Source organism: Flavobacterium sp. (genome assembly GCF_035299245.1).
In the GTDB taxonomy this organism is placed as follows: Bacteria; Bacteroidota; Bacteroidia; order Flavobacteriales; family Flavobacteriaceae; genus Flavobacterium.
On record NZ_DATGWY010000007.1, the window covers coordinates 57,672 to 112,063 of the forward strand.

General features: G+C 35.9%; 47 protein-coding genes, 1 tRNA gene and 1 pseudogene (1 of these 49 only partly in view). 27 read left to right on the forward strand and 22 right to left on the reverse strand.

The window, feature by feature from the left end:
• From secA to VK161_RS05530, 4 genes are all read right to left on the reverse strand, one after another.
• Positions 1-2,090, reverse strand: partial view of a preprotein translocase subunit SecA gene (gene secA / locus VK161_RS05515; RefSeq protein ID WP_324213762.1) — the 5' portion only. 1,255 nt of this gene lie to the left of the window's left edge; 2,090 of the gene's 3,345 nt are visible here — the first part of the coding sequence; its start codon is at positions 2,088-2,090; its stop codon lies beyond the left edge, outside the window.
• Positions 2,091-2,174: 84 nt separating this feature from the next.
• Positions 2,175-2,396 (reverse strand): DUF2795 domain-containing protein, encoded by a 222-nt coding sequence (locus VK161_RS05520; protein WP_022828503.1) that lies wholly within the window; start codon positions 2,394-2,396, stop codon positions 2,175-2,177.
• Positions 2,397-2,589: 193 nt separating this feature from the next.
• Positions 2,590-3,159, reverse strand: coding sequence for a cob(I)yrinic acid a,c-diamide adenosyltransferase (locus VK161_RS05525; protein WP_324213763.1), 570 nt, complete (start codon positions 3,157-3,159; stop codon positions 2,590-2,592).
• A gap of 162 nt (positions 3,160-3,321) precedes the next feature.
• Positions 3,322-4,020: an ABC transporter ATP-binding protein gene (locus VK161_RS05530; protein WP_324213764.1), complete on the reverse strand. Its 699-nt coding sequence runs from the start codon at positions 4,018-4,020 to the stop codon at positions 3,322-3,324.
• Positions 4,021-4,343: 323 nt separating this feature from the next.
• Between VK161_RS05530 and VK161_RS05535 the strand changes: the two genes are divergently transcribed.
• The gene (locus VK161_RS05535; protein WP_324213765.1) at positions 4,344-5,024 is read left to right on the forward strand and encodes a hypothetical protein; all 681 of its coding nucleotides are present in this window, start codon (positions 4,344-4,346) and stop codon (positions 5,022-5,024) included.
• A 51-nt stretch (positions 5,025-5,075) separates the two neighbouring features.
• Here VK161_RS05535 and VK161_RS05540 read toward each other — a convergent pair whose 3' ends face one another.
• Together VK161_RS05540 and VK161_RS05545 are read right to left on the reverse strand one after the other, a co-directional pair.
• Positions 5,076-5,867: a class I SAM-dependent methyltransferase gene (locus VK161_RS05540; RefSeq protein WP_324213766.1), complete on the reverse strand. Its 792-nt coding sequence runs from the start codon at positions 5,865-5,867 to the stop codon at positions 5,076-5,078.
• 84 nt (positions 5,868-5,951) lie between these two features.
• Positions 5,952-7,808, reverse strand: coding sequence for an ABC-F family ATP-binding cassette domain-containing protein (locus VK161_RS05545; RefSeq protein WP_324213767.1), 1,857 nt, complete (start codon positions 7,806-7,808; stop codon positions 5,952-5,954).
• Positions 7,809-7,936: 128 nt separating this feature from the next.
• Here VK161_RS05545 and VK161_RS05550 point away from each other — a divergent pair, with 128 nt between their 5' ends.
• The 11 genes from VK161_RS05550 to VK161_RS05600 all read left to right on the forward strand — a co-directional run bounded on the left by VK161_RS05550 (position 7,937) and on the right by VK161_RS05600 (position 16,076).
• Entirely contained in the window at positions 7,937-9,061 is a 1,125-nt protein-coding gene (locus VK161_RS05550; protein WP_324213768.1) for a glycosyltransferase family 2 protein, read from the forward strand.
• 215 nt (positions 9,062-9,276) lie between these two features.
• Positions 9,277-10,590 (forward strand): dihydrolipoamide acetyltransferase family protein, encoded by a 1,314-nt coding sequence (locus tag VK161_RS05555; RefSeq protein WP_324213769.1) that lies wholly within the window; start codon positions 9,277-9,279, stop codon positions 10,588-10,590.
• Between the two features lie 125 nt (positions 10,591-10,715).
• Entirely contained in the window at positions 10,716-11,486 is a 771-nt protein-coding gene (locus VK161_RS05560; protein ID WP_324213770.1) for a 3'-5' exonuclease, read from the forward strand.
• Between the two features lie 73 nt (positions 11,487-11,559).
• Positions 11,560-12,171, forward strand: a complete 612-nt coding sequence (locus tag VK161_RS05565) for a fumarylacetoacetate hydrolase family protein (protein ID WP_324213771.1) — start codon at positions 11,560-11,562, stop codon at positions 12,169-12,171.
• Positions 12,171-12,515: an Hpt domain-containing protein gene (locus tag VK161_RS05570; protein ID WP_324213772.1), complete on the forward strand. Its 345-nt coding sequence runs from the start codon at positions 12,171-12,173 to the stop codon at positions 12,513-12,515. The genes VK161_RS05565 and VK161_RS05570 overlap by 1 nt, the downstream gene beginning before the upstream one ends.
• A gap of 221 nt (positions 12,516-12,736) precedes the next feature.
• Entirely contained in the window at positions 12,737-13,987 is a 1,251-nt protein-coding gene (locus VK161_RS05575) for a competence/damage-inducible protein A (RefSeq protein ID WP_324213773.1), read from the forward strand.
• A 73-nt stretch (positions 13,988-14,060) separates the two neighbouring features.
• The gene (rpmB, locus tag VK161_RS05580; protein WP_324213774.1) at positions 14,061-14,294 is read left to right on the forward strand and encodes a 50S ribosomal protein L28; all 234 of its coding nucleotides are present in this window, start codon (positions 14,061-14,063) and stop codon (positions 14,292-14,294) included.
• A gap of 29 nt (positions 14,295-14,323) precedes the next feature.
• Positions 14,324-14,506 carry a 50S ribosomal protein L33 gene (gene rpmG / locus VK161_RS05585; RefSeq protein ID WP_324213775.1) on the forward strand — a complete coding sequence of 61 codons (183 nt, stop codon included), beginning with the start codon at positions 14,324-14,326 and terminating at the stop codon, positions 14,504-14,506.
• A gap of 48 nt (positions 14,507-14,554) precedes the next feature.
• Complete coding sequence (locus tag VK161_RS05590) at positions 14,555-14,707, forward strand: DUF4295 domain-containing protein (RefSeq protein ID WP_236464348.1); 153 nt, start codon at positions 14,555-14,557, stop codon at positions 14,705-14,707.
• Positions 14,708-14,953: 246 nt separating this feature from the next.
• Positions 14,954-15,907: a signal recognition particle-docking protein FtsY gene (gene ftsY / locus VK161_RS05595; RefSeq protein WP_324213776.1), complete on the forward strand. Its 954-nt coding sequence runs from the start codon at positions 14,954-14,956 to the stop codon at positions 15,905-15,907.
• 7 nt (positions 15,908-15,914) lie between these two features.
• A complete protein-coding gene (locus VK161_RS05600; RefSeq protein ID WP_324213777.1) occupies positions 15,915-16,076 on the forward strand; it encodes a hypothetical protein in 162 nt (53 codons plus the stop codon).
• Here the strand turns inward: VK161_RS05600 and VK161_RS05605 are convergent, their stop codons facing one another.
• Positions 16,077-17,159, reverse strand: a complete 1,083-nt coding sequence (locus VK161_RS05605) for a serine hydrolase (RefSeq protein ID WP_324213778.1) — start codon at positions 17,157-17,159, stop codon at positions 16,077-16,079.
• 105 nt (positions 17,160-17,264) lie between these two features.
• Between VK161_RS05605 and VK161_RS05610 the strand changes: the two genes are divergently transcribed.
• The gene (locus VK161_RS05610) at positions 17,265-17,684 is read left to right on the forward strand and encodes a hypothetical protein (protein WP_324213779.1); all 420 of its coding nucleotides are present in this window, start codon (positions 17,265-17,267) and stop codon (positions 17,682-17,684) included.
• Between the two features lies 1 nt (position 17,685).
• Positions 17,686-17,982: a DUF721 domain-containing protein gene (locus tag VK161_RS05615; RefSeq protein WP_324213780.1), complete on the forward strand. Its 297-nt coding sequence runs from the start codon at positions 17,686-17,688 to the stop codon at positions 17,980-17,982.
• 84 nt (positions 17,983-18,066) lie between these two features.
• On the opposite strand, the gene VK161_RS05620 is transcribed toward VK161_RS05615, so the two are convergent.
• The 4 genes from VK161_RS05620 to bshC form a co-directional block, all read right to left on the reverse strand.
• Positions 18,067-21,363: a reprolysin-like metallopeptidase gene (locus tag VK161_RS05620; protein ID WP_324213781.1), complete on the reverse strand. Its 3,297-nt coding sequence runs from the start codon at positions 21,361-21,363 to the stop codon at positions 18,067-18,069.
• Between the two features lie 134 nt (positions 21,364-21,497).
• A complete protein-coding gene (locus VK161_RS05625) occupies positions 21,498-21,917 on the reverse strand; it encodes a nucleoside-diphosphate kinase (protein WP_324213782.1) in 420 nt (139 codons plus the stop codon).
• Between the two features lie 132 nt (positions 21,918-22,049).
• Positions 22,050-23,228, reverse strand: a complete 1,179-nt coding sequence (locus VK161_RS05630; protein WP_324213783.1) for a T9SS type A sorting domain-containing protein — start codon at positions 23,226-23,228, stop codon at positions 22,050-22,052.
• Positions 23,229-23,333: 105 nt separating this feature from the next.
• Positions 23,334-24,932: a bacillithiol biosynthesis cysteine-adding enzyme BshC gene (gene bshC / locus VK161_RS05635; RefSeq protein WP_324213784.1), complete on the reverse strand. Its 1,599-nt coding sequence runs from the start codon at positions 24,930-24,932 to the stop codon at positions 23,334-23,336.
• A gap of 136 nt (positions 24,933-25,068) precedes the next feature.
• On the opposite strand from bshC, the gene VK161_RS05640 reads away from it, so the two are divergent.
• The 4 genes and pseudogenes from VK161_RS05640 (at position 25,069) to VK161_RS05655 (ending at position 29,697) form a co-directional block, all read left to right on the forward strand.
• On the forward strand, positions 25,069-26,505 hold the full coding sequence (locus VK161_RS05640) for a T9SS type A sorting domain-containing protein (RefSeq protein ID WP_324213785.1): 1,437 nt from the start codon (positions 25,069-25,071) through the stop codon (positions 26,503-26,505).
• Between the two features lie 393 nt (positions 26,506-26,898).
• Positions 26,899-28,290, forward strand: a complete 1,392-nt coding sequence (locus VK161_RS05645) for an RtcB family protein (RefSeq protein WP_324213808.1) — start codon at positions 26,899-26,901, stop codon at positions 28,288-28,290.
• 138 nt (positions 28,291-28,428) lie between these two features.
• A pseudogene (gene prfH, locus VK161_RS05650) lies at positions 28,429-29,123 on the forward strand (peptide chain release factor H).
• 37 nt (positions 29,124-29,160) lie between these two features.
• Positions 29,161-29,697 (forward strand): hypothetical protein, encoded by a 537-nt coding sequence (locus VK161_RS05655; RefSeq protein ID WP_324213786.1) that lies wholly within the window; start codon positions 29,161-29,163, stop codon positions 29,695-29,697.
• 30 nt (positions 29,698-29,727) lie between these two features.
• Here VK161_RS05655 and VK161_RS05660 read toward each other — a convergent pair whose 3' ends face one another.
• Together VK161_RS05660 and VK161_RS05665 are read right to left on the reverse strand one after the other, a co-directional pair.
• Positions 29,728-31,005, reverse strand: a complete 1,278-nt coding sequence (locus tag VK161_RS05660) for a hypothetical protein (RefSeq protein WP_324213787.1) — start codon at positions 31,003-31,005, stop codon at positions 29,728-29,730.
• Between the two features lie 2 nt (positions 31,006-31,007).
• Complete coding sequence (locus VK161_RS05665) at positions 31,008-31,475, reverse strand: T9SS type A sorting domain-containing protein (protein WP_324213788.1); 468 nt, start codon at positions 31,473-31,475, stop codon at positions 31,008-31,010.
• Between the two features lie 150 nt (positions 31,476-31,625).
• Between VK161_RS05665 and VK161_RS05670 the strand changes: the two genes are divergently transcribed.
• The gene (locus VK161_RS05670) at positions 31,626-32,528 is read left to right on the forward strand and encodes a phytanoyl-CoA dioxygenase family protein (protein ID WP_324213789.1); all 903 of its coding nucleotides are present in this window, start codon (positions 31,626-31,628) and stop codon (positions 32,526-32,528) included.
• Positions 32,529-32,588: 60 nt separating this feature from the next.
• A complete protein-coding gene (locus tag VK161_RS05675; RefSeq protein ID WP_324213790.1) occupies positions 32,589-34,769 on the forward strand; it encodes a B12-binding domain-containing radical SAM protein in 2,181 nt (726 codons plus the stop codon).
• Between the two features lie 55 nt (positions 34,770-34,824).
• On the opposite strand, the gene VK161_RS05680 is transcribed toward VK161_RS05675, so the two are convergent.
• The 3 genes from VK161_RS05680 to VK161_RS05690 all read right to left on the reverse strand — a co-directional run bounded on the left by VK161_RS05680 (position 34,825) and on the right by VK161_RS05690 (position 40,098).
• On the reverse strand, positions 34,825-37,287 hold the full coding sequence (locus VK161_RS05680) for a DUF7619 domain-containing protein (RefSeq protein WP_324213791.1): 2,463 nt from the start codon (positions 37,285-37,287) through the stop codon (positions 34,825-34,827).
• 38 nt (positions 37,288-37,325) lie between these two features.
• Positions 37,326-38,078, reverse strand: coding sequence for a LytTR family DNA-binding domain-containing protein (locus tag VK161_RS05685; RefSeq protein ID WP_324213792.1), 753 nt, complete (start codon positions 38,076-38,078; stop codon positions 37,326-37,328).
• An 88-nt stretch (positions 38,079-38,166) separates the two neighbouring features.
• On the reverse strand, positions 38,167-40,098 hold the full coding sequence (locus tag VK161_RS05690; RefSeq protein ID WP_324213793.1) for a tetratricopeptide repeat-containing sensor histidine kinase: 1,932 nt from the start codon (positions 40,096-40,098) through the stop codon (positions 38,167-38,169).
• Positions 40,099-40,320: 222 nt separating this feature from the next.
• Between VK161_RS05690 and VK161_RS05695 the strand changes: the two genes are divergently transcribed.
• The 4 genes from VK161_RS05695 to VK161_RS05710 all read left to right on the forward strand — a co-directional run bounded on the left by VK161_RS05695 (position 40,321) and on the right by VK161_RS05710 (position 45,536).
• The gene (locus tag VK161_RS05695; RefSeq protein ID WP_324213794.1) at positions 40,321-40,806 is read left to right on the forward strand and encodes an acetyl-CoA carboxylase biotin carboxyl carrier protein subunit; all 486 of its coding nucleotides are present in this window, start codon (positions 40,321-40,323) and stop codon (positions 40,804-40,806) included.
• A 123-nt stretch (positions 40,807-40,929) separates the two neighbouring features.
• Complete coding sequence (locus tag VK161_RS05700) at positions 40,930-42,372, forward strand: acetyl-CoA carboxylase biotin carboxylase subunit (RefSeq protein WP_324213809.1); 1,443 nt, start codon at positions 40,930-40,932, stop codon at positions 42,370-42,372.
• A gap of 130 nt (positions 42,373-42,502) precedes the next feature.
• Complete coding sequence (locus tag VK161_RS05705; RefSeq protein ID WP_324213795.1) at positions 42,503-44,044, forward strand: acyl-CoA carboxylase subunit beta; 1,542 nt, start codon at positions 42,503-42,505, stop codon at positions 44,042-44,044.
• A gap of 310 nt (positions 44,045-44,354) precedes the next feature.
• A complete protein-coding gene (locus tag VK161_RS05710) occupies positions 44,355-45,536 on the forward strand; it encodes a LysM peptidoglycan-binding domain-containing protein (RefSeq protein WP_324213796.1) in 1,182 nt (393 codons plus the stop codon).
• Here VK161_RS05710 and VK161_RS05715 read toward each other — a convergent pair.
• Complete coding sequence (locus tag VK161_RS05715; protein WP_324213797.1) at positions 45,523-46,209, reverse strand: response regulator transcription factor; 687 nt, start codon at positions 46,207-46,209, stop codon at positions 45,523-45,525. The genes VK161_RS05710 and VK161_RS05715 overlap by 14 nt on opposite strands.
• A gap of 70 nt (positions 46,210-46,279) precedes the next feature.
• The gene (locus tag VK161_RS05720; protein ID WP_324213798.1) at positions 46,280-47,533 is read right to left on the reverse strand and encodes a HAMP domain-containing sensor histidine kinase; all 1,254 of its coding nucleotides are present in this window, start codon (positions 47,531-47,533) and stop codon (positions 46,280-46,282) included.
• Positions 47,534-47,740: 207 nt separating this feature from the next.
• Between VK161_RS05720 and VK161_RS05725 the strand changes: the two genes are divergently transcribed.
• Positions 47,741-48,154: a DUF1573 domain-containing protein gene (locus VK161_RS05725; protein ID WP_324213799.1), complete on the forward strand. Its 414-nt coding sequence runs from the start codon at positions 47,741-47,743 to the stop codon at positions 48,152-48,154.
• Between the two features lie 63 nt (positions 48,155-48,217).
• Here VK161_RS05725 and VK161_RS05730 read toward each other — a convergent pair whose 3' ends face one another.
• The 4 genes from VK161_RS05730 to VK161_RS05745 form a co-directional block, all read right to left on the reverse strand.
• Positions 48,218-48,667, reverse strand: a complete 450-nt coding sequence (locus tag VK161_RS05730; protein WP_324213800.1) for a hypothetical protein — start codon at positions 48,665-48,667, stop codon at positions 48,218-48,220.
• Positions 48,668-48,683: 16 nt separating this feature from the next.
• Complete coding sequence (rimO, locus tag VK161_RS05735; protein WP_324213801.1) at positions 48,684-49,988, reverse strand: 30S ribosomal protein S12 methylthiotransferase RimO; 1,305 nt, start codon at positions 49,986-49,988, stop codon at positions 48,684-48,686.
• Positions 49,989-50,178: 190 nt separating this feature from the next.
• Positions 50,179-51,669, reverse strand: a complete 1,491-nt coding sequence (locus VK161_RS05740; RefSeq protein ID WP_324213802.1) for an OmpP1/FadL family transporter — start codon at positions 51,667-51,669, stop codon at positions 50,179-50,181.
• A 15-nt stretch (positions 51,670-51,684) separates the two neighbouring features.
• Positions 51,685-52,653, reverse strand: a complete 969-nt coding sequence (locus VK161_RS05745; protein ID WP_324213803.1) for a hypothetical protein — start codon at positions 52,651-52,653, stop codon at positions 51,685-51,687.
• Between the two features lie 100 nt (positions 52,654-52,753).
• Here VK161_RS05745 and proS point away from each other — a divergent pair, with 100 nt between their 5' ends.
• Together proS and VK161_RS05755 are read left to right on the forward strand one after the other, a co-directional pair.
• Positions 52,754-54,232, forward strand: coding sequence for a proline--tRNA ligase (gene proS, locus VK161_RS05750; RefSeq protein ID WP_324213804.1), 1,479 nt, complete (start codon positions 52,754-52,756; stop codon positions 54,230-54,232).
• Positions 54,233-54,316: 84 nt separating this feature from the next.
• A tRNA-Glu gene (locus VK161_RS05755) sits at positions 54,317-54,388 on the forward strand.
• Positions 54,389-54,392: the final 4 nt, after the last annotated feature.

The window sequence follows — 54,392 nt, forward strand, 5'->3', positions numbered from 1 at the left end:
GGAGTCAATTTGATATCGGTTCCACGACCCGCCATATTGGTTGCGATAGTTACCACTCCAGGTTTTCCTGCTTCGGCTACAATTTCAGCTTCTTTTTTGTGCATTTTAGCATTCAATACGTTGTGAGCCACACCGCGCATTTTCAACATTCTACTTAATAATTCAGAAATTTCAACCGAAGTGGTTCCAATAAGAACAGGTCGACCTGATTGTGATAATTGAGTAACATCTTCAATAACTGCGTTGAATTTTTCACGTACCGAACGGTAAATTAAATCTTCTTTGTCTTGACGAGAAATTCCTCTGTTGGTTGGAATTTCAACTACGTCTAATTTATAAATTTGCCATAACTCACCTGCTTCAGTTACTGCAGTTCCTGTCATACCGGCTAATTTGCTGTACATACGGAAGTAATTCTGTAATGTAATGGTTGCAAAGGTTTGTGTTGCGGCTTCAATGGTAACTTGTTCTTTGGCTTCGATGGCTTGGTGCAATCCGTCAGAGTAACGACGACCGTCCATAATACGACCGGTTTGCTCGTCTACAATAAGGATTTTATTATCCATGATTACGTATTCCACATCTTTTTCAAAAAGTGTGTATGCCTTCAATAACTGAGTTAGCGTGTGAATACGTTCCGATTTTACTCCAAAGTCTTGGAATAATTTTTCTTTAGCTTCGGCTTCTTTGTCTTTTTCTAATTTTTGATTTTCGATGTTGGCAATTTCAGTTCCAATATCCGGAAGAACGAAGAAATTTTCATCGGTATCTTGTGATAGGAATTTGATTCCGTTATCGGTCAATTCTACTTGGTTGTTTTTTTCTTCAATTACAAAATACAAGGCTTCATCAACAATGTGCATTTTGCGGTTATTGTCTTGCATGTATTCGTTTTCGGTTTTTTGAAGAATTTGTTTCACACCTTCTTCACTCAAAAACTTGATTAATGCTTTGTTTTTTGGTAATGAACGGTACGCTCTTAATAATTGGAAGCCACCGTCTTTGGTATTTCCTTCTTTGATCAAACGTTTGGCTTCAGCTAAAAACCCGTTGGCCAATTGACGTTGTAAATTGTATAAATTTTCAACTTTTGGTTTGAGTTCGTTGAATTCATGACGATCACCATCAGGAACTGGACCAGAGATAATCAATGGAGTTCTAGCGTCGTCAATCAAAACCGAATCCACCTCATCGACAATTGCATAATTGTGTTTGCGCTGCACTAAATCTTCTGGTGAATGCGCCATGTTATCTCTTAGGTAATCAAAACCAAATTCGTTGTTCGTTCCATAAGTAATATCGGCTTCGTATGCTTTTCTACGTTGGGCTGTATTGGGAGAATGATTGTCAATACAATCAACGGTTAAACCGTGGAATTCAAATAGAGGTGCTTTCCATGTACTATCACGTTTTGCTAAGTAGTCGTTTACCGTTACTAAGTGAACTCCGTTTCCAGTCAATGCATTTAAGTAGAGTGGAAGAGTAGCTACTAATGTTTTACCTTCACCCGTTTGCATTTCGGCAATTTTACCTTGATGCAACACCACACCACCAATCAACTGTACGTCGTAGTGAATCATGTCCCAAGTGATTTCTTTTCCAGCGGCATTCCACTGATTGGCCCAAATGGCCTTATCACCATCTAAAGTAATATAGGATTTAGTGGCCGAAAGTTCTCTATCTAAAGGAGTCGCGGTAACCGTTACAGTTGCGTTTTCTTTGAATCGTTTAGCAGTTTCTTTAACCACTGCGAACGCTTCTGGTAAAATATCATTCAGAACTTTCTCTGAGATTTCATAAGCTTCTTTTTCAAGAGCATCAATTTCGTTGTAGATGTCTTCTCTTTTATCAATATCGGCAGTGTTTTCTGCTTCTTGCTTAAGACTGATGATTTTGGTGTCTTTTTCAGCTCTAGCTTCCTTAATTTTTTCTTTGAAGTAAACTGATTTTGCTCTCAATTCATCATTGGATAAACCAGCTAAGGCTGATTCAAATGTTCTTATTTTGGCAATGATGGGTTGAATGGCTTTGACATCTTTTTGTGATTTATCACCAACAAACATTTTTAGTATGCTATTTATGAAGCTCATAATTGTAATTTTATAAAGTGTGCAAATTTAAACAAAAAAAAAGCCCCGAAGGAGACTTTTTTCTGTTGTGTTAGTTTATTTTTTCTAGTATTCGTCCTCGTTCCAAAGATAATCTTCGTCAGTAGGATAATCCGGCCAAATTTCTTCCATCGATTCGTAAATTTCGCCTTCATCTTCAATAGATTGAAGGTTTTCAACTACTTCTAGTGGAGCACCAGCTCTAATAGCATAGTCTATCAATTCGTCTTTGGTTGCAGGCCACGGCGCATCGCTTAAATAGGATGCCAATTCTAATGTCCAATACATCTTCTAGGGTTTTAATTTGTGCAAAAATAAATTTATTACTGAAAAAGTCAAGTAAAAATTGATTTATTTTTAATAAAAGTTAAGAACGTCGTTTTTGAAATTTCAAAAAGCAAAAAACAAATAACAAACATTGTTGCTATTTACAGGGTTTTTCACTTCACAGAGAATTTTTTTTTTGAATTTGTAGAAAGTGTTATTTTCTAGGAATCCATTGTACTTCATCCGCTTTGAGGTCGTAGGACAACTTTCGTGCCAACACAAAAAGGTAGTCAGAAAGTCGGTTTAGGTATTTAATTACGAGTTCATCAGTAGGTTCGATGTCATTCAAATGCACTGCTAAACGCTCGGCTCTACGGCATACACAGCGTGCTATATGACAATATGACACAGTAGTATGTCCGCCCGGAAGTACAAAATGTGTCATTTGTGGTAAACTTTCTTCCATACTGTCGATTTCTTTTTCTAGAAATTCGATATCGGATTCAGTAATGCCTAAGTTTTTTAATCGTTTTTCGCCACTTTTTAAAATTTCTTTTTCGGGTGGAGTTGCTAAGATTGCTCCCACAGTAAACAAACGGTCTTGAATTTCGATGAGTACGTTTTTGTACAATTGATTCATTTCTTGATCGCGAATGAGTCCGATGTGTGAATTGAGTTCGTCTACGGTTCCGTAACTTTCTATACGAATATGGTGTTTGGGAACGCGTGTTCCTCCAAAAAGTGCTGTGGTTCCGGAGTCGCCGGTTTTGGTATATACTTTCATGATAGTTGCTGAGTGACTGAGTGGCTAAGTTACTGAGTTTTTTTGGTGCTGGCAAAAGTTATGTAGAATGTTTTCTAGCCCCGATTGGAGGAAATGCCGCGCATGACGGAAAGCGGGAAAATGGATTGCAAAAATTGACCAAGCCATTTGCTCATAAAAATACTACAAATGCTCTTTGTTTTCGTAGTCATTTTCAATCATACCATCTTTAAGGCGAATGATACGATGCGCGTATTTTGCAATATCTTCCTCGTGTGTTACCAAAATTACAGTGTTACCGTTTTTGTGAATGTCGTTGAAAAGGTTCATGATTTCAACCGACGTTTTACTGTCTAAGTTACCCGTTGGCTCATCGGCTAAAATTATGGAAGGATTGTTGACCAAAGCGCGAGCGACAGCAACACGTTGACGTTGTCCACCCGAAAGTTGATTGGGTTGATGGTCCATTCTGTCGCCTAGACCAACCTGTTTTAAAACGGTTGTTGCACGTGCACTTCGATCGGTTTTAGAATAGCCCGCGTAAATCATCGGCAAAGCAACATTATCTAAAGCAGTGGTTCTGGGTAATAAATTGAAGGTTTGAAACACGAAGCCTATCTCTTTGTTTCTGATTTCGGCCAAATCATCATCGTGCATTTGGCTAACGTCTTTTCCATTTAAAACATAACTTCCCGAAGTAGGTGTGTCCAAACATCCCAAAATATTCATTAAAGTTGATTTTCCTGAACCTGATGGACCCATTAAAGCCACGTATTCGCCTTTGTTGATTTGCAAATCGATGCCTTTTAAAACATTTATGATTTCACTGCCTAGAACGAAATCGCGCTTAATATCTTTAATGTCAATTAATGATTTGGACATGGGAAAGTTGAATTAAAATTAAGAATTAGTACAAAAGTAAGATTTAATTGATTGTGTGCTGCAACCATTGACCGAAATGATGTCCTGATTTTACTAACAAGATGATTGCATATACAATGAATAAAGAAACTACGATCTTAAATGACTTTGATTTTAAAATTTTGTGTGTTTCCATAGTAATCTTAATTTACATCTATTAGTGGTTGTTTTCTATTCTTTGTTACAATCATACTGTCAATTATGTAATAATGAGGTTGAATAGTGTAACATATAGAATGGAACTCTAATGTAGTTTTACACTAATTAATTTAAACAAATATAATATGAGAAATGTAGTAAAAATGGGATTGTTTTCGATGATTGTTTTGGGAATGACTTCATGTAAAAACGAAGAAAAAGAAATGGCCGATAAAAGAATTAGTGAGTTAGAAAGCTATGTTGATTCACTTAATGCGGTTTCTGCCGAAGAAAGAGCAGCGAATTGGGAACAAATTGCTTCTGATTTTGATACTAGATCAGCTAATGCAAATGAAGCTTTAGCCAATCTTGACGAATCAACAAAAGCAACTTCTCAAGAGAAAATTGCTGCTTCTACGTCAAAATACGAAGAATTAAAAGCTAGTGTTGCTGCAAATTCAACAGTAAATTCAACAAATACGGGTACACCAAGCGCTAATCAATTGCTGAGAGACCGACTTTTTGGAGCAGGAAAAATTGGTGACGACATGAGTTTTGCGTGGGTAAATAAAGACAATGCATTGCAAGTGTATGAAACTTTCTTTCAATCGTACAAAGACAACAAAGGTGATTTTTCTAGAGAAGATTACGATGAAATTAAATTGATGTACGAAGCATTGGATAATCGTAAAAATACTATCGAAAAAGAAGGTTTATCTTCTGAAGATAATGGTAAAATTGCTTCGATTAAATTAAAATTCGGTCCGATGTTCAAAGTGAATCGAATTGGTGCTAAAAGCAGAGAAACTGCCGAAGCTAAAGAATAATATTTTTTGTTAATTCATGAAAATGGCAATCAGCAATGGTTGTCATTTTTTTTATGTCCGAATGGTAAAGTGTTCTTTTTCTTGCTCACTCCTAAAGAATACAATTCCCCATTGAAACGTATCAATAGTCACTTTCACTTTAGGGTGATTTTTGATTACTTCCCAAGCTTCTTCCATGTCGGTCGACCAATGAATATCGTCAAAAATCCAAACCGAATCATTTGTTACAGTGGGTAATAAAAGCTCGAAGTATTCTAATGTGGCTTGTTTGGAATGATTACCGTCGAAATAAATCAATGAATAGGATTGGACTTTAGTCCAATTAACATTAGTGTAATTTTTCAAAAAAATTGAAAATTCGGTAGTTTCAAATTCAACATTGTTTAGATTTTGTAATTGTAATTGATTTTTTGCAATAGCCATTGTGTTTGGACAACCTTCCAAAGTAGTTATTCTTGCCTTTTCATTTCCTAATGCCAATGCTGATGTTGCCAAACCTAATGAAGTTCCGATTTCCAAAACCGAGTCAGGTTGAAAATAGCGTACTATTCGAAATAATAATTTGGCTCTTTTGGGTGAAATTCCAGCGTTTTTTGCAATTTGATTGATGGCGCGAATATTACTTTTAAAAACACGTGAACCAGCACCAAAATCGGTAACTTCAATCGTGTTTTTATTTTGTAAAAGTGAATTTCGGTAGTTTTTTAAAATCGAATATTCAGGATAATTTGTTTTGTCGTAAAAGCATTTCGTAACCAAATCAAATACAAAAGGCGAGTGTACTCCGTGTTGGTTGGTGGAGCTCCAGATGAAGTTAATATATGATTTTATTTGAAATAACATTTTTAGTGATTAGTGATTAGTGAAAAGTAATTAGTCAAAGTTTATAAAGCTAATCACTTATTACTCTTCACTTTTTACTTTTAATCATTCCATTTTACTAGACAACTCGAACCATCGTTCTTCTTTTGCTTCCAGCGTTTGAATTACTTTTTGCAATTCGTTGGCTTTAATTTCAATTTCGCTGTCGGCTACTTTTCCGTCAGAAAACAATTGTTCGATTTGTTTCTTTTGGTATTCTAAATCTTTAATCTCTTTTTCAATTTTTGTGAACTCTTTCTGTTCGTTAAAACTCAATCCAGTCGAAATCGTTTTGACTTGTTTCCAATTGACTTTTTCTTTGGAATCTTCTTTGTTAGGTTCTGCCGAATCTTCATATGCTCTAAAATCAGAGTAATTTCCAGGAAAGTTTTCTATAATTCCGTTTCCTCTAAACACAAATAAGTCATCTACAATCTTATCCATAAAATAACGATCGTGCGAAACTACTAACAAACAGCCAGGATAATCCAAAAGGAAACTTTCTAACACATTCAACGTCACAATATCCAAATCGTTCGTCGGCTCATCGAGAATCAAGAAATTCGGATTCTGAATCAAAACCGTACACAAATACAAACGTTTCAATTCGCCACCACTCAATTTTTCAACGTAATCGTATTGTTTTTTGCTGTCAAATAAAAAGCGTTCCAGCAATTGTGAAGCCGAAATCAACTTGCCTTTCATGAGCGGAATGTACTCACCGTATTCCTTAATAATATCAATAACGCGTTGTCCGGGTTTTGGGTTGATGCCGCTTTGGGTATAATATCCAATTTTGATGGTGTCGCCCATAACTACTTTACCACTGTCGGTCGGAATGGTTCGCGTTAACAAATTCAGGAACGTCGATTTACCCGTTCCGTTTTTGCCAATAATTCCGATTCGTGCGCCGCGCTGAAAATCGAAACTAAAATTTTCTACAATGACTTTTTCTCCAAACTTTTTCGAGATTTTGTGCAACTCAATGATTTTACTGCCCAAACGCTCCATGTTGATTTCGAGTTCGATCACATTTTCTTTTCGTCTACTTTCGGCTTTTTGCTTGATGATATAAAAATCGTCTTGACGCGATTTCGATTTGGTGGTACGTGCTTTCGGTTGGCGACGCATCCAAGCCAATTCTTTTACAAAAAGGTTCTGAGCTTTGTCAATACTCGCGTTTTCAGAAGCAATTCGCTCTTCTTTTTTCTCCAAATAATACGAATAATTGCCTTTGTATTGATAGAGTTTTCCGTTGTCCAATTCGATGATTTCGTTACAAACTCGCTCCAAAAAGAAACGGTCGTGCGTTACCATAAACAGCGTAATATTTTCTTTAGCAAAATAACTTTCCAACCATTCAATCATTTCCAAATCAAGGTGGTTTGTGGGCTCATCCAAAATCAACAAATCAGGGCGATTGATCAAAATAATCGCCAATGAAAGGCGTTTTTTTTGTCCACCCGACATATTTTTCACCTTCAATTTGAAATCTTCTAACTTCAATTTGAACAAAATTTGCTTGAATTGAGTTTCAAAATCCCACGCATTAAAACGATCCATGTCGTCAAATGCTTTTTCATAAGCTTCAGTGTCGTCTGGGTTTTCCAATGCTTTTTCGTAGCGTTCAATCACGTGCAGAATTTCGTTATCCGAAGCAAAAATACTTTCTTCAACGGTCAATTCGTCTTGTAATTGCGGCACCTGCGACAAAAATGCCATTTTAATTTCCTTGCGAATTACCACTTGACCCGTATCAGGTTCGTCATCGCCACACAGAATTTTCATGATGCAGGTTTTGCCCGAACCATTTTTGGCGATAAAAGCAATTTTTTGGTCTTTGTTGATTCCAAATGAAAGGTCTTTGAACAAGGTGCGTTCACCAAACGATTTGGATATGTTTTCTACTGAAAGGTAATTCATTTTAATTTGAAGATTTGAATATGTGCTAATTTGAAAATTAACAGATTTGCAAAAGTAGTACATTAATTATTAATTGCATTTTCAAATTTTCAAATTGTAACATTTTCAAATTAAGTTATATTTGCCTTATGCAACTATCGGTCATCATCCTTAATTATAATGTGCGCTATTTTTTAGAGCAATGCGTTCTCAGTGTTCAAAAAGCACTTGAAAACATTGATGGAGAAATTATAGTGGTTGATAACAATTCGTCTGATGATAGTTGTGCGATGATGAAACAACGTTTTCCCAACATCAAACTAATCGAAAACAAAGAAAATGTAGGTTTCCCAAAGGGTAATAATATCGGTGTTGCTCAAGCCAAAGGTGAATTTATTTGCATTCTAAACCCAGATACAGTTGTTGCCGAAGATACTTTTAAGAAACTATTAGCTAAAAGCCACCAGCTTACAGTTGGAATTATCGGTTGTAAACTAATTGACGGAACTGGAAATTTTCTGCCTGAATCCAAACGCGGAATTCCAACACCTTGGGTAGCCTTCACCAAAATCTTCGGATTGTACAAACTTTCCAATGCATTCGGAAAGTATTACGCTCAACATCTTTCTGAGAATCAATCGGGAGAAGTCGAAATATTGGTCGGTGCTTTTATGGTGATGAAGCGCGATTTGTATAATGAAATTGGTGGCTTTGATGAAAATTGCTTTATGTATTCGGATGATATCGATTTGAGTTATATGGCATTACAAAAAGGGAAAACCAATTATTATTTTCATGAAACTTCGGTGATTCATTATAAAGGGGAAAGCACTGTAAAAGACGGAACGTACATGAAACGTTTTCAAGAAGCGATGAATTTTTTCTATAAAAAGCACTTTAAAGTTTCTATTTTCTTTTCTGTTTTTATGAGAATCGGAATTGTGTTTTTTTCTTTCATAAAGATGTTCCAAGGTAAATCCAAACCCAAATTAGCTCCCGAAAATTATAGTTTCATCTCTGAAAGTGATGAAATGAAGCAAAAATTAGAAATAAAATTGCAAAGAAAAATGCAATTGGCAACTTTAACTTCATCATTTCCGCAGTCATCCGAAATTATTTTAGATGCCAATTACATTTCATTTAAGGAAATTATTTCGTTCATCGAACAAAACAAAAACAAATCATATACTTTCAAAATACTTCCACCCAATAGCAATTTCATTATTGGTAGTAATTCGAGTAATGATCGAGGAGAAGTGATTGTGCTGGATTAGTTAATATTAGTGTGTTGTAGATTGTAAGACTATAAGATTATAGGACTGTAAGACTTTGAGGTTGCAAGATTTTGGTTTTTGATGAAAAAAATCGATGCAAATCTGTGTAATCAATGGCTAAAAAAAGTATAAAAATTAGTAAATTCATGGTAAAACCTAAATACTTTTACTAATTTTGCAAACCAAATAACAAAACACAACTTTAGTTTAAAGATATGGCAAAGTTTGAATTGAAATTACCCAAAATGGGCGAAAGCGTTGCAGAGGCAACCATTACAAACTGGTTAAAAAAAGTAGGTGAAACCATTGCGGCTGATGAGGCTGTATTGGAAATCGCTACTGATAAAGTAGACAGCGAAGTTCCGAGTGAAGTATCAGGAACGCTTACCGAAATTTTATTCCAAGTCAATGATGTAGTAAAAGTAGGTCAAACCATCGCTATTATCGAAACGGAAGGCGGTAGTGTTGAAGCACCAAAAGCTGCTGAAGTTGCGGCTCCAGTTGTGGCTGCAGTAGAAAAAACAGTTGAAGTTGCTAAGGAAGTTGTAGCTCCAGCCGATTTCTCAGGTTCAGACAAATTCTTTTCTCCATTAGTAAAAAATATTGCCAAAGAAGAAGGTGTTTCGATAGCCGAATTAGAAGCCATTTCAGGCTCAGGAAAAGACGGTCGTGTTACTAAAGAAGATTTATTAAATTACATTAAAAATAAAGGAAATCAGCCAACTCAAGCGGTACAACCTCAAGTTTCAACTCCAGTTGCTCAACCAACGGTTGTAGCCACGCAACCTTCTTCACAAGCGGTTCCTGTTTCTGTAAACGGTGGCGATGAAATTGTAGAAATGGATCGCATGCGAAAGCTCATTTCAGGTTATATGGTAGCTTCAGTGCAAACATCGGCTCACGTGCAATCGTTCATCGAAGTGGATGTGACCAATATTGTAAAATGGAGAGACAAAGTAAAGACTGCTTTTGAAAAACGCGAAGGTGAAAAACTAACCTTCACTCCAATATTCATGGAAGCCGTGGCGAAAGCATTGAAAGATTTCCCTGGAATGAATATTTCGGTAGATGGCGATTTCATCATCAAAAGAAAAAACATTAACCTCGGAATGGCGGCTGCATTACCTAACGGAAATTTAATTGTTCCTGTAATCAAAAATGCTGATCAATTGAATTTAGTCGGAATGGCCAAAGCCGTAAACGATTTAGGAAATAGAGCTAAAGCTGGAAAACTAAAACCAGACGATACACAAGGCGGAACGTATACGGTTACCAACGTTGGAACTTTTGGTTCTGTTTTTGGAACGCCAATTATCAATCAACCACAAGTCGGAATCTTAGCTTTGGGTGCGATTAGAAAAGTACCTGCTGTTATCGAAACTCCAGAAGGTGATTTTATCGGAATTCGTCAAAAAATGTTTTTGTCGCACAGTTACGACCATAGAGTTGTTGATGGCGCATTGGGAGGAAGTTTCGTAAAACGAGTAGCCGATTATTTGGAAGCTTGGGACATCAATAGAGAAATCTAATAACCAATTATAAATCAAACCCTTTCAAAATGGAAAGGGTTTTTTTAATTCAAAAGACAAAACTTTACACACAAATCGACCAACGGTACAACCAAAATTTTATATTTGTCGCATAAATTTTACAAATGGAATTAAAACTCAATCGACCAATTTGTTTTTTCGATCTTGAAACCACGGGAATAGACGTAGCCAAAGACCGCATCGTAGAAATTTCCATCTTCAAGGTATTTCCAAACGGAAACAAGGAAAGCAAAACGTGGTTGGTCAATCCAACAATTCCAATTCCTGCTTTTGCAACTGCTGTTCATGGTATAACCAATGAAAAAGTTGCCAATGAACCCACATTTAAAGAACTGGCGAATCAAATTCACAACATGATTAAAGATTCGGATTTGGCAGGTTTCAACTCCGATCGTTTTGATATTCCGCTTTTGGCCGAAGAATTACTCCGAGCCGAAGTCGATTTTGATATGAAAAACAGGGTTTCAGTTGACGTGCAAACCATCTTCCATAAAAAAGAAGAACGAACACTGAGTGCAGCCTACAAGTTCTATTGTAATGAAAGCCTTGAAAACGCTCACAGTGCTGAGGCCGACACTATGGCAACGTATGAAATTTTAAAAGCACAACTCGATCGTTATACTGATCTGGATAATGACATGAAATCATTGGCCGAATTTACCACTCGTAAAAAATCAGTTGATTTTGCTGGTTTTATTGCTTTGAATGATAAAGGCCAAGAAATATTCACTTTCGGAAAAAACAAAGGTCAATTAGTTGAAGATGTGCTCGAAAAAGAACCTGGTTATTACGGCTGGATTCAAGGTGCGGATTTTCCGTTATACACCAAAAAAGTACTCACAGGAATCAAATTAAGAAAACTCAATACAAAATAAAAAGTAGCAAAGTAGCAAAGCGACAAAGTAAATTGACTTTGAAACTTTGAAACTTTGAAACTCTGAAACTAAAATGAAGATTATCTGCATCGGACGCAATTACGTAAAACACATCGAAGAGCTTCAAAATGAAAAGCCCACAGAACCTGTCGTTTTTTTAAAACCCGATTCGGCTATTTTACTAAAACAACATCCGTTTGTGATTCCTGAGTTTTCAGAAGACATTCACCATGAAGTTGAAATTTTAGTCAAAATCAACAAAGTAGGAAAGTACATTCAGCCCAAGTTTGCCCATAATTATTACGATGAAATTGGACTCGGAATTGATTTTACTGCTCGTGACCTCCAAGCAAAACTCAAAGAAAAAGGATTGCCTTGGGAAAAAGCCAAAGCATTTGACGGTTCAGCGGTAATAGGTGACTTTTTACCGAAAAAACTTTTTTCTTCCCTAGAAAATGTTAATTTTGAATTGAAGAACAATGGAGCAACCGTGCAAAAAGGCAATACCAGTTGTATGCTTTGGAAGATTGATGAGTTAATTGCCCATGTTTCACAGTACTTCACCTTGAAAATTGGAGACATCATTTTTACAGGAACACCTGAAGGCGTTGCAAGAGTAAATCCAAATGATGTTCTCGAAGGATACATAGAAAACAAACTACTACTTAAAATACAAGTTAAATAATGGCGTTACATTACAACCTCGCAAAAGTGTATGCTCTATCGGATAATGATCCCGAATTTGTCATGCAAATTATTACACTTTTTATTACTGAAATTCCAGACGACTTAAAGCAAATCGAAACCGGAATCAAAGAAAAAGACCACAAATTGGCCTATTCCTACGCTCATAAAATTAAACCAACACTCGATTTACTGGGAATGACCGTTGCGCATCAAGAAATTCTAGAAGTAGAAGCGTGGACCAAGCGCGAAGGTAAGAAAAGCGAAATCGAAGCCACTTTTGACAGTATTAAAGCACAAGTCAAAGAAGCGGTAAAAGAAATTAAAAAAGATTTTGAAGTGTAGCTCATCCAGCTATTCATTCCAAGTTTTTTCAATAAATGCATTTTTTTAAAACATAAAAGGAGCTTCTTAACAGTCGCTCTTTTCTGTTAAAAAAAATAAGCATTTCTTTTCAAAAAGCTTTCCATTGCTATCTGGGCTAATAAGTCTTTCAGTACAACACTATCTAAAAATACAAATCAATAGGGATGGACTTTAGTCCGTCCCTTTTTAAAAGAAAAACAATGAAAGCAGCAATCGTAACCATAGGCGACGAAATTCTAATCGGCCAAATCATTGATACCAATTCGGGTTACATGGCCAAAGCGCTCGATAAAATTGGAGTACAAACTCACGAAATGCTTTCCATTTCGGACGATAAAACACACATTTTATCTACATTCACATCGCTGCAAAACAAAGTCGATTTTGTATTCATAACCGGCGGTTTGGGTCCAACCAAAGACGACATCACTAAAAAAACTTTTTGTGAATATTTTGAGGATGAATTAGTGCAAAATGATGAGGTTTTGGCTCACGTTACGGAATTGATAGAAGGTATTTTTAAACGTCCAATTACTCAAATGAACCGCGATCAAGCGCTCGTTCCATCCAAATGTGAAGTCTTGTTCAATAAAGTCGGAACTGCACCAGGAATGTGGGTAAAAAAAGAAAACACGGTTTACATTTCATTACCTGGAGTTCCATACGAAATGAAATATTTAGTCGATGAGGTAATCATCCCGAAAATAGTAAAAGAATATAAACGACCGTACATTGTACACAAAACCATAATGACGTATGGTCAAGGTGAAAGTTTAGTAGCCGAACGCATCGAAAATTGGGAAAACAACCTACCCGAATACATTAAATTAGCCTATTTACCTGCGCCGGGACGCGTGCGATTACGCCTTACAGCTCGTGGAACGGATCAAGAATTATTGCAAAAAAGTATTTCCGAAAACGTACAATCCTTATCCCAAATTATCGGAGATATTATTGTAGGTTATGACGAAGATGAAACGATTGAAGTGGTACTCGGAAGACAATTAAAACAACACAACAAAACGATATCCACAGCCGAAAGTTGCACGGGCGGAAAAATAGCGCAAATGTTTACGTCTGTTTCAGGTTCATCAGCCTATTTCAAAGGAAGTATTGTGAGTTACGCTACTGAAACTAAAATAAATGTACTTGGCGTTAACGCAGAAACCATTCAAAAACATACTGTCGTAAGTGCAGAAGTTGCCCAAGAAATGGCCATTCGTATACAACAACTTATGAAAACTGATTATGCCATCGCCACAACTGGTAATGCCGGACCAACCAAAGGTGATGCCGATGCCGAAGTAGGAACTGTTTTTATTGCACTCGCCACTCCAAATGAAGTGATTGTTGAAGAATTTAACTTCGGGCAACCACGCGAAAAAGTCATCGATAGGGCTGTAAATAAAGCACTTGAAATGCTACAAAAAGAAATTTTAAAAAATGTATAATTTTTTTTGCTACAATGGTTTCTTTTTTGTTTCTTTGCACCCTGATTTTGAATAACGATAAAAGATAAGCATAATGTCAAGAGTTTGTGACCTTACAGGTAAAAGAGCGATGGTAGGAAATAACGTTTCTCACGCTATGAACAAAACTAAGAGAAAATTTTCTGTGAACTTAGTTAAAAAACGTTTCTATCTTGCAGAAGAAGACAGATGGATTACTCTTAGAGTAGCAGCGTCTACAATTAAAACAATCAATAAAAAAGGATTAGCGGCTGTATTGAAAGATGCAAAGTCTAACGGATTTATTTAATAATTCGCAATCCATAAAATAAAAGCACAATGGCAAAGAAAGGAAATAGAATTCAAGTTATTTTAGAGTGTACTGAGCACAAAGAATCAGGTATGCCTGGAACTTCTCGTTACATCACAAACAAAAACAAAAAAAATACTCCAGACAGATTAGAGATTAAAAAATTTAATCCAATCTTAAAGAGAATGACTGTTCACAAAGAAATTAAATAATTTTAGAAATTTTAATTCATTTAAAGTTTCCAATAAAACATATTAGTCATGGCAAAGAAAACCGTAGCAACCTTACAAACAGCTTCTAAGAGATTAACAAAAGCTATCAAAATGGTAAAATCTCCAAAAACAGGTGCATATACTTTTGTTGAAAGTATCATGACTCCAGAAGAAGTTGACACATTCTTAAAAAAGAAATAATTCACACTTATCAGTATAACTAAGCTACTTTCACTCGGAAGTAGCTTTTTTATTTTTATATTTGCCAGTATAATTTTTAGGAGCACAGCTTTTGTAGTTTTCAAGTCGTCTTGTCCCGCTTTTCGCTTTTGCACGGCAACCGCTACACACGAGCGTAGCGAACTGGCGAAGTAATCGGGGCTAGAATAGTACAATTGTAGTTCAAAAGACATTTTGCTCCGACTTAAATATAACAATACAACAACTATGAGTTTTTTTAAACGCTTATTTTCATCCGAAAAAAAAGAGACTTTAGATAAAGGCTTAGAAAAAACAAAAACTACTTTTTTCTCTAAGCTCACCAAAGCCATCGCCGGAAAATCAAAGGTCGACGATGAGGTTTTAGATAATTTAGAAGAAATCCTTGTTTCTTCCGACGTTGGTGTCAATACCACTTTAAAAATCATCAAACGAATTGAAGAACGCGTTGCTAACGATAAATACTTAGGAACCGAGGAACTCAATCAAATCCTACGTGACGAGATTGCGGGTTTGATGTCGGAAACCAATTCGGGTGAAGAAACCGAATTTACTGTTCCTACCAACAAAAAACCGTACGTGATTATGGTAGTAGGTGTAAACGGAGTTGGGAAAACAACTACCATTGGTAAATTGGCTCATCAATTCAAAAAAGCAGGTTACAGTGTTGTTCTCGGTGCTGCCGATACATTTCGTGCCGCTGCGATTGATCAATTGCAAATTTGGGCCGATAGAGTTGGTGTTCCCATCGTCAAACAACAAATGGGAAGCGATCCAGCTTCAGTAGCATTTGATACTTTACAAAGTGCAGTTTCTCAAAACGCAGATGTAGTAATTATAGATACAGCTGGTCGTTTGCACAATAAGGTTGGTTTAATGAACGAATTGACCAAAGTAAAACGCGTAATGCAAAAAGTAGTGGAAGACGCGCCACACGACGTATTATTAGTTTTAGATGGTTCTACGGGTCAAAATGCTTTTGAGCAAGCCACACAATTCACTGCTGCTACTGAAGTATCGTGTTTAGCCGTTACCAAACTCGACGGAACAGCCAAAGGTGGCGTAGTGATTGGTATTTCTGATCAATTCCAAATTCCGGTAAAATACATCGGAGTGGGAGAAGGTATCGAAGACTTACAAGTGTTCAATAAATTCGAATTCGTAGATTCATTCTTCAAATAAAAATCGTATGAAGAACATCAAACCGTTTTACTTATATCTTATTGCTGCTGTCTTGACTATTGCAGGAAATTACATTGTTAAAAGAGATTCGTTATTCTATTATCCATACGGAATTATTTGCATCTCCATTGTTTCCTTAGCGCTTTACAAACAGTTCAAAACAAGGTAATTATTCATATAAATCAGAGATTTTCCCCCACAAATCATTATCAAAACCTGATAATGCAAAAGTTGGATTAGCAGGATCGGAAACTTCTCCCATTCGGATAATCACCATCTTCTTGCTTGGAATTACATAAATTTTCTGATCGTTTTTTCCAAGCGCACAATACATATCACTTGGACCATTCGGAATTAAAGTTCCATTAAATTGAAATTGAAGTCCAGGCAATCGATAAGTAGTTTTTCCGTTGAGCCACCATAAATAACCGTAAGCCTGATTCAAGTCTTGTGACGTAGTAGTAGCACTATTATAAAAAGCTTCATTTACAATTTGTGTTCCATCCCATTTTCCTTTGTTCAACGACAATAATCCAAAACGAGCCATATTTCTCGCTGTACTCCAATACACGCTTAAACCATCACCCGAATTGATCCAACTGCCACCCGTCATTCCGATTTTATCTCTTAATTTGGTGTTGAAATAGGTCGACCAACTTTGTCCGCTAGCTTGTGCTACCACATCTTGTAATTTTACGTACACATTATGATACGCCCAACGAGATCCTGCATCGGCTACGTATTGTAAATTAGCTGGAGAAACATCATCACCCAAAGCATCATTCAAACCCGAATTCATACACAAAAGATTCTTACAGGTTATTAAGTTTTCTTTTGCCAATGGCGCACTTGTCCAACCCGTTCCCAAATAATCAGAAACTTTATTGTTAATGTTGAGCAAACCTTCTTGTTCAGCAATACCCGTTACAGTTGCTGTTAATGTTTTTCCAGCACTGGCCCAATACCATGGAGTTGTTGCCGAATGTCCGTTAAAATAATTTTCCATTACAATTCGACCATTCACCAAAATAATAAATGATTTAGTGTGTTTTTCTTCTAAAAAAGTTAATAAAGGCTGAACTGCACTTTGGTTCCAACCTAAAGCTGAAATTGATTTGGTTTCCCAAGTTGAACTTCCATCGCTCGGTGGAAAATACATTTGTTCTTCGGGAGTATTTGGAGTTGTTGATTCATCCGAACTGCATCCAAATGTAAAAAATGCTAGTAATGCAAGAGTAATATAATTTTTCATAGTAGTAGGTTTTGTCATTTAGACTTGTAAAATAGATAAAGGTTTAATCAAAAATACTTTTTTTATTGATTGAAATAAATTGTAATTTTAGATTTTATTTGAATCATGAAAAAAATAGTACTATTTGCGTTTATTGGCCTTATTTTCAGTTCCTGTAAACAATCGATAAAAGAAACCGATATCACTAAAATAAATGGCTATTGGGAAATTGTAAAGGTAGAGTTGCCTGATGGAGGTAAAAAAGAGTACAATGTAAATCCTACTATTGATTTTTTTGAAATTAAAGATAAAAAAGGGTTCAGACAAAAAGTAATGCCTCAATTAAATGGTAAATACCTTACTAATGATATCAGAGAGGAAATTTCTGTAGCCAATGAAGAAGGTGATTATTTCATTAATTATACCACTCAATATGGTAAGTGGAAAGAAGAAATCATCGAAATTCAGGATTCGGTTTTAGTACTGAAGAACAAAGAGAATTTAGAATACCATTATAAAAGACCTGTTCCATTTTCTGTAAAATAATATGGCCAAACGATTAAGTAACGAAAGTTCTATAGCAGATGTTTTAAAGGAGTTTATACATGCTAATAAACTCGAACACGGCATGGATAAAATTGACGTTGAGCAAGCGTGGAAAAACCTTATGGGAAATGGTGTTAATACATACACTCAGGATGTTATTCTGAAAGGAAGTACGTTGTATGTCAAATTAACTTCAGCGGTTTTGCGAGAAGAATTGAGCTACGGAAAGCAAAAAATCATTACCATGCTCAATGAAGAATTACGAAAAGAAGTAGTAAAAGAATTGGTGTTGAGGTAATCTTCAATCTTCTGATTCAGTTGCAATCATAAAAAAAATCCCGTTTCAATTGAAACGGGATTTTTTTGTGACTATTTCGAAAAGTTATTTAACAATAATTTTTTTTGTAGTTTGTTTTTCGCCATCGGTAACATTTACCAAATACATTCCCGATTCAACATTATTCAACTGAATTAGTTGTTCAAATGAACTAGCCGAATTGTATTCTTTTTGGAAAACAGCTCTTCCTCTGATATCAAAAACGCTTACTTTAATTTTTTCACCAGAATCAGAATTCAACTTAATTGTAAATTCACCATTGTTTGGATTAGGAGAAATTCCAAAGTCTGAAAATGTATTTTCTTGATTGGCAAGAGAACCTTGAGCACAAATATTGAGCGTAAATCCAGTAATTGATCCACCATCTAAATTAGCATCATCAGCAACGGTTAATATCCAATTTCCACCTGATAATTGCCCGTTTAAATTGGACAAGTTTCCTTCGGGTACAAACGAACCACTAAATGGTGCAGTTCCAGCAGTTATTAGTGTTGTAGCTTGTTGATTAAAAACTGTATTAATGTAATTGTCACCTTGACCACCATTATCAGTTGATAACTCGATTACAGTTCCAGCTGGACTGGTAAGTCTGATGTCTAGATCTTCATCCCAAGTGTGGGTGATGTTTATAGTAACATTTACGTCTGTGATTACTAAATTAGGAGCCACATTTATGGTTGAAGTGTAAGTGTTGGTTCCACTTGCAGAAATTGCAATTGGTGTATCTGTTGCAGTAAATGAAGCACAAGTTACGTTTTCAGTTGTAAAGGTAAAAACCGAAGATGTACTTCCAGTTGCACATTGATTGGAAGCTGTTACTCTCCAAAAGTATTGCGTATTAGCGCCCAAAGCAACTGTATACGTATTAGTTCCAACAGTAGTCGAATTGACAACAGCAGTGAATGCAGCATCAGTTGCAATTTCTACAAAGTAGTTTTGAACATTGGCATCTGTACTCCATGTTAAAGTAACATTGGCATTTACATTGGTAGCATTATTTGTAGGAGTAGCTAAAACAGCTGTGTTAACAGTTCCGTTGAAAACATTCAAGGTAACATTTGCAGTTTTAACAATAGACCCCGAAGTTCCTACTAACTCAAATGTATACGAGCCTGGAGACAAACTTCCTGTATTTGAAACTGTTGCTGTTACTGAAGTTCCATCTGCAGTTGCAGTTGTTGGGCTGAAAGTAATAGTTGCTCCAGCTGGTAATCCATTAGCAGAAAAAGTGGTAGTTCCTGTAAAACCTAAGAAGGTATTGTAAGTGAAATTATAAGTAGCATCATTCGGTGAACAAACAGTAACATCTGGATTCGGAACATTTAGTACAAATTCAGAACCTTGAATAGTAAAGTTAGTTGAATTTACAGCATAAAAAATATTGTTATTTCCCTCAACAATCAAACGAGCCTGAGTAGTATCGCCTCCAATCGCAGGAACTGTAAAGGTTTCAGAACCATCATTCGCCACATTCGTTGCAACTGTAAAAGGAAACGTTTGACCACCATCTATAGACAATAAGATGTTTACGGTTGGTGAGTTTACAGGCGCAACGTTGGTTCCAGCTACATTCCAAGTTACCGTTTGAGAAGTACCTACATTCCACAAAACATTAGTATTTTGTGAAGTTACTGTAAAAGGTCCAGCAGTTGGATCAACACTTACCACCATGGTATCGAAACTACTTTGCGGTGTTTGCCCAGTTCCATTTGCTTCTGAACGGTCACGAACAGTCAAAGCAAAGTTTAATGTTCTACCCACAGTTGAAACCGTTTCCCAAGAAGTATTATTTACGGTTTCTACTGGATTAGTTTCGGTCAATTGACCTGCCAAAACTCTAGAGAAAATCGGCATGTAACGGTTAGGAGAAGTGCTTGGTGGTCTTGATCTCCATAATGGTCCAGTGGTTTTGGTTGGAGCAAAATTAGTATTCGTAGTTGCCCCACTATCGGTTTGTTCCCAGCAATAGGTAAGTACATCGTTTGAATCGGAATCTGTTGCTGTACCTTTTAAGATAAATGCTGTTCCTTTTGGGATGGTGTAGTTAACTCCTGCATCAGCAACTGGAGGATTATTTGAAATTGGTGTACTAGTCCAACAGGTTCTGGTAACTAAATTGTTTAAAATTTGATTGATACTGTGATAATGAAAATAGGCATCACTGTGGTCTTGAACATCATTTCCACCAGTAATACCAGCATATCCCATTACTGAAGTTCCACTTCCAGGTTCAGCATTTACGCCTGCTCCTTCGGTATTGAACGCAAAAGTGTGATTTCCTCCCATTTGATGCCCCATTTCGTGAGGAACATAATCGATGTCAAAGAAATCAGTCATGTAAGGTCCGCCGTCATTATCTAAAAAGGTATGAGCTGAAAACCCGCTTCCTTTTTGTCCGTTAACACAAACACAACCAATACAACCTGCATTTCCATTATTTCCTGCATAAGCAAATAAGTGACCAATATCATAATTGGCTTCTCCAATTTGAGCAGTTAAAGTACTTTGTAATTGAGAATTTAGATTACCAGTATAAGGATCTGATGCTGCAGATGGATAAATGATATTCGTACCAGAAACCAATTGAAAAGTTACTGCCATGTCTACCTCAAATACTTCGTTAACACGGTTTAAAGTTGAAACTACTTGGGCTAGTGCATCAGCTTGAGCATTTCCGTTGGTTGCATTTCCATCGTCCCAAAAATTAGTGTATTCTCCGGTTGTTGAAATAGCAATTCTAAATGTTCTAAGAATTTGATCATCAGCATCTCTGTTAACAGATGCATCGCCTTCATTTTTGACAACTTCGTCATGAGTTAAGCATTCGAATTCTTTTACAAAATTGGCTCTGCTTGATTTATTGTATGCGATGTATTGATTGTTGCCATTTCTACTTAATGGAACTAGGAACGTGTTGGGTTGACCAACTCTTGAAACCATACTTTGGACACCTTGCGGAGTTACAGAAAAACGCGCTCTTGTTCCTGAATTGTCTGTGCTAAATCCAATATAAGTTTTGATATTTGGAAATTCAGCAGCAATGTCTGGAGCTAAAATAGGTGCTTCATACACTCTAAACTCTTCTAATTTTCCAGTTTCATTTGGAAGTGCAATTATAACTGTGCTTGAATTCCCAGAACCTCGAAGTACAGCTGCGCTTAATTGCTGTTTGAAGTTCTCAATGTTCAGTTGGTAGGTTTCGTAGTGGTCTTTATTTAATCCACTTAAATTAGTTGTTCGATCAACTTCAGATGCCGTTATTTTTTGCCAATTGGATTTTTGGCCAAAAACAACTCCTGATGTCATGACCAAAGCCATGAGGTAAAATAATTTTCTTTTCATTTGGTGATTATTAGTTTGTATTGCAATCAAAAATAATCAATTATAATGAATAGTAGAGAAAATTTTGTTGACAATCAAAGGAATAAAAAAAGCCCAAGGGTTTTCCTTAGGCTTTTATATATTTCTTGGTTTGATTAAAACTGCTCTCTTCCTGAAAAGTGAAAAGCACTTTCAATAGCAGCATTTTCATCAGAATCAGAACCGTGAACAGCATTTTCACCAATTGAAGTAGCGTATTTTTTACGAATAGTTCCTTCAGCAGCTTCAGCAGGATTTGTAGCTCCAATTAACTTTCTGAAATCTTCTACTGCGTTTTCTTTTTCTAAGATAGCAGCCACAATTGGACCTCTTGTCATGAATTCAACTAACTCACCAAAGAATGGTCTAGCCGAGTGAACAGCATAAAATTTTTGCGCATCAGCAACAGTCAATTGAGTCAATTTCAAAGAAACAATTTTGAAACCACCTTCTGTTATCATATTTAAAATCCCACCGATGTGTCCGTTTTCAACAGCATCAGGCTTAATCATTGTAAATGTTCTATTTGTAGCCATTTTAATTTATTTGTTTTTTTAATTCGGGTGCAAAAGTAGTGTTAATAAGTTAAATATTAAAATCAATTTCACTTTTGTAAAAAAAAATCCCCAAGAATTTCTTGAGGATTTAAAGTCAAATGAGTAAAATTATTAGTTTTTGGCCAATTTTAAGGTTTTTACTCCGCTATTTGTTGTGATTTTAGCAATATATAGACCATTATTTAGCAAACTTGCATCAACGGTACAATTAGAAGTTTTTGGCTCCGAAAAGTGAACCGTTTTTCCTGAGAAATCCATTACTTCAATTTTTTCTATGAATTGACTCGATTGGATAACCCAAAAACTGTTACTTGGATTAGGAAAAGAATATAAACTTTCATTGTAGTCATAAGAATTGTTTTGTAGCAAACCCACAAAATTATACTCACCAGAAATTCTGTCAAAAGTTGCATAATTTAATCCTGCAACAGAAACGGTTATGTTATTTCCATTTAAAACACCTGTTCCAGTTGGGAAACTATTTCCTCCCCAATTGGTATCCCAAGAACGATTTTTTCTAAATTTTAATTCACCAACGGTAAATCCATTTGGATAATCAATTTCATAGTTAAATCCATTTGTTGTTACCATTTCCAGATCGTTATCCCAACCGAGTGCAGCAGTTCCCATAATGCTTATAATAGGATATTCAAATGTGTATTCTCCTGTTATTCTGTTGAAAGTAACAAACCATTCTCCACCTGGAATAGATAATGAAGGTCCACTAGAAACTGCAGTTCCTGTTGGAAAAGAGGTGCTTCCCCAAACTAAAGTAGGATTATCGTCTTGTCTAAAATAGGCATTTCCGCTACTGAAATTAAATCCTGATAAAGTGTAAGTGATTCCATCTGAAGTCACCATATTAACATCAGGTCCGCCATAACCGTTTTGAGAATCGACAGCTGGACCCCAAATTCCCACACTAGGAAAGCCTGCTGTTTGAATGAAAGTATAAGTTCCGTTAATTCTGTTAAAAGTAATGTTGTAAGTTCCGGCATCAGTTTGAATATTATTTCCTCCTAACTGCCCAACTCCATTCGGGAAAGTATTTCCACCCCAATTGGTAGTCCAAGCACCATCCTGTCTGAATTTTAAACCTGTTGAAAGTCCAGTTGCAGTGGTTAAAACGGCATCATTTAGTGTGTAAGTGATGTTGTCTGTTGTTGATAAATAGGTGTCAACAGACCAACTTCCTGATGGACTTGTATCTCCTATAATAGAAATGGTTTGTGCATAACTAGGGCTAAAAATAGCAAGACCAAGCAATGTTAAAAGTAGTTTTCTTGTCATAAGTTTTTGAGTTTAAGCTAATACTATTGGATAAAATTAACCTAAAAATAATTACTGACAGAAAAAATAATTTCGAAAACGTTTTCGTGTTGAAAAATAACTGATTTACAATATAATAATTGAAAAATTGGAATCTAAGGGACACAAATCTTTTAAAAGTTTTGATTTTAATTCTTCTCCAAATTCCATATAAAATTCCGAAAAATTGGCTTTTCGTTCTTGTAAACTTTGATTTGGAAAAAGTTCGTTTTGTAAAAGAGCTATACGTTGTAATTGATCATTTAGAATGCGTTTTTCCGCTTTTAACAGCCGTTTTTCCAAATTCTCTAGTCCTTTTATTTGTTTAGCTTCTTGGGCTTTTACTGCTCCTATGAATGACTTGTCGGTTTGATTAGCAATATCCATAAGTTGTTCAAATTGCTTTTTCAAATGTTCTTTTTGCTCAGAAAAATCGATGGTAAACTTAGAGAGTTGTCTTGTTTTTTGATTGATTAAATCGGTTTGTTTGCTGAATAAGTCGCTCCAAGTCAAATTTAATTTGTCCGCTTTTTGAACTTGTTTCTGAGTGGCTAGTAGAACAGAATTTCGAACTAAAACAATTGGGAAAGTCACTTTGAATGCTTCAAAATTCGATTTCAATTCTAACCAATAGGCAATTTCACCACCGCCACCAATGTAACATAAGTTGGGTAAAATGATTTCTTGATATAAGGGTCGCAAAATTACATTTGGGCTGAATTTCTCCGGATGATTTTCTAATTCAGAAAGTATTTCTTCAGTTGTAAATTCAATTTTAGTCGAGTTGACTTTGTATTTTTCGTTTTCAAAAACAATGCGTTCTCTCAATTGATCTTCAATGTAAAACAGATTGATTTCACGTGGATTCACTTGAATTTTATAGTGTTCCAATTGTAAATTAGTCTCAGTAACTTTCTTGAAAGAGGTTTGATTCAGTAACTCCTCTTTTGCAAAAGGAATAAATAATTTCTTCAATTCAATCGAATCACCATCAATAATTACCAATCCTTCATTTTTGAACAATTCATTGGCTAAATAACGAGTAGCATCAGCTAAATTTGAATGCTCTAAGTAGCTTTTTCGGAATAATTCTCTCAGGTAATTGGCATTTTCACTACTTCCCAATTCATCAGAAAAATTAAAAAAAACTTCACCCAAACCATCTGTTGAAAGTCGACCAACGGGTCCAAAACTCTCTTTGTTCCACTTTATTTTTTTATCCTTAAAATTAAAATAATTGATTTCTTCAAAATCGTGATCTTCTGTAGCCATCCAATACACAGGTACAAAATGGTATTCAGGATAAGTCAATTTTAATTTTTTGCATAAATTGATAGTTGAAACAATTTTATACAAAAAATACAACGGTCCAGTGAATAAATTCAACTGATGGCCAGTGGTAATTGTGAAAGTATTGGAATGTTTTAAGAGCTGAATGTTATCTAAAGTCCTTTTAGAAACCTCAAAATTGGAGTATTGTTTTTCTAATTCAGAAACTAAAACTTGCCTTTTGAGATGGTCTTGGGAATTGAAATTGTTAGCCTTTTCTTCAATCTGATCTTTAAAATTTTCGATCTTCGGAAAACGATTGTACAATGGCTTCAACTCTGGCTTTTCATCTAAATAATCAACAATTAATTTAGAGAAGTAACCCGAATTTTGATACGTAATACAGTCGTTTGGCATGAATTTAAAATTTTAGTAAAAATACAGAAAATAAAAATAGTGAAAAGTGGTTTAACAAATGCTTAGCAAACAAAAATAGTACATCTCGATGCTATTTTTCATTTTATCCTTATATTTGAGTTAAAATGGGTTAGTTATGAAACAGTTATCTCTTTTTTTTGTTTTGGTTTCTTTATGCACTTCTGCGCAAGTGCTTCGAGTAGAACCTCAAGATTTTTCATCCGTTATTTCTTTTGGAAAAAGTGGCAGTTTTAATGACAATGAAATCGCAGTCATGGGTAATACTGTACCCAATGTGATTTCTAAATTGTATCTTTTCAATATGGGAACAGAAATTACTCCTAATGGATTGTTAGATTCGCCTGAAACAAATCAAAATTTTGATGGAGGAATAGAAATGACCAACGATTTTCTGTTTATCGGTTCCACTACCAATAATACTAATGTAACAAACGGAGGCGCAGTGTACGTATACAAAAAAGTAAGCGGTAATTGGAACTATTTACTCAAATTACAACCTACAACTCAGTCCGAAAACAATCGATTTGGTTCTAATATAGCCTTCCATGATGGTCAATTGTTTGTAACAGCTTCTGGGTACGATAGTAACGGCAGTAGCACTTTGAATAATGGAGGTGTGTATCATTATTACCTAATACAAAATGATACTTTTGCCCATGTAGGGATTTTGTCAGGTAACGAAGCTGATTTTGGTTTCGGTGATTTATTAGAATTTGAAAACAATAAAATGGTTACTACGTCAGATGGAAGCACTACCGATACCGTTTACACATACCAACACGGAAATGTAAGTTGGGGATTATTAAATACTTTGCAAATGCCAGTTTTTACCGAATTTAATGTAAATGTTAAAGCTTCGGATAGGGTTAGTTTTTCTAACGGTAAGTTGTACATGTATCATTACGATGAAAATACCGCAGACCCTTTTCTCTTCGGTAAAAGAGTTAAAATTTACAATTGGTCAGATAATCAATTTCAATGGAATTTCTCAGAAAATTTCTCATTTCAAGAAGGTGATTATTTAGAATATAAAGTGAAAGTAAGAGGCACTAATATGTACCTTATTCCTGTTGGATGGTATATTTTGCAGATGGAACGAAAAAACCCAGCATTTCACTACCAATTTAATGGGACGAGTTGGAATTATGTTGGTTTATACAAAGGAATGAGTTCATTTGATAACGATGATTTTGGATATTTTACGGTGGCCAAAGGCAATAAAGTTCTATTCGGAAATTCGACAGAAAAATGGTCTCAATTTACTTCTTGGAATGGAGGTGCATATATGGTAGACAGTGCATTGAGCGCTGACGAATTTGATAATCAAAATGTACTACTATTTCCAAATCCTACCAACGGAATCATTTCAATTGCATCGCCCAATGCTCAACTTACTCAAGTTGAATTATTTGATAGTCTAGGAAAATCAATTCTGATTCAAAATTTTAACTTTGAAACGATAGATGTATCAAGCCTGAGTTCTGGAATTTATCTGTGCAAGATAACCGATAATTTCGGACGATTCGAGACCAAAAAAATCATAAAAAACTAAAATTAATCATGTAACGTATTGTTATAGAGTGAAGTAAAAATTATTTAAAAATAAATTTGGAATTGTAAAAAAGTTTTCTAAAAATTTGTGCCGTTAAAAATAACAATTACTAAAACGAAGAAAAATGACATTATTTAATCTCAATCCTCTAAGCAATTCATCAGTTGGTACTGGTGTAGCTTTTCTTCGTGGCTTATTTCATTCTTAGAAACAAACAATAGAATATATGAACAAGCCCGAAGACATTTAGTTTCGGGCTTTTTTTATTCTAGACACTTCAAAAATTTCCCGACAACCGACTGATTATTTATCCTTTTCGGATAAAAGGTTCGCCATCTCGTTATGCAATTCGCACTTCACGATGTGGCACGTAATTATTTTATAATCAAAATCATGGGAAATAAATTATCAGGAAAAGACCTAATCAAATTGGGCTTTCCCAAAAATAATTCAATCAATATCGCCTTAGGGCAAATTAATAGGTACCGTAAAAAAGAGAAAAAAGAATCGATTCTAAACGAAGCCAAAGAAGTATTGCTCGCTCCCGAAAAGTTCAAAATGCACGGAACTTGGGGAAAAGTAGCCGAAGGTTTAGTCAACCCAGTGCAAGTCAAATTGCATCAACTGAACAACACTCGAGCGCCTTTTTCCATATTCGGTGAAAACGAAATCGACGAGCAAGCCAAATTTCAATTGTACGACGCTTTGAAATTACCGATCGCGGTTTCAGGAGCATTAATGCCCGATGCACATTCGGGTTACGGTTTGCCAATTGGCGGAGTTTTAGCCACTAATAATGCGGTGATTCCGTATGGTGTTGGAGTAGATATCGGTTGCCGAATGAGTTTGTCAGTCTTCGACTTGCCAGCGTCATTCCTAAAAGGAAAAGACCATCAGTTGCAAGCGATTTTAAAAGACAACACCAAATTTGGTATGAACGAAACGCACGCCACAAAAGCCGATCACGAAGTGTTTTACCGCAACGAATTCCAAGAAATTCCAATGGTAAAACAGTTGCTCGACAAAGCGTACAAGCAATTAGGAACTTCGGGCGGTGGCAATCATTTCGTCGAATTCGGAATTGTGAAACTCGATCAAACCTTGCCCGAGTGGAAGTTACAACCCGGCGAATACATCGCGGTTTTGTCGCACAGTGGTTCACGCGGATTGGGAGCCAACATCGCCAAACATTATACGTATTTGGCTACCAAACAATGTCCGCTGCCCAAAAACGTGCAACATCTGGCTTGGCTCGATTTGAACACGCACGATGGCCAGGAATACTGGTTGGCAATGAATTTAGCGGGTGATTATGCCAAAGCGTGTCACGATGATATTCATCGTCGCATCGCAAAAGCATTAGGCAAACGAACCGTTTTTACCATCGAAAACCACCACAATTTTGCGTGGAAAGAATTGGTAAATGGCAACGAATGCATCGTACACCGAAAAGGAGCAACGCCAGCCGCTAAAGGACAACTCGGAATCATTCCGGGTTCAATGACTGCGCCTGGATTCATCGTCATGGGAAAAGGCAACGAAGCGAGTTTGAACTCTGCTTCTCACGGTGCAGGACGACTGTTTTCGAGAGCCAAATGCAAGGCAAAGTTCACGCAAAGCGATATCAAAAAGGTATTGAAAGACAACGACGTACATTTAATCGGTGGCGGAATCGACGAAGCACCAATGGCGTATAAAAACATCCATACAGTAATGGAGTTACAAAGCGAATTGGTAGACGTTCTCGGCACATTCGCACCCAAAATTGTACGAATGGATAAATAGGTGAGAGGTTTTTTTTGAAGCGAAAGGCTTGGTCTGTGTCAGCAATCCATGTTCCCGCTTTCCGTCATGCGCGGCATTTCCTCCAATCGGGGCTAGAAAAGAAACCGTAAACCTTTTGTAAACTTAATAAAAAATAAAATGGACAATACTAAACACGTCTTACAAATAACCTCTGGAAGAGGTCCAGCCGAATGTACTTGGGTAGTCGCTCAAGTGCTCAAAAAAATGGTGCAAGAAGCAGCCGATTCCCATTTAAAATCGACTGTACTGCAACATGAAGCAGGCTCGGAAAACGGAACCGTAGAAAGTGCTTTGGTGCAAATTGAAGGGAAAAATGCCCAAATATTCGCACAATCGTGGATAGGAACTATTCAATGGATTGGTCAAAGCACTTTTCGAAAGTTTCACAAACGAAAAATTGGTTCATCGGCGTTTTCGAAGTAGAGCAATCAGCAGCTGCGCAATTCTCTGAAAAAGACATTCAGTATCAGGCGATGCGAAGCTCGGGCGCAGGCGGACAACACGTCAACAAAGTAAGTTCGGCCATTCGAGCCACGCACATTCCAAGCGGAATTTCAGTTGTCGCTATGGATTCACGTGCGCAACATCAAAACAAGAAATTGGCTACCGAACGATTGCTTCAAAAACTAGAACACAACCAAGTAGAACAACTCAAAAATGAGTTTCAAACTACCTGGACGAACCAATTGCAAATTCAAAGAGGAAATCCGATTCGAGTATTTCAAGGAACGGATTTCAAAAAAGAGAAAATAAGTAAAAACAATAAATCGGAACGACAGAAAGCCAAAAACGAAATCAGAAAAGAAATCTGAAATGGTTTTTCCCATCCGATTGTAAAAGATAAACAAAATGAAAACTGTAGATAAATATTTATTTCAAGCCTTGGACAACTATCCATTCAACTTAGAAGAAACAGTTGAATCATTGGATTATGCTTTGTCGTACGACGATAAAAACACTATGGCGTTGTGTTTGTATGCGCGAGTGTACGCCGAACAATTGTTGAATTATGAAGAAGCCAAAAGCCTTTTCGAAAGAGCGATTGGCATCAACATCAATGCCATTGAAGTGTATCCGTTTTACATTCAAACTCTTTTACTTAATGAAGATTGGGATGAAGCCGAAAAGTTAATCGACTTTGCATTAACCATCAAAGGAATCAACAAAGTGGAGATTCTTTTCAAAAAAGTGAGGTTTTTGGAAGTGAGAAGAGAGTTCAAAAAAGCCCAAAAAATCATCAAAGAAATAAAGTTGATGGTTATGGATTCGGATTACAACTATTTAATAGAAGAAACCGAAAAAAGGTTGAAGGAAAAACTCGGCAAAAAATCAGACGATAATGATTCGCCCAAAAAGGATAAGTCTAAAAAAAAGAGCAGTAAGTAAACTGCTCTTTTTGCTTTTATATAATTTTGATTAATCAGTAAACACATTAAACCCATTGTTTATCAAGGTTTGCTTGTCTATTATTCCTTGCCCTGTTGGTGGAGCAGGAGGATTTTGGTTTAAATCAATTTGAACATAACTCGATAGCGGTTCAAAAGGGATAAATTTGCTCAAGATGCTATTAACCTGATTGGATGGTAATGCATTTCCAGAAAAATCATAACCATTTGAAACATTCATCTCCGTACTTGTTTGATTGGCTAACATTATATTAGTCAGTAAAGGGTTTTCAGTTATAATAATGGGTATATTGTAAAATTGTAGTAATCCTAAAGAAATATCTGGTAAGATGGCATTCTGTTTAATTGCGATAACAGATTGTTTAGCACTTGTCAAAGCAGGCATTTCGATTGATGTTAATAGGTTGTTATATGATATATTAAATTCAACACCTATTATTTGAGTAAGTACCGGGAAATTAACAGATACTAAGTTAGGCATGAATCCTAATGAAAAACTACCATTAAAATCTTTTCCAATTCGAGTCAATGATGGGAAGTTTATATTTGTAAGAGCATCATTGTTGTCCATAGCCATGTAAGTGCCTATATAAGAAAGGGAATCAAAATTAATTGTAGAAAGTACAGGGTTGTTTCCAATGAGTATTGTTTCATACACTTTTGTAAGGTTTCCTAAATTTATACTTGTTAATGAAGAATTGTTGTAGATTTCAACCCTTGTCATGGTCTTTAATGCGCTCAAATCTAATGTAGTTATATTAGGATTATTTTGTATGTAAATATTTTCGGTGTTGGGTCCGGCTTCCTCCGCAATTTGCGCATCAACTTCAGCCTGAGTAGCATCTTCGGAAATATAAATTGATGTCTTCCCTAAATTTTTACTTTTTGCAGCATACAATGCATAAGGTACACTCAACAATTGACTCGTTCCTACCACATCATAATTACTACCTCCGTTAGGATCGGTTTCGGTTTTTATAAAAAAGGTTCCAGTCGACCAGTCAATTCCCGCAAAAGTCCCTATTATTGGAGTTCCACCACCAATTTCAATACTCAACAATCCATTTTCGTTGGTAGTATTCGTCATGGTTTCGCTGTAAACCACTGTTCCAGTTGGTGAATCTTTGAGAATGCTAATGCGCAATCCGATGGGTGAATTGGCAACCAGATCGCCAGTGTTATTTCGGATTACCGATTGATAACTCATCTTTTGTGGCGCTTGTGCTACTGCTAAAAACGTAAAAATTAATGCTACAACTGTTAAGTAATTTTTAAATCTATTTTTCATTGCTATTTTTTCAAAAATTTAAACGATTTTATTATTTCTTCATTGGAAATTACATTCAAAAAATAAACGCCTTTTGGATTATTTTCCATTGAAAAGGTGGTTTCTGAGCTGGTTATTTTTTGCAAACCATACACTATTTTTCCATTGATATCATAGACTTGATAGCTTAAGTTGGATAGGTGTTCTTGAGGTATTTTTAACGTCAATAAATTGCTTGTTGGATTCGGATACACAATCATTACTAAAGTAATATCTGGATAATCAGAAGTGCCCAAAACTTGAATCTCGTAGGGTTGTTGTACACCATCACTTACGATTGTACCTGCTGGACTTTTATACGAAATTTGACCTATAGAATAGCTTGCCGTACCGGAAGAGCCAGTAGCATTTCCGCCAGCTGCGACGGAACTTTTTTGTGCTTGAGTAGTAATTACAAGTAAGTTTATTAAAACAAAAAGGAGTTTGTTCATCGGTTTTTGTATCAAAAAATATGAGCAAAGATAAGTAAAAGAAGGTTTTATAATTCTAAAAATTATTTGTTTGAAGTAAGCAATCTTTATAATTGTAGTAAATTACTAGCAACGATTTATTATTATATTTACAACACTATTTTAAATGCAATGAAAACCCATTTGATTGCCAATTTCTGGAAAAGAACTCTTAACTCAACTAATGAAACGTCAACTTGGGCTGAAGAAGTTGCGTTTTTATACCAATCGGGAATCAGTTTGGAAGTTGCCATTGCATATTTATATGATAGCCAACCCAGTTTGGACCAATTTACGCTTTGGATTCAGCAGCAAACAAAATCCAATCTTACTTCAAATCAAAACACTGAAGACATTTTAACGGCAGAAGATTTAGCATTTTGGAATCAAAACGGGTATATAGTTGTAAAAAATGTCATTTCAAAAGAGGATTGTGAAAACACCCGAAATGCCATTTGGGAATTTTTAGGAAAAAGCATCGAAGACGAGCAATCGTGGTATACACAACATCCAGAGCAAAGCGGAATGATGGTTCATTTTTCGGATCATCCGACACTCAATGCCAATCGAAATTCATCCAGAATAAAGAAGGCGTACGAGCAATTGTATCAATCGACTGCCATTTATAAAACCATTGATAAAGTAAGTTTTAATCCGCCCATCACTAACAATTACAGTTTCAAGGGAAGTAATTTGCATTGGGATGTAAGCTTGCATTTACCGATTCCGAATCGTTTGCAAGGACTAATTTACCTCTCGGATTGCGCCGAAAACGAAGGCGCATTTCATTGCGTTCCCAGATTTCACAATGAAATCGAACAGTGGATGAAAAATCTACCCGAAAACGTCAGCCCGAGAGAATACGCCTTACAAACTCTAAAACCCATTCCGATTGTAGGCGAAGCGGGCGATATGGTCATTTGGCATCAGGCTTTACCGCATTGCGCTACAGCTAATTATGGCAAAACACCTCGAATGGTTCAGTATTTGACTTATTTTCCCAACGAATATAAAGAATCGGAGATTTGGATTTAGATTTTTAAAGTCACAAAAACTAAATTATAAATTTACCGTACTTTTACAAAAATAATCACTTTGAAAGACATCCTTTTAATAACGCCGCCTTTTACTCAGCTGAATACACCGTATCCCGCAACAGCGTATTTGAAAGGGTTTTTGAATACCAAAAACATTCCTTCTTTTCAGATGGATTTGGGTATTGAGGTGATTTTGAAGTTATTTTCAAGTAAAGGACTAGAACACGTTTTTTCAATTAACGATGTACAACTTGCTACATTAAATTGTCAACGAATTTTTTCACTAAGAGAAGAATACATCAAAACTATTGATGCTGTAATTGCCTTTTTGCAGGGGAAAAATCCATCGTTAGCGCGTCAAATTTGCAGCGGAAATTTCCTGCCCGAAGCTTCACGTTTTGATCAATTAGACGATATGGAATGGGCATTTGGAACTATGGGAATGCAAGACAAAGCCAAACATTTCGCCACATTATATTTAGAAGATTTATCCGATTTTATTGTAGAATGTGTCGATGAAAATTTTGGTTTCAGTCGCTATGCCGAACGATTGGGTAGAAGTGCCAATTCGTTTGATGAATTGTACTTACATTTGAATCAACAACCAACATACATTGACCAAATAACACTTCAAATTCTAAAAGAAAGATTAAATGAAGTGCAACCCAAATTGATCTGTTTTTCTGTTCCTTTTCCAGGCAATTTATACAGCGCTTTTCGTTGTGCTCAATTCATAAAAAAGCATTTTCCACAGATTAAAATAGCCATGGGCGGTGGTTTTCCCAACACTGAGTTGCGTGATTTAAAAGACAAACGAGTTTTCGAATTCTTTGATTTTATTACTTTGGATGATGGTGAACTGCCAATTCAATTACTAATTGAGAATGAACAATTAACAACTGATAAAGAATATAAAAGAACATTTCTTTTAGAAAACGATGAGCTGGTTTATAAAAATAATGCCACTCAACCCGATTACAAACACAGCCAAGTTGGAACTCCAGATTATTCAGATTTGCCCTTAACCAACTATATATCTGTAATCGAAATGGCCAATCCAATGCACAGTTTGTGGAGCGATGGCCGTTGGAACAAACTCACCATGGCACACGGTTGCTATTGGGGAAAATGCACCTTTTGTGATATTTCGTTGGATTACATTAAATTATACGAACCCATCGCAGCTAAGATTTTGGTCGACCGAATGGAAGAACTCATCGCTCAAACGGGTGAAAATGGTTTTCATTTTGTGGACGAAGCAGCGCCACCGGCTTTAATGCGTGAAGTAGCTTTGGAAATCATCCGACGTAAATTAGTAGTGAGTTGGTGGACGAACATTCGCTTTGAAAAAAGTTTTACTGCCGATTTGTGTTTACTGCTTAAAACTTCGGGTTGCATCGCCGTTTCTGGCGGATTGGAAGTCGCTTCCGATCGATTGTTAGAATTGATAAAAAAAGGGGTAACCGTCGAGCAAGTGGCACAAGTGACTCGAAATTTCACTGAAAGCGGCATTATGGTGCATGCCTATTTGATGTACGGTTATCCTACGCAAACGATTCAAGAAACAATCGATAGTTTGGAAATGATACGTCAATTATTTGAATTGGGTGTTTTGCAAAGCGGATTTTGGCATCAATTTGCCATGACTGCGCATTCGCCCGTTGGAATGTTTCCTGAAGAATTTGGAGTGATACCTGAGTTGAACGAAATTTCATTCGCCAACAACGACATTAATTTTAAGGACAAAACAGGCATCAATCATGATAAGTTCAGTTACGGACTGAAAAAATCGTTGTTCAATTACATGCACGGAATCGGCTTCGATTTTGAGTTGAGCGAATGGTTCGATTTCAAGATTCCGAGGACTACAATTGCTCCAGATTATATTATTTCATGTCTAGAAAAAGCAACTGATTTTTCCTTAAAACCTTCAGCAAAAGTAGTTTGGATAGGAGGAAAGCCAATAGAATCCATATTTACCAAATCCAAAAAGGGAACTACATGGGAAATGATGCAACTCACTTTTCATGAAAAAACACAATCGTTTGACATCACTTTGGAAAAGGACAAAGGAGAATGGTTGTTAAAGTCGTTAGAATTAATTTCTGTTTCTAATGATAAATTACTCACAATAGCTCAATTAAAAGAAAGTTTTGAAACTGAATGGGACGATTTTGAACTCTTTTGGTTTTCTAAATCGATTGATAAATTAAGGCAATTTGGACTTTTAGTTTTATAAAAAAAAAACGCAAACCAACTTAATGATTTGCGTTTTAAACTCGAGAATCTAATAATTACTCTTTCATAATTTTTTCTACTTTACTTCCTTCATCAGTAGTGATTTTTAAGAAGTAAATGCCGCTTTGTCTTGTTGAAACATCTATAATCGATTCGTTTGAATTTTCTATTACTGTTTCCAAAATTCTACCTTGTACATCATATAGTTCAATGGTTTTGATGTTGAATTTGCTATTGATAGTGACATTTCCATTAGTTGGATTTGGAAAAACAGAAATACTTTCATCAAAGGTAACTACAGTGTTGTTTAATGTTCCAAAAGTAGTTTGCGCCATGTTAGTATCAATTGGTGCATTGTAGTCAAAATAAATATTGGCTTGTTTGGCTACAGTATTTCCTGAAACTAAAGTGTTTTTAGATCTAATTTTGAATAAGACATTTCCGTGTCCGCCAACAGGTGGATTTCCACTGGTGGCACTTAAATTGATGTTTTCAAATATAAATTCAACTTTATTTCCATTGATTCGTGTATAACTCGGATGCGATGTGTTTAGCATTTGCAATGTTGCTATATCGTATTTGGTTGTGTCAATATCTACTTTTACAACTACATTTTCTGCTGCTGCGTTTCCTGTGTTTTCAAAGTTCACCATGTAATGCAAATAGTTCCCAATTTCTGATGGAGGAATAAAAGAACCTTGTAAGCATCGTATTTCATTTGGGTCAAACGAACCTACAACGGTTTGATTTAACGTGAATGAATTGTCCAACGGAAAAGCATCGGATGCCACTGGCGTAATTGTTGAAGAAAAAGTCAAGACATCATCAATATTCACTGGTGGAGTTTCGGTTGGTGTATTCACATTCAAAGTGACAAAATAACTTCTACTTTCAAAAGGAAGCAAGTTGGTATAGTTCCAGTTCAAAATTCCAGTACTTTGTGATGTTGGAGCAGCTGTGGCCGATACAAAATCTAAAACGGCATCATTATAATTTAAGCTGGCTGTTCCAGATAAGGTTTGATTTCCTTTGTTTTTGTATGCTACGCGGTACGTGGCATTAAATCCGGGACGCGCTGGTGTAATTGGAGCAACTACAATTTCCAAATCGGGATGGACACCATTGGCGGAGATGCAAAAGTTTTGGGTAGCTACATTATTGTTAGTATTTACAAATGGAATAGTTGCAGATGCAGGAGTAATAGTAAAGAAACTCGGATTTTCGAGTGAAGGATTTACAGTAAAATTTCCAGTCAGAGTATAAAAATTATAAGTTCCAGTGGCATTGGAAAAAGTAGCACCTTGGTTGGTTCCGTCGTTGATGTTCATTCGGATGAATGATTGAGTACTATCCGATGCATTACAACCATTATTGTTGGCATCGTATCGAATTGTTCCAGTAATTGTGTTATAATCTCCACCTGGAACAAAGGAACAATAAGAATTAACAACGGTTGAGGTTAGTCCAGCAGTAGTTAATTGACCTTGAATAGTGGCTACTTGACCATCATCAGCACATATAAAATCCAAATTCGGATTGTTGTCTAATACAAATGTTTCGTTTTGACCATTTTTAGCAAAAACCGTTTGTAATTGAGGATTGTTTGGGCACCACAAATAGGTTAAATTGTTTAATTCAGTTACATCCAAGCTCATAATTTGTGTATTCCCGCACGATAAACTAGTCAAATTCGGAAGAACAGAAACATTCAAGAAAGTAATTGGATTGTAGGAACAATTCAAATCAGTTATGCTGGGAATTGTAGCTAAATTTAATGAAGTAAAATTATTATTGCTGCAATACAGAGTGTTTAAATTTGGACAATCAACAATTAGCAAGTTGGAAAGCAGAGGATTAAAATACAAATTCACTATTGATAAGTTGGGTAAACTACCAATTATGATCATATTCAATTGACTGTTCCATACATTTAAATTATTTAAACCAGTACAACCATCAACATTTAGATAATTTAAACTATTTGAATTTGATGTAATGCTAAACATAGAACTGCAATTCATTGCATTTAAATAGGTTAATGTATTGGTTGTAATGTTGATGCTTGTGGTTAATGAAGAACAATTGGACACATCCAAATAACTTAAATTTGGACAATTTAAATACTCGAGGGTTTCCAATTGAGTTAAGTTGGATACGTTGATAGTGGTCAATAAACTATTATTGGAAATTGCAATTGTCGTCAATGCAGGTGAGTTTGTTAAATCAATTGACGTGATTAATGAATTATAACAACCAAATGAGGTCAAATTGAAAAAGGCTTGAATACCATCTAAATTGGTAATACTCAAACTGTCAAAAGCCAAAACGCTGATATTTGCAGCTTCGCTAAATTCAATTTCTCCATCAAAATTAGTATCAACAACGGTAAAATTTCCATTCAAGTCTTGGCAAAAAGTTGCATCTAATAGCGCTTGCTTAAACACGGGATCAGGTATTGGTACTATTTGTGAATACGATAGACCAGTAAAAAGTAAAAGAAAAAGTACTGTTTTTTTCATAGCTATTGTTTTATGTTTTGTTGTCATGATTTCTAGTTTTAAAGATTTTTAATCAATTCCTGTAATCGTTCTCTTTTACTCTGCGCGATGGGAATATTAGTATTGTCAGCCATTATCACATAACCACCATCCGATTTTATATACGATTTCAAATACGATAAATTAATCAAATGCGACTGATGTATGCGTTCAAATCCGTGTTCGGTTAACATCTCTTCAAACTCTTTGAGTGTTCTCGAAATCAGAACCGGTTTGTGATTTTTGATGAAAAATTCAGTATAATTTACTTTTGCTTCACACCGAATAATATCGGATACTTCAAACAAATGGATTCCGTCACTAGTTGATAAAGCAATTCGCTTGTAATTGTCTACTTTTTTTCGAATGTTTTCCAACAGTAAATCGATGTGCTCAAACGAATTACTTTTTCCAACCACTTCTTTAATTTTGATGATAGTGTTTTGTAATTCTTCAGGATCAACTGGTTTTAAAATAAAATCCAATGCACTGAATTTAAATGCCTTGACTGCGTATTGTTCGTGAGCAGTAATGAAAACAATATGTGCTTTGGTTTTTCCTTTCAATTGTTCTAAAATGTCAAAACCAGTTCCGTCCGATAAATGAATATCCAGAAAAATAACCTGAGGATTTAATTGCTCCAAAGTCTCCACTCCAGTCTTCACACTTTCCGCTTCACCAATAATATTGATTTCATTAGTGTACCGTTCCAAGAGTGCTTTTAAACCGGTTCGTAAATGTTTGTCGTCGTCGATTAATACTGCTGTAATCATATTTTTTGCATTAGGCTCTAGGCAATAAGCAATAAGCCATTTTTAAATTATTTTTTTGCATAAAGCTTATAGCTTAAAGCCTATTGCTTTATTGTATATATTGAATTGGCAATCGTAACGTCACTTTTGTTCCCTGAATTGCATTATTTTCTTCAATTTCTTTAATTTCAATTTGTGCCGATTTTGAAATGGTGGCTTCCATGATTTCCAAACGTTTTTTGGTGATTTCCAACGCCATTGATTGATGTGCGGTCATTGAGTTTTCTTTCATTTCTTTTGATTTGGTAATGCCAATTCCGTTATCTGTAATTGTACAAACCAATTGATTATTATGTACATCAAAATGAACTTCAATTTTTCCTTCGCCTTCTTTCGGAACCAAACCATGAAGAATTGCATTTTCAACAAAAGGCTGAATCAATAATGGAGGCAAACCCATATTAAATTCGACTTTTTCACTCGATACTATTGAAAAGGTAAAACTGTTGTGAAACCGCAATTGTTCTAATTCCAGATAATTTTGCAAACCTTCAATTTCTTTGTCAATCGGGATGATCGAACCTTTAGAATATTCCAACGTCAATCGCATTAATTTGGAAAATTTCGATAAGTATTTCAAGGCCGAATCCGTTCCATTTTGTACAATAAAACTAGATATCGATCCCAAGCAATTGAATACAAAATGCGGATTCATTTGCAAATGCAAGGCTTTTTGCTCGTATTCTGTTACTTCTTTTTGAAGTGTTAATCTTCGTTTTACTTGACGACGGTTGAAAATCACAAACACTAATCCTAATAAAAGTAAACCTCCAATTATAGAAAATAAAGTGATTAATTTTTGTCTTTTGTTTTTTTCTAAAAGCAACGATTCTTTCATTTGATATTCAAAATCCATTTCGGCTCGTACAAACTTTTTGTTGCTTTCTAAGTTATTAATGCTGTCTCGAGCTTTTACATATTCTTTGTAATGAAACAGTGATTGTTGATGATTGCCCAAAGCATCGTAAACATCACTCAATAGTTTTTCTGAATGAAACGTTTGATCCAATAAACCAACTTCTTTTGCATAATTCAACGATTGAGTAGCATATTTAATAGCTTCAGAATTGTTCTTCTGTTCAAAATTAAGTTGACCTAAATTGTACAAAACCAATGAAGCTCCATGTTTGTTTTGCATCGCTTCATACATCTCAAGTGATTGGGTATATGAAGAAATAGCTCCGTTTATTTGATTTTGCTTTTTGTAATAATCACCTAAATAATTTTTCAACAGTGCAAATCCACGTTGATTATCAATTTTTTCAAATAGCTTTTCTGCTTTTTTATAGTAGTTGAATGCTTCAGATGAATTTCCTTGCTCAAAATAAATGACACCGATATTGGTAAGTGATGTAGCCGCTGCTTGTTCTCCAATTTCTTCTTGAATTTGTAAAGCTTTCTTAAAATAATGAAGCGCTTTTGTATTGTTTCCTTGCGATTTGTATACAATTCCGATGTTATTATATGCTTTCGAAATATTGTTTTTCTGACCAATTTCTAAGTAAATTTTGAGTGCTTTTTGATACTGCTCTAAAGCAACCGAATAGTTGTTTTCTTCCGATGCAATTACTCCAATACTAGCATAAGCTTTAGCCAATCCGTTTTTAACTTCTTTGGAATCGTCATCTTCTGCTAATGCGATAAAATGGTTTTTTGCTTTTTCAAAATCAGCTTTGGCTTGCTTGTAATTTCCTAAAATAATATTCGAATTCCCTTTGTTTAAAAAAGAAGTTGCCAATCCAAAAGGATAGTTGATTTTTTTTGATAAAGAGGCCGCTTTTTGTGCATAAAAAGCGGTAGAGTCAGGATTGCTTTCCTTGTACTTGTTCGAAATTTGATTGTATAAATTAGCTTTTGCAGTGTCAATTTTAGTAACAAGTAATACCCGTTTTAAACTATCAATTTCCTGATTTTGAGCAGAACTCATTCCGCAAAAAATCAGGAGTAGAAATAAATACAGTATTGGTAACTTCTTTTTCAAAACATTTGTTTTTTAACTTAGCAAAACAAAGATAGAGTAAGTTTTTGGTTTAAATAGAGCCACTTATTATTTGATGACTTTGACTTATTAATCACAACAAGTGATTTATAATTGGCAAAAACTAATTTCTATTAAACTATATTTATTTACCAACTTTATGAGATTTATCAGTTTCGAAAACGTTTTCTTTTACTAAATTTACCTCAAATTAATTAAAGCCTTATGAGTACTACTTATAAACTTTCAGTCAATCACGCAACTTCTTTTGAATTGACTGAAAATGATCTTAAAAATTTGGATGCCGTGAGTATTGGCGACAACAAATTCCACATCCTTAAAGAGAATAAACCCTACAAAGCCGAGATTGTTTCCGCTGATTTAATTGCCAAAAAATACACAGTTAAAGTCAATAACAATACGTATGAAGTGGCTATTTCAGATGCTCTGGATATTCTTATTCAAAGCATGGGAATTGAACGCGGTCGAACCAAAGTGGTGAATGTCATCAAAGCACCAATGCCCGGACTGATATTGGAAATCAGTGTAGAAGTAGGGCAAGAGGTCAAAGAAAACGACCCGCTTTTAATTCTAGAAGCCATGAAAATGGAAAACAGTTTCCTTTCTCCTCGAAATGGTATCATCAAATCCATCGCAGTTCAAAAAGGAATGGCGGTTGATAAAGGACAATTATTAATAGAATTTGAATAAAGAGTAAAGATGCAAGACCGTTGCACTGAAAGATCGCTTCGCTGTAAGATCAGCAGTTTTCGTCTTTCATCTTGCAACGAAGTGGTCTTTCTTCTTTCTTCTAAAATATAAAAGATGAAAAAAATAACTAAAATACTAGTGGCCAATCGCGGTGAAATTGCCATTCGCGTTATGAAAACGGCCAAAAAAATGGGCATCAAAACGGTAGCCGTTTTTTCTTCTGCCGATCGAAATGCGCTTCATGTAAAATACGCAGACGAAGCAGTTTGCATAGGTGAAGCAGCGTCAAGTCAATCGTATTTGCGCGGTGATAAAATTGTTGAAGTTTGTAAAGAGTTGGGCGTCGATGCGGTACATCCGGGCTACGGATTTTTAAGTGAAAATTCCGCTTTTGCCGAAGAATGTGAAAAAAACAACATCATTTTTATCGGGCCAAAATCGAAAGCAATCGAAATGATGGGAAGTAAACTCGCCGCCAAAGAAGCCGTTATGAAATACGACATTCCAATGGTTCCGGGTGTAGACCATGCAATTACAGATTTGGACGAAGCCAAGAAAACAGCCAAAGCAGTTGGTTTTCCAATTCTGATTAAAGCATCAGCTGGCGGTGGTGGAAAAGGAATGCGCATCGTTGAAAAAGAAGAAGATTTCGAATCACAAATGAATCGCGCCATCAGTGAAGCCACTTCTGCTTTTGGAGACGGATCGGTCTTTATTGAAAAATACGTTACCAAACCGCGTCACATCGAAATACAAATTATGGCCGATAGTCATGGAAATGTTTTGTACGTTTTTGAACGCGAATGCAGTATTCAACGCCGACACCAAAAAGTGGTCGAAGAAGCGCCATCGTGTATTTTAACGCCAGAAAAGCGCAAAGAAATGGGTGAAGCTGCAGTAAAAGTAGCGCGCGCTTGTGACTATCTGGGTGCAGGAACGGTTGAGTTTTTAATGGATGCCGATCATAATTTTTATTTCCTCGAAATGAATACACGTTTGCAAGTAGAACATCCAGTAACCGAAATGATTTCGGGCTTGGATTTGGTCGAATTGCAAATTCGCGTGGCTCGTGGCGAAGAATTAACCATCAAACAAGAAGATTTAGTAATTCACGGTCATGCAATGGAACTTCGTGTGTATGCCGAAGACTCAATGAATGATTTCCTACCGAATGTTGGGTTCTTAAGTAAATACCAATTGCCTGAAGGCGAAGGAATTCGTGTAGACAACGGAATTGAAGAAGGAATGGATGTACCGATTTACTATGATCCAATGTTGTCCAAATTAGTGACGTATGGCAAAACACGTGAAGAATCGATCGAACTGATGATTAAAGCTATTGATAATTACCACGTTGAAGGTGTTGCCACAACATTGCCTTTCGGAAAATTTGTTATGGAACACGAAGCGTTTCGCTCGGGCGATTTTGACACCGGATTTGTAAAAGCATATTACGATGCCGAAAAACTAAAATCATCGCTGGATAATGAAGCCGAAATAGCCGCTTTATTAGCATTGCGTCAGTATGCAGAGGATAAAAGAATATTGAGATTGCCTATTAATTAAGAATGTAGAAGAAAGAAGAAAGACCATTTCGTTGAAAGAAGAAAGACAAAATGCTACGTGGTCTGTCTTGCAGTGTAACGGTCTTGCTTCTTTCAGCAGAGCGTTCTTTCTTCTTTAAAAAAAATAAATCATGGAAGACAAAATCAAAATATTAAACGATAAAATTGCTTTAGCCAAATTGGGTGGAGGCGAAAAACGAATTGCCAAACAACACGAAAAAAAGAAATTAACCGCTCGTGAGCGCGTTGAATATTTACTCGATGAGGGTTCGTTTGAAGAAATTGGGATGTTGGTTACCCACCGAACTACTGATTTCGGAATGGAAAAGGAAATTTACTACGGTGATGGTGTAATTACGGGTTACGGAACCATAAATGGTCGCGTAGTCTACGTTTTTGCGCAAGATTTCACAGTTTTTGGTGGTGCTTTATCTGAAACCCATGCCGAAAAAATATGTAAAGTTATGGATATGGCCTTGCGAAGTGGCGCGCCGATGATTGGTCTGAACGATTCAGGTGGAGCACGTATTCAAGAAGGTGTTCGCTCATTAGGTGGTTACGCTGATATTTTTTATAGAAATGTACAGTCCAGTGGTGTGATTCCGCAGATTTCTGCTATTATGGGTCCGTGTGCGGGTGGAGCAGTGTATTCGCCTGCCATGACTGATTTTACTATGATGGTAGAAGGTAATAGTTATATGTTTGTTACGGGTCCGAATGTGGTAAAAACCGTTACCAACGAAGAAGTGACTTCAGAAGAATTAGGTGGCGCGAGTACGCATTCAACCAAATCGGGTGTAGCACACGTAACGTCTCCCAACGGAATTGAATGTTTGGAAGACATCAAAAAATTACTGAGCTATATGCCGCAAAATAATCGTGAAACTACTCCCAAATTACCTTATGTTTTAGGAGAGGAAGTGCGTGAAAAATTAGATACCATCGTACCCGATAATGCCAACAAGCCTTACGACATGCACGATGTGATTGAAAATATTATTGATGAAGATTCCTTCTTTGAAATCCACAAAGATTTTGCCGAAAATATTATTGTTGGATTTGCCCGATTGGGAGGAAGAAGCATCGGAATCGTTGCGAATAATCCGAAGTTTTTAGCCGGATGTTTGGATGTGAAAAGTTCGATAAAAGGCGCACGATTTGTACGTTTCTGCGACTGTTTTAATATTCCGCTCTTGGTTTTAGAAGACGTTCCTGGTTTCTTGCCTGGAACCGATCAAGAGTGGAACGGAATAATCGTTCACGGAGCCAAATTGTTGTATGCTTTCAGCGAAGCGACCGTTCCGAGAGTAACTGTAATTACGCGTAAAGCCTATGGTGGAGCGTACGATGTAATGAATTCAAAACACATTGGCGCCGACATGAATTTTGCGTGGCCAAGTGCCGAAATTGCGGTTATGGGAGCCAAAGGTGCTTCTGAAATTATCTTCAAAAAAGAAATTAGTGAAGCGGCAGATCCAGCAGCTAAATTGTTGGAAAAAGAAGCCGAATATGCCGAGTTATTTGCTAATCCGTATACAGCAGCGCAACGCGGATTTATCGATGAGGTGATTTTACCAAAAGATACGCGCAGAAAATTATTGAAAGCATTCAGCATGCTCGAAAATAAAGTGGTCGATACTCCCAAACGCAAACACGGAAATATTCCGTTGTAATTGAATCTTATTATCCTAACAGGTTTTTAAAACCTGTTAGGTATCTATTTTAAAATAGTTTTTTAGAACTACTGATTTTGTGTACGACGTTCCTAAACTAGCCCCGATAGAAGTGGCACGCAGTAGAACGGATAGCGGGAACATGGATTACAAGAATGCCCAAGCCTTTTGCTTCAAAAAACTCAGTAAAATCAATGCTTCAGAGTGATTGGGTTTAAATTTAAGTTAAAAAATCGAGGTAAAATGGCATTTTTTCGCTAAATTGCGCCACTTTTTATTGGGTACAAAAGTGCCTTCAAAATCTATTTTCATGCAGTTTTTCAAGTATTTTATCGTTGTGTTTTTGTTTTGTGGTTTTACTTCTTTTGGACAAAAAGTAATCAAGCACAAGGTGAAATCGGGCGAATCTATTTACTCAATTGCTCGAAAATACGATGTGACTGAAAAGGAAATTTATGAGTTGAATCCGAACTTGAAAAATAAAGTTTTGGGATTGAAAACCATAGTCGAGATTCCGAATAAAAAGTTCAAAGAAGAGGCAAAGAAACCAAAAGAACTTAAAAAGGAAGTTTTGGTTAGCGGTCCAACAAATGCTCCTGTTGAGGTTGCTAATGGTCAATTTTTGACACATTTGGTTACTCCGAAGCAAACGTTATACAGTATTTCTAAATTGTATGGCGTTTCGATGGAAACGATTTGCGACATGAATCCGGAATTGAAAACGGGCAATTTGAAAATCGGAGCTAAATTGAAAATTCCGAATGCACACTACAATCCGAATGTTGTTGAGGAAATAAAAAATACAACTAAAGTTCCAGTTGAAGAACCAAAGGTTGTTGAAAACACACAAGCAACTAAGGTCATCCATAAAGTGCAACCCAAAGAAACGTTGTACCGTATTTCTAAACAATACGGTGTTTCTGTACGAGAATTGCAATTAATGAATCCGAGTATTGGTTCTGGTTTGCCTGTTGGATATGATCTTATAATAAAAAAGGGCTCGGATTTACCTATAAGTTCGCCTGATCCTATAGTAAATGAAACTCCAAAAGAAGTAGTTGAAGTGCAACCGCTTTCGTTGGAGAATATGAGTAAAGCGGAATTTTTGATCGCTAAAGCCTCGCAACACATTGGAACACGATACCGAAGCGGCGGAACTTCACCGGGCGGATTTGACTGTTCGGGTTTGATGTTAGCGACTTTTCGTGAAATAGAAATGACATTGCCAAGAACTTCGGCAGAACAATCGCATCACGGAATTTCGATTGATCGTTCTCAAGCTCAAAAAGGCGATTTGATTTTCTTTGCTACGGGTAGAAAAGGTAGAATCAATCATGTTGGAATGGTAACCGAGGTGAATGGCGATGAAATCAAATTCATTCATTCTTCCATACAAGCAGGAGTAATTATATCTTCAACTAATGAAGAGTATTACGCTCGCAGGTTTGTAAAAGTAAACCGTGTGTTGACTGAACCGTTTATTCAACACTAAATTTAAACCCAATTCCGTGTAAGTTTTCGATGGCGATTCCTTTTTCGTTGGCCAAAATTTTGCGCAAGCGAGAAATGAATACATCCAAACTTCTTCCCATAAAGTAATCGTCGTTGCCCCAAAGTGATTTGAGGATTTCCTCGCGTTTCATTACCACATTTTTATTATCGAGAAACAGTTTTAAAAGTTCGGCTTCGCGTTGGGTCAAACTGATTTTTTCGGATTCGGTGAAAACCAAATAATTTTTACTGTCAAATTGGTATTTGCCTACAGTATAAATAACCTTTTCGGCAGTAATTGTCTTTTTTTGCGAGCGTTTTAGGAAGATTTCGATTTTTAGTAATAATTCTTCAATGCTGAATGGTTTTACCAGATAATCATCGGCGCCCAAACGCAATCCTTTGATGCGATCTTCTTTTAAGGTTTTGGCCGAAAGAAAAATAATCGGAACTTCAGAATTGATTTGTCGTACTTTTTCAGCCAAATCAAAACCATCCATTTTGGGCATCATAATATCAAAAATACACAAGTCGAAACCTTCTTTTTTGAAACTTTCCAAACACATTTCGCCATCAGTACAATGAGTCACATCGTAGTGTTGTTCTAGATTGTCTTTGGTAAGAAACGCTAAGGTTTCGTCGTCTTCTGCGTAAAGAATTTTATATTTTGTCATAGCTTAATTAATCACACTAATTTCACGAATTATCACTATTATAGTGGTGTAATTTCTAAAATTATTTTTATCATTTCGGAATCACAATCGAAATCGTAATTCCTTTATCGTTGTTATTGGAAGCAAAAATTTTCCAATGGTGTTGGGTACATATTTTTTTTACGTAATACAATCCGAGTCCGAAACCATTCACTTCATTACTTTTGGTACTTGGAATTCGGTAAAATTTATCAAATATAAAATTTAAATTCTTATTTGAAATACCAATTCCGTTGTCGGAGAAGTCCATTCTAATTTGATTTTTTTCTTCAGTAATAGCAACAATGATTTCGGGATTTCCATCACAGTATTTCACCGAATTGTCCATTAAATTGTAAATGATATTGGTAAAATGGAATTCATCGGCTTTGATTATGTAGTCTTTATCAGTATTGATTTTAGCGACCAAGTTAGGGTTTCGCAATTGTAAATTTTCAATTACTTCCTTGACTATGGGAACAACTGTAACTTCGGTCATTACCATTTTCATAGGTTCATTATCCGATTTGGCAATGTTGAGGATTTGCTCGATATGACTGTTGAGTTTTTTACTTTGACTGATGATGATTTCGGTATATTTTTCTAGTTTTTCATCCTTTTTGATGCTTTCTTGCTTGTTCAAGTAACTAGAAGCAAGCAGGATGGAGGAAAGCGGTGTTTTGAACTCGTGCGTCATGTTGTTGATGAAATCACGTTGGAGTTCGGAGTATTTTTTTTGCTGAATAATGGTATAAATCGAATAAACGTAAATCAGTAAAATGACTATTAAGGCCAAGGAAAGTAGAAACCAAAACCGTAATGAACTTAATAAATAAGAGGTTTCATTCGGAAAACGAACCGCAAAGTAGTATACTAAATTTTCATGTTTAGGGAAATAAACATCTGATTTTTTTGCTTTTTTATTAGAGAATGAGATGTAATTACCATACACCATTTCGTCACTTTCACAGTTGTACATGGCATATTCATAATCGGTATTGATGTTGAATTTGGCAAACTCTGTCTTTAAATAGTACTCTAAAATATCGGGCTGAAAATCATTTTCTACATTAACGATATAGTAGTCGTTGGCTACTTTTTTTATCGGATTGTTAACGGGTAATTCACTATTGGAACTGTTGTAGAGTTTTTTTACCACTTCAAGTAATGCAACGTGAGTTTTTTGAGAAAACTTTTGTTCTTCTACTGAAAATGCTTCTCTCGTCCACAGCAACTGAGCGATTAGTATTCCGATGGTTGCTATTAATCCGAGTACGATTATTATATTAAGGTTTTTTGCTTTCAACTAATTCTACTGATTTGGTATTCACTTCACTTCAAAAATACTTAAAAAAACGCTTGTAAATTGCCATTAACAAGTTGTTAACAAACATTTGAAATCACTTAACAAGCAGTAATTAATTCTCGATATATATTTGTCTTGTTGAATTTGATGAATGAGTCACATCAACAATTAACTAAAAATTAAATAACTAAATAAAATCAAAAAATTATGAAAGCAATTAAAATTTCAATGTTAGCATTAACTTTAGGTTTAATGTCGTTTACAGGTAACCCAGTTCAAAACAACGGAACAGTTAAAGAAGTAACTGTTGGTGGAATTGTTTGGAAATCGGAATCAATTGACGTTGGTGAAATTCCACAAGGAACTCCAAAAACAATTGAGTTTGAATTTAAAAACAATACTGACAAAGAGGTTTTGATTACTAATGTTAAGCCAACTTGTGGATGTACTGCTGCAGATTATACAAAAACGGCTATTGCTCCTGGAAAAACGGGTTATGTAAAAGCTACTTATAATGCTGCTGCTGCAGGTGTTTTCAATAAATCAGTTACTGTTACAACTAATGCTGAAGAAACTCCTAAAACGTTAAAATTCAACGGAACTGTTGTTGCAAAAGCATAATATTTAAATAAGAAGGTTTGTTACTACAAAAAACTCCATCTGATTTCAGATGGAGTTTTTTAATTATTCTTTATTCTTTTTCTTGTCTTTTTTACCTTTTTTCTTGTCCTTTTCGATTGCAGCTTCATTTTTTAAGAGTTCGTATCTTTCTTTTTGCTGCGGATTAAGTAGAGCGAGTACTCTAATTTCTGTTGACTCAGATAATGATTTTAACGCTTCAGTTTTAGCTTCATTACTATCTTCTTTCTTTAAAATGATGCCTTGCTTTTTCATATTGTCTGTATAGATTTGTCGAATAGCAACCACTTGAAGAGCATCTAATTTTAAATCTTCGGTCAACCGTGTCATCAATTTATTTAAACTTTCTTCCCTAGCTTTTTCAATTTCCTCTTTTGTAGGTTCGCTGTTCTGAGTTGGAGTTGACATCGAGTTGTTACGATTGTATCCGTTTTGAGAAAAGGCGCTCAAAGTGAAAACAAACACTACAGCAATCGTTAATTTTACTCTTTTCATATCAAAAAAATTACGGTTAATTAATGGGCTCGCCATACAAGTCAAATTCGGTAGCGTCAATAATTTTAATTTCAGCAAAATCACCCGTTTTTAGATAAAATTGGGAAGCATCAATAAGTACTTCATTGTCTACATCTGGACTATCAAATTCGGTTCTTCCTACAAAATACTGACCTTCTTTTCGGTCGATAACACATTTGAAGGTTTGCCCAATTTTCTCCTGATTCAAATCCCATGAAATCTGCGATTGTAAATCCATTATTTCGGCAGCGCGAGCTTGTTTTACTTCTTCTGGAACATCGTCAACTAAAGCATAAGCGCCCGTGTTTTCTTCGTGAGAATACGTAAAACAGCCTAAACGATCAAACTTCATTTCCTGAACCCAATCGCGTAATATTTGAAAATCCTCTTCCGTTTCTCCTGGATAACCTACGATTAAAGTCGTTCTTATGGCAATTCCAGGAACGGCTTCTCTAAAATCTTTTAATAAACGAGTCGTTTTTTCATAAGTGGTACCGCGCTTCATCGATTTTAGAATTTTATCTGAAATATGTTGCAACGGAATATCAATATAATTACAAATTTTAGGTTCGCGTTTCATTAACTCTAAAACATCCATCGGGAAACCTGTTGGAAATGCATAATGAAGTCGAATCCATTCAATTCCTTCTACTTTGACTAGGTTTTCTAATAACTCGGCGAGATTTCGTTTTTTATATAAATCCAAACCATAATAGGTCAAATCTTGTGCAATAAGAATCAATTCTTTTACGCCGTTTTTGGCTAAACCTTCGGCTTCTTTCACCAATTTTTCAATGGATTGAGAAACGTGTTTTCCGCGCATAATCGGAATGGCACAAAAACTACAAGGACGATCGCAACCTTCTGCAATTTTTAAGTACGCGTAATTTTTTGGAGTTGTAGTCAAGCGTTCTCCTAGCAATTCATGCTTATAATCGGCACCTAATGCTTTTAACAAAAGTGGTAATTCTGTTGTTCCAAAATATTGATCTACATTCGGAATTTCTTTCTCTAAATCTGGGCGGTATCGTTCGGATAAACATCCGGTTACGAATACTTTATCTACAATTCCGCGCTCTTTTTTATCAGCATATTCCAAAATGGTATTGACTGATTCGGCTTTAGCATTATCAATAAATCCGCAGGTGTTAATCACCACAATGTTGCCTTCTTGTTCGTGTACAACGTCTTTTCCGCTGGCTTTCAATTGACCCATTAATACTTCGCTATCGTACGTATTTTTAGAACAACCTAAAGTGATGACGTTGATTTTATTCTTTTTGACCGATTTGGTTCTCATAAACTTAAAAATTGGAGTGCAAAATTACGTTATTTATTTTTAGAAGCGAAAGGCTTGTGTGTTTTTGTAATCCATATTCCCGCTTTCCGCACCGCACGGCGGATTGCTCCAATCAGGGCTAGAATAAAAACTACAGGAACAAAAAAACCATCCGAATCAACGAATGGTTTTTGTATGCTATAATTAATCATTACAATTCAAATAATACCGAAACCGTTACATTATGGTTTTTAGCATTTACAGTAGAATAATCCGTTAATCCTTGACTGAAGAACTGTTGATCGTAAAAACGTTGAGAGTACGAATAAGCTGCATCTACTTTAGTTTTACCAAAATTGTAACCCAATCCACCAGAGTAACCAGTTAAATCGCCGATTGTTCTACCGTTTTTGTATGGACTTTCTTCAAAACGATACCCACCACGTAGGCTTAAATTTTTGATTTTATACTCAGCACCTAAACGGTATTCTGAAGAATTAGTCAAAACACTAGCGATATAAGCATTTTCACCCGCAAAATCACTGTTGGGTTTCAATTGAATATCTTCATGATTTTTCATGATGTAGTCAAAGCTGAATAATCCTTTTTTACCAAATACGTAGGCAATACTTCCTGAAATACTTCCAGCAGTTCTCACTTTATAGGGTTCGTAAATAAGAGTTATGTTTGGATCAGCAACATCGGGAATTAATTCTTCATTTACATTTCCGCTCACTGCAGCAAGACTTTGTCTTGTTTCATCATTTAATTTATACCAAGTTGGCGATTGATAGGCCAATCCCAAACGAATCTCTTTGATAGGCTTGATGATTGTTCCTACTTGTACCGAAAATCCAGAACCATAAGTATACAATTCGTTGTTAAAGCGAAGACGTTTAACTAAATAGTCGGTTGAAGTATTATTAAAATCGTTTCTTTCATAAAAACTTGTCGATTGAGTGTAATCCACAAAATGGCTGTTTAAATTTATTCCAATAGAAAAGATGTCTTTGTATTTTACAGCACCATTAAAGGTGATTTTTCCATTAAATCCGGTTGATACGTATTCGTTTTCTTGATAATAATTGGCTCCAGCTGGAACATTAGAATAGTATTCTGTGTTACTAGCAGAGTTTGTAGCTGGATTGATTACATAGGCTTGGTACCCTAAAAACCCTTGTTGCTCATTATAGGTTAATTCATCAAAAAAATAATTTGATAAATAATCCAAAGGAACTCCATTAGCATAACTTGTAAAGTAATTGGCAACAGAATTTCTATTTGTTCCTGATGAAAAAACGGAATTGTCAAAATTAGCAGTACTTTCGTAATTGATGCCAATAGCAATTTTTGACCAATCACTGCCTTCAGCACTTTCAAAAACAAAAACAGCTCCAGCTTGGTTTAAATCGATGCTGTTTTCTAATTCTGAGTTTACAGTTCCGAAATAATTCGATTTATTATTTACATTAAAACTTCGCAAAGAAAATCCAGCTTGATTATTAGCAAAAACTGTTGATCCAGCAGGGTTCAAACTAATGGCCGATAAATCTCCGCCCAATGCTCCAAAAGCACCACTCATTGAGTTAAAACGAGCCGTTCCACCTAAATCTGATTGAGAATAGCGCAAAGCGTCGTTGATATTTTGTCCGAATGAAAAAAATGAACAAAACAAAGTAAGGTTTAAAATATACTTCTTCATAGAATTGTTTTTAGATTATCTTCTTCCACCACCACCAGAACGACCACCACCGCCTCCGCCAGATGATCTGCCTCCGCTGTATCCACCACCTGAACTAGAAGAACGAGGCGATTCGCTGTATGAACGTGGAGTAGAAGTAGAAGTACGTGTAGGTGATGTACTAGTATTGTTTCTTGGAGTTGAATTATTGCGCACTGGGGTAGCTGTATTCTCAGAACGAGTTCCACCATTATTTACTCTTGGTCCTGTAGTATTGTTTCGAGTTGTATTTCTTGTGGTTGTAAAGCTTCTCGGATTGGATGCATTACTTCTAATACCATTTACATTACCATTTCTGTTAACAGTGGCAGTTCTTCCACCATTAAAATAGGCACTTCTTCCATCTCTTCTTCCATTTACATACGCATAGTGGTTGCCATAGTAACCATTACCCCAACCGTTTCCGTACCAAGAATTCCATCCCCAGCCCCAATTAGGACCGTACCAAGAATTCCAACCCCAACCCCAATTTGGGCCATACCAAGAATTCCAACCCCAGCCCCAATTGGGACCGTACCAAGAATTCCATGCTAAATTATTCCAACCCCAATAGTTTCCATACCAGTAATTGTTCCAATAATTCCAACCCCAATTGTTGTCGTAAACGTTTACAATAACAGTTTCAGAAGAGTTGGAACCCCAACTGTTATAACCCGATACTTGGTCTGTTGTATTTTTGTTGATGGTGTCTAACGAAGTATAATTCTCAACATCGGTAAACATTTCTTGATTTTCTTGATTTAATGAACTAAAGTATTCTTTGTATTTTTCATTGTCTTTTTGGTCATCATTTGCTACTTTTTTAGCAGTTTCTGTACCATATATTCCGTCATTGTCGTAATACGACTTGTTTTGGTACGAGCCACAAGAGGTTAGCACCAATGCAAACAGTCCAAATACTGAGTAGATGGATAGTTTTGTACTAGAAAAATAATTTGTTTTCATAACTATAGCATTTTTATTGTTGGTCTTTACAAAAATAGTTAGTTTTGCCGAACTATTTAGTTAAAATAAGTTAAACAATTTTTATGCCAAACTATTCATTATGAGTAAGAACTTAACAAAGAGAGCAGAGGATTATTCCAAGTGGTACAATGAACTTGTAGTCAAGGCTGATTTAGCTGAAAATTCAGGTGTTAGAGGTTGTATGGTAATTAAACCGTACGGCTATGCTATTTGGGAGAAAATGCAAGCAGAATTAGACAGAATGTTTAAAGAAACAGGCCACAGTAATGCCTATTTCCCTCTTTTTGTGCCCAAGAGTATGTTTGAAGCAGAAGAGAAAAATGCTGAAGGATTTGCAAAAGAATGTGCCATTGTGACGCATTATCGCTTGAAAAATGATGAAACTCGTCCGGGTAAATTAATGGTTGATCCGAATGCAAAATTAGAGGAAGAGCTTATTGTACGACCAACCAGTGAGGCGATTATTTGGTCAACTTATAAATCATGGATTCAATCGTATAGAGATTTGCCATTACTAATTAATCAATGGGCAAATGTTGTGCGTTGGGAAATGAGAACGCGTTTGTTTTTAAGAACTGCTGAGTTTTTATGGCAAGAAGGACATACTGCTCATGCAACCAAGTTGGAAGCCATTGAAGAATCTGAAAAAATGATGAATGTGTATGCTGATTTTGCCGAAAATTTTATGGCTATTCCAGTAGTAAAAGGATTGAAAACTGAAACCGAGCGTTTTGCTGGTGCTGAGGAAACCTATTGTATAGAAGCTTTAATGCAAGATGGAAAGGCCTTACAAGCAGGAACATCGCACTTTTTAGGGCAAAATTTTGCCAAAGCTTTTGATGTTAAGTTTGCCAATCAAGAAGGAAAGCAAGAATACGTTTGGGGAACATCATGGGGAGTTTCTACCCGATTAATGGGTGCGTTAGTGATGACACATTCAGATGATAATGGTTTGGTATTGCCTCCAAACTTAGCACCTATTCAAGTTGTTATTGTTCCTATTTATAAAAGTGAAGAAGAATTAGAAGCTATTTCGGTTGTTGTTAACGATTTGATGGCTCAATTCAAAAAGAATCATATTTCAGTTAAATTTGATAATAGAACTACTCAAAAGCCTGGGTTTAAATTTGCAGAATGGGAGTTAAAAGGAGTTCCGGTTCGAATTGCCGTTGGTCCTAAAGATTTGGAGAATGGAACTTTTGAGGTGGCTCGAAGAGATGCTTTATCCAAAGAAATACAGCCAAAAGAAGGAATTGTAACATATATAGGTAGCTTATTAGAGCAGATTCAAAAAGATTTATTCGATAGAGCGCTCAATTACAGAGATACTCATATTACTGAAGTAAATTCGTTTGAAGAGTTTAAAGAGGTTTTAGAAAATAAAGGAGGATTCATTTCGGCCCATTGGGATGGCACAGCTGAAACCGAAGAAAAAATCAAAGAATTGACCAAAGCAACCATCCGATGTATTCCTTTAAATCAAATACAAGAAGAAGGAACTTGTTTTTTTTCAGGAGCTAAATCTACTGGAAGAGTGCTGTTTGCAAAAGCGTACTAAAAAAAAATAAAAAAAGTGTACACTACTATTGTATGAATTAAAAATAGTTGTATTTTTGCACTCGCATTACAAAAAAGATGTGATGGCCCGTTCGTCTATCGGTTAGGACGCCAGGTTTTCATCCTGGTAAGAGGGGTTCGATTCCCCTACGGGCTACAAG

Coding starts and splice junctions, on each gene's coding strand:
- VK161_RS05520 (WP_022828503.1), bottom strand. CDS start 2,396: ATGTATTGGACATTAGAATTGGCATCCTATTTAAGCGATGCGCCGTGG.
- VK161_RS05525 (WP_324213763.1), bottom strand. CDS start 3,159: ATGAAAGTATATACCAAAACCGGCGACTCCGGAACCACAGCACTTTTT.
- VK161_RS05530 (WP_324213764.1), bottom strand. CDS start 4,020: ATGTCCAAATCATTAATTGACATTAAAGATATTAAGCGCGATTTCGTT.
- VK161_RS05535 (WP_324213765.1), top strand. CDS start 4,344: ATGAGAAATGTAGTAAAAATGGGATTGTTTTCGATGATTGTTTTGGGA.
- VK161_RS05540 (WP_324213766.1), bottom strand. CDS start 5,867: ATGTTATTTCAAATAAAATCATATATTAACTTCATCTGGAGCTCCACC.
- VK161_RS05545 (WP_324213767.1), bottom strand. CDS start 7,808: ATGAATTACCTTTCAGTAGAAAACATATCCAAATCGTTTGGTGAACGC.
- VK161_RS05550 (WP_324213768.1), top strand. CDS start 7,937: ATGCAACTATCGGTCATCATCCTTAATTATAATGTGCGCTATTTTTTA.
- VK161_RS05555 (WP_324213769.1), top strand. CDS start 9,277: ATGGCAAAGTTTGAATTGAAATTACCCAAAATGGGCGAAAGCGTTGCA.
- VK161_RS05560 (WP_324213770.1), top strand. CDS start 10,716: ATGGAATTAAAACTCAATCGACCAATTTGTTTTTTCGATCTTGAAACC.
- VK161_RS05565 (WP_324213771.1), top strand. CDS start 11,560: ATGAAGATTATCTGCATCGGACGCAATTACGTAAAACACATCGAAGAG.
- VK161_RS05570 (WP_324213772.1), top strand. CDS start 12,171: ATGGCGTTACATTACAACCTCGCAAAAGTGTATGCTCTATCGGATAAT.
- VK161_RS05575 (WP_324213773.1), top strand. CDS start 12,737: ATGAAAGCAGCAATCGTAACCATAGGCGACGAAATTCTAATCGGCCAA.
- rpmB (WP_324213774.1), top strand. CDS start 14,061: ATGTCAAGAGTTTGTGACCTTACAGGTAAAAGAGCGATGGTAGGAAAT.
- rpmG (WP_324213775.1), top strand. CDS start 14,324: ATGGCAAAGAAAGGAAATAGAATTCAAGTTATTTTAGAGTGTACTGAG.
- VK161_RS05590 (WP_236464348.1), top strand. CDS start 14,555: ATGGCAAAGAAAACCGTAGCAACCTTACAAACAGCTTCTAAGAGATTA.
- ftsY (WP_324213776.1), top strand. CDS start 14,954: ATGAGTTTTTTTAAACGCTTATTTTCATCCGAAAAAAAAGAGACTTTA.
- VK161_RS05600 (WP_324213777.1), top strand. CDS start 15,915: ATGAAGAACATCAAACCGTTTTACTTATATCTTATTGCTGCTGTCTTG.
- VK161_RS05605 (WP_324213778.1), bottom strand. CDS start 17,159: ATGAAAAATTATATTACTCTTGCATTACTAGCATTTTTTACATTTGGA.
- VK161_RS05610 (WP_324213779.1), top strand. CDS start 17,265: ATGAAAAAAATAGTACTATTTGCGTTTATTGGCCTTATTTTCAGTTCC.
- VK161_RS05615 (WP_324213780.1), top strand. CDS start 17,686: ATGGCCAAACGATTAAGTAACGAAAGTTCTATAGCAGATGTTTTAAAG.
- VK161_RS05620 (WP_324213781.1), bottom strand. CDS start 21,363: ATGAAAAGAAAATTATTTTACCTCATGGCTTTGGTCATGACATCAGGA.
- VK161_RS05625 (WP_324213782.1), bottom strand. CDS start 21,917: ATGGCTACAAATAGAACATTTACAATGATTAAGCCTGATGCTGTTGAA.
- VK161_RS05630 (WP_324213783.1), bottom strand. CDS start 23,228: ATGACAAGAAAACTACTTTTAACATTGCTTGGTCTTGCTATTTTTAGC.
- bshC (WP_324213784.1), bottom strand. CDS start 24,932: ATGCCAAACGACTGTATTACGTATCAAAATTCGGGTTACTTCTCTAAA.
- VK161_RS05640 (WP_324213785.1), top strand. CDS start 25,069: ATGAAACAGTTATCTCTTTTTTTTGTTTTGGTTTCTTTATGCACTTCT.
- VK161_RS05645 (WP_324213808.1), top strand. CDS start 26,899: ATGGGAAATAAATTATCAGGAAAAGACCTAATCAAATTGGGCTTTCCC.
- VK161_RS05655 (WP_324213786.1), top strand. CDS start 29,161: ATGAAAACTGTAGATAAATATTTATTTCAAGCCTTGGACAACTATCCA.
- VK161_RS05660 (WP_324213787.1), bottom strand. CDS start 31,005: ATGAAAAATAGATTTAAAAATTACTTAACAGTTGTAGCATTAATTTTT.
- VK161_RS05665 (WP_324213788.1), bottom strand. CDS start 31,475: ATGAACAAACTCCTTTTTGTTTTAATAAACTTACTTGTAATTACTACT.
- VK161_RS05670 (WP_324213789.1), top strand. CDS start 31,626: ATGAAAACCCATTTGATTGCCAATTTCTGGAAAAGAACTCTTAACTCA.
- VK161_RS05680 (WP_324213791.1), bottom strand. CDS start 37,287: ATGAAAAAAACAGTACTTTTTCTTTTACTTTTTACTGGTCTATCGTAT.
- VK161_RS05685 (WP_324213792.1), bottom strand. CDS start 38,078: ATGATTACAGCAGTATTAATCGACGACGACAAACATTTACGAACCGGT.
- VK161_RS05695 (WP_324213794.1), top strand. CDS start 40,321: ATGAGTACTACTTATAAACTTTCAGTCAATCACGCAACTTCTTTTGAA.
- VK161_RS05705 (WP_324213795.1), top strand. CDS start 42,503: ATGGAAGACAAAATCAAAATATTAAACGATAAAATTGCTTTAGCCAAA.
- VK161_RS05710 (WP_324213796.1), top strand. CDS start 44,355: ATGCAGTTTTTCAAGTATTTTATCGTTGTGTTTTTGTTTTGTGGTTTT.
- VK161_RS05715 (WP_324213797.1), bottom strand. CDS start 46,209: ATGACAAAATATAAAATTCTTTACGCAGAAGACGACGAAACCTTAGCG.
- VK161_RS05725 (WP_324213799.1), top strand. CDS start 47,741: ATGAAAGCAATTAAAATTTCAATGTTAGCATTAACTTTAGGTTTAATG.
- VK161_RS05730 (WP_324213800.1), bottom strand. CDS start 48,667: ATGAAAAGAGTAAAATTAACGATTGCTGTAGTGTTTGTTTTCACTTTG.
- rimO (WP_324213801.1), bottom strand. CDS start 49,988: ATGAGAACCAAATCGGTCAAAAAGAATAAAATCAACGTCATCACTTTA.
- VK161_RS05740 (WP_324213802.1), bottom strand. CDS start 51,669: ATGAAGAAGTATATTTTAAACCTTACTTTGTTTTGTTCATTTTTTTCA.
- VK161_RS05745 (WP_324213803.1), bottom strand. CDS start 52,653: ATGAAAACAAATTATTTTTCTAGTACAAAACTATCCATCTACTCAGTA.
- proS (WP_324213804.1), top strand. CDS start 52,754: ATGAGTAAGAACTTAACAAAGAGAGCAGAGGATTATTCCAAGTGGTAC.